The sequence below is a fragment of the Algibacter lectus genome (genome assembly GCF_004368925.1).
GTDB lineage: Bacteria > Bacteroidota > Bacteroidia > Flavobacteriales > Flavobacteriaceae > Algibacter > Algibacter lectus.
This window is the reverse complement of record NZ_SORL01000009.1, coordinates 57,672-115,342: the sequence shown is the minus strand read 5'-3', so window position 1 is coordinate 115,342 and position 57,671 is coordinate 57,672. Positions and strand designations below refer to the sequence as shown.

Below are 57,671 nucleotides of genomic sequence, written 5' to 3'. Positions count from 1 at the left end.
ATGGCGCTTTCAATTTAGATTGGTTCGAGTTTCATCAAGAAACACCTGAATTAATTAACTTAGCTTTAGCTTCAAATGGAGGCATTGCTTCTCAATCTACAACCGATTACGATGGAGATGCTACTCGCGGTAACGACGGAAATACTAATGGTAATTATGGAAGTGGTTCCGTAACACATACCGAACATGGAAGCAATGGATCTAATACATCTAAATGGTGGCAAGTAGATTTAGGCGCCAATAATGTTATTTGGGAAATTGTAATTTATGGTAGAACAGGTAGTAATTATGTTAATGATTTGAATAATTTTACTGTAGAAGTTTTAAACAATAATGGAGATGTTACGTTTACACAATTTTATGAAAACTATCCATCTTCGCGACCATTAACTATAGATGTTGATAATAAAGTAGGGCGAATTATAAAAATATCAAAAACATCAGATCGAGGATTGTCTTTAGCAGAGGTTGAGGTTTATGGAACAACGACTTTAAGCGTTAGTGATTTTAACTTACCTCAAATAATTCTATATCCGAATCCAGCAAACCAAGTGCTTACTGTTGTAAATGGATCTAATTTATTGTTAGAAATATATAATATTAATGGTGTTTTAGAATCGAAATTTTTTCTACCCGAAAACAATAAGGAAGTTTCATTGAAAAACTTGAGTACAGGAGTTTATTTTATGAAATTTACAGGTGATCAAGGTACAACTGTGAAAAAACTAATTAAGCTATAATGACGTTATGGTCCAACGGTTAAATTTGTTTGTTTAGAAATCGTTGTAGATGCCAACGTTTAAGCCAAGATGCTCTAAAAGTAATTTTAGTTTGTCTTGGCTTTTTTTATGCCTTATTGTGATTCGAAAAAATGAGAATCGATATATAAAAGCTATAATTTACAGACAATGGTTAATGGTTTATATTCATTTAATGCATAAATAAGTAATATTGAATAGAATATAAATATTAAACATTAATGTTTCATTTTAGAACTATGAAAAAAGGAATCTCATTTGTTATTTGCTGCTTTTTTGTGATGATAGTCACAGCCCAAAAAAGAAATTATCTGTTGTACACCGATAGTAATATTACTAATTTAAAACAGCAAATTAAAGTTGATAACGACATAAAAAATAGCTGGGAAAAGCAATTAAAACATGCAGACGAATTAGTTTTAAAAGATAGATTTAAAGCCGATAATTGTCAAGTGTTAGGATTAGCCTATCGTATGACGGGCGATGAGAAATATGCCAAAACGATTAAAAAAATATTGATAGATTATACTTCAAAAGATACTTGGGAAGGCGCTAATTTATTAAACAGAACACCAGCTTGGAAAGGAGGGTTAAATACATCGCATACTAGTTTTTTCGTTTCTATAGGGTTCGATTGTATTTATAATTACTTAACTAAAAAAGAACGAAAGGATATTGCTGAAAATTTAGTGCGCGTTGGTATTCAACCTGCTTTAGACGATTGGTTATTGCCAAATTCAAACTTTCATACGTTTGATACTATGGGGCATAACTGGTGGAGCGCTTGCGTTTATATGGCTGGTTTTAGCTCCTTAGCAATTAGAAACGAAGTTCCAGACGCTAAAAACTGGGTGAATGATATTGCTCAAACCGCTACCGAGTTTGTTAACTATTCGGGTAGTGTATTACAGAATAAACCGCCAACATTCGATCAGGACGGTGGCTTTTACGAAAGTATAAACTATGCGTCTTACGGTATTTCTCAATATTTATTGTTTCGTTTTGCTTTGCAATCGGCATTACCAAATACAAAACAGGTCGATTTACCAATTTTAGATAAAATAGGCGATTTCTTTATTCAAACCACTTATTATGTTGAAGAAGGAAAACCAATGTCTGTAAACTTTGGAGATAGTTTTATCAATAAAACAGGAAACGCATGCTTAACATTGCTATGGCAATTGGGCTATAAGAAAAACGATTATGCATGGTACATCAATCAAACCAGTGCTGGAAATGATAAAGAAGGTTTGCAATTAGATACACCTAACGGGCTTGTTTTACATCCTAAATTACCAGAAATAGCAAGTAATTATGCGCCTAAATTAGCAACATCACATTTGTTTAAAGATATGGGGTGGGCAACCATGCGTAATTCCTGGGATAAAAACGCTACCATGTTAGCCGTAAAATCTGGTTTTACTTGGAACCATACGCATGCCGATGCGGGATCGTATATTTTATTTCATAATGGAAAAAATTTAATTATCGATTCAGGAAATGCATCTTATGGAAATCCGCTTTACACGCAATATTATTGCCAAAGCGAAGCGCATAATGTAGTGCTGTTTAATGGTAAAGGTCAGAATAGAAAAGACCCTTATTTCGGAGTTTCAAACCCAGGATCGCTTCATAATTTAATAGAAGGCGACAATTTTAAATACATTTTAGCTAACGCCACAGGGCCTTATGCACAAACACTAGCACGTAATTATCGTAATTTTATTTGGGTAGGCGATGTTATTTTAGTGATAGACGATTTATTGGCTCATAAACCAGGTAAATTTGAGTGGCTGTTGCATTACAATGGAGAATCTAAACGTAAAGATTTGGACCTGTCGATTAAAGATGGCGATGCTGAGGTTATAGTAAATTCGCTATATCCAGAAATCTTTCCTGAAGGAGGATTACCTCACGATTTTCCTGAGCAAATGCGTTTGGAAGAAAAGTTAGGATATGAAGATCATCATCCAGAAAATAGATCGAAATATTGGTCTATCAGTCATTTTGAAGAAACAGCTAGAACCAAATTTATTTCTGCAATTACTTTAAAAACTGAAGAAAATAAAGAGAACTTACCAGTTATCAAACGTTTTGAAGGAAAAGACTTTTTAGGAGTTTCTATTACACAGAATGGTGAAGCAACAGAAGTGTATTTTAATCTTTTGGCCGATGGCAGACTAAAACACCGTAATAGTGTCATTAACATGAATGGTTGGGAAACCGATGCTTATTTAACGGTTTTAAAATTTAAAACAGATGCTGATAAAACAAAAATCAATAATGTTGATGAAATGTTTATTGGGCATGGCAGCTATTTACGTCGAGATAATCAAGTTTTAATGCATTCATTATCGAAATACACGGCTTTAGTAGAAGGTTTTTCTGCAACACCGAAAGTGGTTTATCAAGGTCAAGAAAATGCAACGGTGAGTTTGTATAGCTCTAAGAAGACATCGGCACTTAAAGTGAATGGGGTTTCTAAAAAAGCGAGCTATGATGTATCAAATAAAATAGTGAAAGTAACTCTAAAGTAAAGCTGAATATGTTGGTTAAAAAGAAAAGCTTCAATAGAAAAAAATATGTTTTTGTTTTATTTTTTTTGCTTGTTTTTAGAGTGTTCTCATTTAATGGTTTTGCTCAAAATCAGGAAGTTTTAGATATTAAAGCTTATTTGGAACAAGCTGACGAAGAAACTATTTACCCTTCGGAAAAGCAAATTGAAATGCTTAAAAATGTCATTCCAAATGAAGTCTTTCAACCCGCACCAAAAATTAGCGATAGAGTGTTTTGGAATGAGGTCGCGGAAACCGAATCGGGTAAAATATATTTTAAAAAAGCCTTGTCTTACTTAGCTGAAGCTCCAGAGGTTCCAATTTCTGATGAAATTTATCGAAGAGCTAATAAGGAAGGGAATCGTACCATTTATAAACCAAGGTATTACAATACCATGATACGCTTAGAGCATTTTATTTTAGCTGAATGCTTAGAAAATAAAGGACGGTTTGTTCCTCAAATTAAAACATACTTAAGAGCTATTATGGGTATGAAATCGTGGTTACACCCTAATCATGACGACAGAAACAATAGTGTTCTAGAAGGAAAACGAGTTTCGATAGATTTGGGAGCAAGACGTTTCGGGTCGGTTTTAGCTGTAGCTGAAATACTTCTGGAAGATCAATTATCACCAGAACTTAGAGACAAAATTAAAGCACAACTTCAATACAGAATCACGGATAACTATTTGGAAAGTTGTAAAATACCCGATAAAAATAACCATTGGATTGATGGCAAAAGTAACTGGAATGCCGTGTGCACTAGTGGAGCCGTTTTTACGTCTATAGCGAATGCAATAGATGGAGATGAGCGTATTGCCGCTATAGGTTCTGCAATTAATAGCATGAAACATTATATCAGTGGTTTTGGTGCCGATGGTTATTGCTCTGAAGGTGTTGGATATTGGCGTTATGGTTTTGGCCATTACTTATATTTAGCCGAAATACTTTTCGATTATACCGATGGGAAAATTAATTTGTTTGAAGGTCATGATCCTGATAAACTGAATAGAATAGCCGATTTTCCTGAGAATTTCCATATTCAAAATGAAAAATTTGCACCTTTTGCCGATGGTAGCTCTATCGTTAAAAATAATGAAGGCAATTTTGCTTATGTATTGGCAGCAAAACAATATGGGGCAAGAAAACCGATTGAAAATATTTTAGATCAAGCTGTAGAACAACTTATTGTTTGGAAAAACCCAGAAGATTATACAACAAGAAATACAACAAATTCAGGAACGTTTGAAGTACCAAATCATTCTTATTTTTACGATTTTGGAATGGTGATTTCGCGAGGAAAACAAAATGTACCATTTTCTGTAGCGGTTAAATCTGGACACAATAAAGAAAACCACAATCATAGTGATGTAGGAACTTATATTTTAGTTTTAGGAGAAGATTTAATTTCAGGAGATATTGGGGCGCCGTCATACCGAGCAGGTTCTTTTTCGCCAACCAATAAAGCTAGAAGTTCTTGGGGACATCCTGTTCCTAGAATTAATAATACTTTGCAATCTAACGGGCGCCAGTTTGAAGGAAAAATAACAGAAACCAAATTCACTGATGCAGAAGATAAAGTGGTTATTGATATTAGTACTGCTTATGAGTTGCCTGTGCTAGAATCTTTATCTAGAACAATGGTGAATGATAAGTCTAGCGCCGGAACAATAACCATTCAAGACGATTTTAAAACAACAAAACCCGTAGCTTTCGGAACGGCAATTACGACGTTTTCTAAATATAAAATTGTTGATGCCAACACTATAATCCTTACAGGAAAAACTCAAAAGATAAAAGTTGAAATAAAAAGCAGAGGAGGGAAGGTTGTTATTAATCCAGAGCCTGTTCCTGTAGAGCATATGCGAGAAGGAAAAGGTGCTGTTAGAATTGGTATTGATTTTGAGAAGCCTTTAGCTAGCGGAAGTATAACAATGAAGTACACACCCCTGTTTAATTAAAAATGTGATTTTGGCTTTGTTCTAGAATCAGTTTTAGTTGTCTTAAAAAAAGATGCTATTCATAAATATTAGAATCTCTAATAAGATATTTTAATCGGTTTAATTTATGGAGAAGCTTTATAGCTCGATATTCCGAAATATCACTTAAAGCGGAATCTGTTTGTCGGAAATTATAAGCCTGTTCTATAAGTTCTTTGTAGCGTTGGCTTAGTCTGTGTTGGTCTGTTTTAATACTGTCAACTCGGTTCATAACGATTAAAGGGAATTAAGTAGAACATAAATATACACTTTTTTGTTTAATTATTTAATTCTTTTTAATTGATTTTCAATTGAATACGTTTTATTTAAGCCGGTTGTGTTTTTGCAATAATTTATTCCATAAAAAAAAGCCGCATACAATTTAAAACTGTATGCGGCTTTTATTTATGTTTAAAAATCTAGTCTTGCAAAGCAAAAACCTTTTTTAATAAATCTGTAGATCTAGAAGATACTTTAGTTCTAATTTCAGTTTCTTCAACTGCAATCATTGTAAAAACACCTTTTAAAGCTTCACCTGTTACGTAATCTGTTAAATCTGGATTAACATCACTAGTAAATGGTAATGCGTTGTATTTAGTAATTAAATTACTCCATACTTGATCGGCACCTACTTTTCCAAACGAGCTTTTAATTACAGGATTAAATTTATCGTAAAGAGCTGTTTGTGTTTTAGATGTTAAATACTGCGTTGCAGCATCGTTGCTACCGAGTAAAATATTTTTAGCATCTGCAAACGTAATGTCTTTTACAGCGTCTACAAAAATAGGAGTTGCTTCTTTTACAGCATCTTCTGCCGCTCTATTAAGTACTTTTAAACCTTCGTCTGCAAGACTGCTCAATCCTATATCTCTAAGGGCTTTGTCAACCTTTTGTAATTCTTCTGGTAATAAAATTTTAACCAAGTCGTTTTTAAAAAAACCATCGGTTTGTGTTAGTTTTGTTACTTGCTTGTCAATACCTAAATCTAGAGCTTCACGTAAGCCTGATGCTATTTCGGTAGTGCCTAATGCGCCACCTGCTTGTGGTAGTTGACTAACTACTTGTTGAAGTTCGGCACATGCCGTAAGATTAAATATTAGTAAGAAAACGAGTGCTTTACGAATCATGATATTGGGTTTTATATTAAAATACAAAGATATATTTTACAAATGAAAACCATTCTCTTTTTTTTAAATACTATTTTAGCACAATTATTGTATGTATCACAATATATTATTAAATTGACTCTATATTAAGCTGTATTATAATGAAAATAAGAAAATTAGTACTTTGCTTGTTATGTGTTTTAACTCCAATGATTTTTTTTGGGCAAATACATATATCAAAGAACATTAAAAAATCTTCGATTGCAACCACGGATGAAAACGCGTTGTATTTTGTAGATTTTTGGGCAACATGGTGTGGCCCGTGTATTCATGTTTCTAAATATTTAGAATCTTTACAACAGCAGTTTCCTAAAAACTTTTATATTCTGTCTCTAACTCAAGAAAGTGCAGAAGTAGTAAATAAGTTTATGGTTAAACATAATACAGGTTTGGCAGTTGCCACAGATTATGAAGGTGAGACTTTTGCTTTAAATAACATTGCTAGTTTACCTTATGGTATTTTATTTAATGCCGATGGACAAAAACTATGGGAAGGACATGCGGCCGATTTAAAGGCTTATAAAATTGGTGGATTTTTAGCTAGAAATCAAAAAACTATTGCGGTAGACGATTTTTTTAAACTTGAAGAATATAAACAAGAAGTCGCTATAGAAAACCCTATAAAGCGAAGAAAAGATTTTGATTATCTAGAAATGGAAGTAGATCATAGTCTTAATTCTGGAATTCAGGCTGTAAATAGAAATGGATATTTAGAGATTGAAGGGCGTTTACAAGATATTATGGCTTATGCGTTGCACAGTAATAAAGCGCAAATTAAAATTTCTAAAGAAGATAATAAGTATTACAAGATGTATTTTGAAGAAGGTTCTAAAGCCTTTGAAAACAAAGAAAATAGCATTAGTAGAGCTTTAAAGTTACGCCGTAAAGAGTATGAAAAGGAGGGAGATGTATTGGTTTTAAATATTGATGATGCTAAGTTTTGGGATACTAACCAAATAGATTGGGGTATTAATAATCCTAAATATTTAATCGGAGATTCCGATATACAAGCAGATAATGCTTCTGTAACGGATATTGCTTATCAACTATCTTTTTTATTAGAAACTCCTATTATTTTTGATAAGAAGTTTAAAAATGAAGAGTTACATGATTGGCAAATTCATTATAAATATTTTGAGTTTATGTCTTCTAATCTTGGAGAATACGGAATAAAGGTAGAAAAGAAAGTTACAACATACCTAGAGTATGTTTACAATAAGCGTTAGGTTTATTAGAGAACTAATTACTTTAAAATAAAAAAGCTCAGGATATAAATCCTGAGCTTTTTTATTTTGTAAAAGGAAATTATTTATTCTTTAATATATACATCAGCTAAGTTGTGTATTAACAAATAAGTTTCATCACCTTGTATATCTGTAATATTCTCGTAATTATGGAAATTTACAGAGTTGTCAAAAGTTGTTGGAAAATATGGTATATCTCCGGCATCTTCGTAAGCACTGGCAGATCCACTACTTCCGTTTTCTACTTTATGCACTATAGAAGAGTATAGGTATTCTAATTTATTAAGGTCGCCTTTACCAAGTAACAGTTTAATGATCTCTCCATCCTCATCTTGGTCTTCATAATAGACGTGAAGAAATCCGTCTTCAAATACGTAATCTACATTGTAGATTTCGCCATATTGAGCAACCACCACCTCTGTGTCACTTATAAATTTAAAATAATAGTCTTTACTTTCCTCTTCTATTTCTGCTTTATTACGCCCAAGTCCGCTATTTTCGTAATATGCGGCTAAAACATCATCGGGTACTTCTTCGGTTTCTGTTCCATCTTTAATATAAGAGAAGCTTTCTTCTACGTGAGAGAATTTAAGGGTAATTGGGTATTGAGTTTCCGAGGTGTCATCTTTGTCATCATTACTATCGCAAGATGTGTTGATAATGGCTAGAAACATTAATGTTGCTGCAAAAATTACTTTTTTCATGTTGTTTTATTTGAGTGTTTTAATTGAATTAAGGATTAAATATAGAGATATACCTTAGTTTAAAAAATAAGAATTGAAGTTTTTTCTTATTTTAATTAAAACATTACCGTTGGTCTATTAGTGCTCGTATATTTTTATTTTAGTAATCATGGAGAACTGGTTTAGCTAAATGTTAATACTGCATTGAGAAGAAATATGGTTGGCAAATACTTGCGTTAGGGATTGCAGTGTAAAACCCATAGCGTGGCCGATGGTAATCGGTGGCGCGAGGATTTGCAACGTAAAGCTCGACCCTTGTGGTAACGCCCAAAATATTGAAAAATAAAAAAGGCATCTTAATTAAAAGATGCCCTTTTCGATAATTAAACTAACCCCTCAGTTTAAAATTGTAATAGAATTTACAATGTTTTTATTGTATAACTCTAAATTCGGTACGTCTGTTCTTTTGGTGTTCGTTATCTGAACAATCAACACCATTAGCACAACGGTTTACTAATCTTGTTTCTCCGTATCCTTTTGCAGTTAAACGGTTTCTAGAGATTCCTTTAGATACTAAGTAGTTTACTACTGAGTTAGCACGTTGTTGAGATAAAGACATATTGAAATCATCATTTCCTCTAGCATCTGTATGAGACATTAGTTCGATGCTCACAGGCTTACTGTTTAATAATGGTAATAATGTTTCGTCAATAATTTTTTTAGATGCTGGTGTGATACGTGCGCTACCTGTTTCGTAAAAAATTGGTAATACGTTAGATTTTAATAACCCACAATCAACTTCTTCCCATGTAGTAATTCCACCTTTTTTAGCTAATACAGTTCTTGTAACAGTTTGCATTTTTGCAGGTACAGTTACAGTTCTTGTAGATGCTGGAGTGTTAACAACTTGACGTTTGATAGTTGAGTATTCTGCAGGAATTTCAATTTCGTCCATTCTTGCTGGAGTTTTGATAACACGTTTTTTGTATACTGTGTTTACTTCTGTAACTGGTACTTGGCTAGTTGAAGCATCTGTAGCTAAAGTTGTAAAGCTTACATCTCTAGATTGAGCAGGATATTCAACAAAACATGCTACAACACAATCTTCTTTGTTAGGAGAATCACAAGCAGTTTCCTTGTATTCCCATCCAGAAGTTTTTGGGTAAGTTTCGAAAGTTCTAGAGCTAGAACCGAAAGTTGCAGGATTAATGTTTAAATCTGTTCTTCCTTCTTTCTTTACGTAAGGTACTTCAACAGTTTCGTAAGTTGCAGGAACGTAAACGAATTTCTTAGAAGCTTCTTTTACTAATACACGATCTTCTACAGTTCTGTATGTTGCAGGAACTACTTCTAAAACAGAATATGCTGGATATACTTCGATAGTTTCTTCGATGTCTTTGAATTCATCTTTTGTAATACATTTTACATAACATTTCCCTGGATCAGGATTTGCTGGTAAGTTTTGAGCTTGGGTAAACCCGATTCCGAAAATTAAAGCTAGGCTTAAAAATAAATTTGTTTTCATAAAAATTAAAATTTAGTTAATGGTTGTTTTTCCACATTATTAAGACACAGGAAAAACTGATAAGTCACAAGTTATATTGATAAAAAATTAAAAAGTGTTAGTTAAGAGCACTTTTTTGAGGGGTTTTAAGGGGTCTAAGTGTTGATTATTAATGGATTAAAAAGTTACGAAAAAATTACGGTTTTATTGTTATACACCATAACTTTTCGGTTTGAATGTGATTTTATCGCATTAGCTAGCACTATTTTTTCTAAATCTCTTCCTTTGGCAATAAGTGCATCTATAGTATATGTATGAGATACGTGTGCAACATCTTGCTCAATAATTGGTCCGGCATCTAGCTCCTCGGTTACGTAGTGACTTGTAGCTCCAATAATTTTAACACCACGCTTGTAAGCAGAGTGATAAGGTTTGGCGCCAACAAAGGCAGGTAAAAAGGAGTGATGTATGTTTATTATTTTATTTGGGTATTTATTAATTAATGTACCAGAAACTATTTGCATGTAGCGAGCCAGTACAATAAAATCGATATTATGTGCTTCTAGCAACTCTAATTGCTTGGCTTCGGCCTGTGCTTTAGTGTCTTTGGTAACAGGAATATGATAAAACGGTATTTTAAAACTATCGGCAATAGGCTTTAAGTCGTTATGGTTACTTATTATAAAAGGAATTTCTAAATTAAGTTCGCCAGAATTATAGCGGCCAAGTAAATCGTAAAGGCAATGGTCGTATTTAGAAACAAAAAGCGCCATTTTAGGTTTCTTTTCAGAAGAATATATGCGCCATTTCATGTTAAACTCATCAGCAATATTACTTTTAAAACAATCTTTAAAAGTTTCTGTTGAAAAGTTTGGGTCTTGAAATTCACTTTCTAAACGCATGAAAAATATGTTCTGTTCTCGATCTACATGCTGATCTAAGTAAATAACATTACCTTGTTTTTCAGTAATAAAGTTGGTAACCGATGCAATGATGCCAGGTAAATCTTTACAGTGAATGAGTATGGTGATTTTATTCATTAAAACGTACTTGTTAATTTTTGTTAAATGTAAGTTAAAATTAGATAAATTGGAGTTTGCATTTTAAAATTAGATTATCTGTTGCAAATTGTTGATATTTTTGAATATTCCGTAAATTCGCAGTTCTAATCATAAGATTTTTTAAGAATGAAACAAATTCCTTCCTACAAACCAAAATATAAAGTTCGAATAGTTACAGCTGCATCATTATTTGATGGTCATGATGCTTCTATTAATATTATGCGTCGAATTATTCAGTCTACTGGAGTGGAAGTGATTCATTTAGGCCACGATAGAAGTGTGGAAGAAGTTGTAAATACAGCTATTCAAGAAGATGTTAATGCCATTTGTTTAACATCGTACCAAGGTGGGCATAACGAGTATTTTAAATACATGTTCGATTTGTTGAAGGAACGCGGAGCAGAGCATATCAAAATTTTTGGCGGCGGTGGCGGTGTTATTTTACCTTCGGAAATAAAAGATTTAATGGATTATGGTATTTCCAGAATCTATTCGCCCGATGATGGCCGTGAAATGGGTTTGCAAGGGATGATTAATGATTTGGTAGAACAAGCAGATTTCGCCATAGGCGATCAACTCGATATAGATGTTGATACTTTAAAGAATAAAAATGATAAAACTATAGCTAGAGTTATTTCTTCTGCAGAGAATTTTCCGGAGATTTCAAAAGTAGTTTTAGATAAAATTCATAATAAAAATAAAAACTCAAAAACACCAGTTTTGGGTATTACCGGAACCGGTGGTGCAGGAAAATCGAGTTTGGTAGACGAGCTTGTTCGAAGGTTTTTAATAGATTTTCCAGAAAAAACTGTTGGTATTGTTTCTGTAGATCCTTCAAAAAGAAAAACAGGTGGAGCACTTCTTGGGGATAGAATTCGTATGAATGCTATTAATAACTCGCGTGTTTATATGAGAAGTTTGGCAACGAGACAATCTAATTTAGCACTTTCAAAATATGTAAACGAAGCGGTTGAGGTTCTAAAAGCCGCAGAATTCGATCTTATTATACTAGAAACTTCAGGAATTGGGCAAAGTGATACGGAAATTATCGAACATTCTGATGTGTCCTTATATGTAATGACACCAGAATTTGGAGCAGCAACCCAACTAGAAAAGATTGATATGCTCGATTTTGCCGATTTGGTAGCCATTAATAAATTTGATAAACGGGGTTCGCTAGATGCTTTACGCGATGTAAAAAAACAATACATGCGTAATAATAATTTGTGGGATACCCATCAGGACGATTTACCCGTATTCGGAACCATCGCTTCTCAGTTTAATGATCCCGGAATGAATACGCTTTACAAGGCTATTATGGATACTTTGGTTGAAAAAGCGAGCGCCGATTTAAAATCAACCTTTACCATTTCTAATGAAATGAGTGAAAAGATTTTTGTAATTCCACCAAATAGAACACGTTATTTATCTGAAATTGCTGAAAACAACCGTGTTTACGATAAAAAAGGCTTGGAACAGTTTGAAGTGGCACAGAAGCTTTACGGAATTTATAAAACCATTTGTTCTGTAATGAATGTGTCATTGAACGAAGTTGAGAAGTCGCTTATTGGAAAATTAGGATTAAATGAAGATGAGATTCTTCAACAAGCTCAGAATGATAAAGGAATTGCGATTCCGAAAGAAGGAGGAACGACTGACGAGGAATCTCAAAGAAGTTTACTACATCTACTTATAAAAGAATTCGACAGAGTAAAATTAAACCTCGATCCTTACAACTGGGAAATTATTACCACTTGGGACGAGAAAGTAAAAAAATATAAAAATCCAATATATAGCTTTAAAGTTAGAGATAAGGACATTAATATTGAAACACATTCCGAGTCGTTATCGCATTTGCAGATTCCTAAAATAGCTTTACCAAAATACCAAGCTTGGGGCGATTTACTAAAATGGTGCTTACAAGAAAATGTACCTGGAGAATTTCCATACACATCTGGTTTGTATCCATTTAAAAGAACAGGGGAAGATCCGGCCAGAATGTTTGCAGGCGAAGGCGGACCAGAGCGTACCAATAAAAGGTTTCATTATGTAAGTGCAGGATTGCCGGCAAAACGTTTGTCTACTGCTTTTGATAGTGTTACACTTTACGGAAACGATCCCGATTTACGACCAGATATTTACGGTAAAATTGGAAATGCAGGAGTTTCTATTTGTTGTTTAGACGATGCTAAGAAACTATATTCTGGTTTCGATTTGGCACACGTAATGACCTCTGTGAGTATGACGATTAATGGGCCAGCTCCAATGTTGCTTGGCTTTTTTATGAATGCAGCCATCGATCAACAATGTGAGATTTATATAAAAGAAAATAATTTAGAAGCTGAAGTAGAAGCTAAAATAGCTGAAATTTATAAAGGTAAAGAGCGTCCAAAATACAATGGCGATTTACCCGAAAGTAATAACGGTTTAGGTTTAATGCTTTTAGGTGTAACTGGAGATCAGGTGTTACCAGCGGATGTTTATGCCGAAATTAAAACAAATACCATAGCTCAAGTTCGTGGTACGGTTCAGGCCGATATTTTGAAAGAAGACCAAGCTCAAAACACCTGTATTTTTTCAACAGAATTTGCATTACGATTGATGGGCGATGTGCAAGAATATTTTATAGATAATAATGTGCGTAATTTTTATTCGGTGTCTATTTCCGGATATCATATTGCCGAAGCAGGAGCAAACCCCATTACTCAATTGGCATTAACTTTATCTAATGGTTTCACTTACGTGGAATATTATTTAAGCCGAGGCATGGATATTAATAAATTCGGACCAAACTTGTCCTTCTTTTTTTCTAACGGAATCGATCCGGAATATGCGGTTATTGGTCGTGTAGCTCGTAAAATTTGGGCAAAAGCCATGAAACATAAGTATGGTGCAAACGCTAGAGCACAAATGCTTAAATACCATATTCAAACATCTGGTAGAAGCTTACATGCTCAAGAAATCGATTTTAATGATATCCGTACAACACTTCAGGCTTTATATGCTATCTACGACAACTGTAACTCGCTACACACAAATGCCTATGATGAAGCCATTACAACGCCAACAGAGGAGTCTGTGCGTCGTGCTATGGCTATTCAGCTTATTATTAATAAAGAGTTAGGTTTAAATAAAAATGAAAACCCAATACAAGGCTCGTTTATTATTGAAGAATTAACCGATTTGGTCGAGGAAGCTGTATTGTTAGAGTTTGATAGAATAACAGAACGTGGTGGTGTTTTAGGAGCTATGGAAACTATGTATCAACGTAGTAAAATACAAGAAGAAAGTCTGTATTACGAAACTTTAAAGCATAATGGAGATTTCCCGATAATTGGAGTAAATACCTTTTTAAGTAGCCAGGGATCTCCAACGGTTTTACCTGCGGAAGTAATTCGTGCTACTGAAGAAGAAAAGAAATTTCAAATTAAAACATTGAAAAACCTGCATAACGCTAATGATACTCAATCTTTATTAAAAGAGCTTCAACATAAAGCCGTGAATAACGAAAATATATTTGAAGCTTTAATGGAAGTTTGTAAAGTGTGTTCTTTAGGGCAAATTACAAATGCGTTGTTTGAAGTAGGAGGGCAGTACCGCCGAAATATGTAAACAGCACATTTAAATAGTTAATAGAATACTTTTAGGATAGTTTTTGAGACCTTAAAATAGTTTGAGGTCTCGAAGCATCTGTTTTATTAAAAAGCGCTTAGAGAGAAATACAAGAAACTTATAAAAAGCAAAAAACCTTTAAATCAAAAGACTTAAAGGTTTTTTTTTGTGACCGGGCTGGGGCTCGAACCCAGGACCCTCTCCTTAAAAGGGAGATGCTCTACCAACTGAGCTACCAGGTCATTATTTCAAAATAAATGCTAACAGTAATTGTTAGCGGGTGCAAATATAACATCTTTAATTAGAAAAACAATTAAATTTGTAATTAAACTAAAGTTTTTATTAAAAAACTTTAATAAAAAAACCTACAAATTTTTCAATCTATAGGTTTTTTGTGACCGGGCTGGGGCTCGAACCCAGGACCCTCTCCTTAAAAGGGAGATGCTCTACCAACTGAGCTACCAGGTCATTATTTCAAAGTTGTTAACATTGCTGTTAGCGGGTGCAAATATAAAACCTTTCTTTAATAAAACAACACTTTTTTTAAATAAATTTCGTTTTTTTGCATCTGTAAATCGTATGTTTTTAAAAATCAATTCTTAACGAAAAAATGATAATAGTTTTAATAGGGTATATGGCTTCCGGAAAGTCAACAATTGGAAAGAGATTAGCAAAAAAACTAAATTATAATTTTATTGATTTAGATGATTTAATTGAATCTAAAGAAAATGCTTCGGTTTCCGAGGTGTTTAAATCTAAAGGTGAAATCTATTTCAGAAAACAAGAAGCACTTTATTTGCGTGAGCAACTTCAATCTAAAGAAGATATTATTTTATCTGTTGGTGGAGGCACACCTTGCTACAGTAATAATATGGATGCTATTTTAGGCGCCGAGAATGTAAAGAGTGTGTATTTAAAGGCATCGATACCGACATTGATTGAAAAGTTAATGAAGAAAAAGGCAACACGCCCTTTAATAGCGCATATTGAAACCGAGGAGGCTATGGGCGAATTTATAGGGAAACACTTGTTTGAACGTGCTTATTACTACAATCAGGCCAATGTTAAGGTGTCTATTGATGGTAGATCTAAAAAGGAAGTTACAAAAGATGTTTTTGATAGCTTATTCTAAAATAGCTTCAAAGTTTTTACCTTCTAAAATAACATTAACGTGTTCATGCAACGAGGTAGAAAGCGAAATACCTTTATAATCTGCCTTTACAGGGTATTTTTTATGGTTTCTATTTACTAAAACAGCCGTTTTAAATTGTTTTAAAGGCACATTTAAAAAGTGTTTAACGCCATAAATTAGTGTGGTTCCGGAGTTTAAAACATCATCTACCAATACAATAGATTTGTTTTTGTAATCTTCGGGATCCATAGAGGTCTTAATATCTTGCCACGGATTTTTTTTATCGATAATCACTTTACATAGTGAAACATTAATTTTAGAAATTTTTTGCAATGCTAATTTTAGTTTTTTTGCAAAAACATAGCCATTACTGTCTATTCCCGCTAAAATCACTTCTGTTTCGTCCATATTACTTTCATAAATTTGAAAAGCAATACGGCGTATTTTGTGGTTAATTTCCGTGTGATTTAAAATAATGTTACTTGTTGCAGTCATATTAAGCTAACTTTAAAGTATAAAATTAAGTTTTTTTATTGGGTTTTAATCTTTGTTTTTAAAAAACAACTATTCCTCTTCGTCAAAAAGAGGATCTTCAGTATAGCCATCAATATCTCTTCGGTCTTTTTTAGTAGGGCGTCCCACACCTTTTTTACGATAGTAATCTTTTGAGTATTTTAAAAGTTCTTGAGCTTCAAATTGTTCCTTTGGTGTTGTGTCTGTTCTATAAAGATCTACAAGCTTTGCACCAACACGGCTTTCCGGAATATCGTTAACCTTTAAACGGTAATTAATTTGGTTCTTTCTAAGTTCTACAATATCCTGCGGATAAACTTCCCTACTTGGTTTTACCTGGTCGTTGTTTATTCTAACTTGGCCCTTTTTACAAGCCGTTGTTGCCAAGGTTCTCGTTTTATAATATCTAATACACCACAAATACTTATCAATCCGCATACAATTATTGTAAAAACTTCGTTAATGTTGTTGTGCAAGATTAAATATTCTTGAATAAAGTGTATCTTGCGCGTCAAAAATACGCAATAATGAGTTTAAGAAAAATAAGTTTTTTAATATTAAGTTTAGTTTTAGTTTTTTCGGCCTGTAAGAAGGATGACGACGCTGATGACGTGGTTATTGTTGAAGAAAATGATAGAACAGAACAGCAAGTTGAAGATAATGAAGCTTTACTTACGTATTTAGAAAGCCATTACTTTAATGCAAGTGATTTTCAAGGAGAAGATGTAAATCCTAATATTGGTGATTTAGAATTAACAGAATTATTAGATGGTGAGACTTTACCAGAAGGTAGCATTTTGTTAAGTTCTTTATTGAATAATGCCGATGCAGATTTTGTACTAGATGCGAAAGAAGTGGTTTATGCGGAAACAGATTACATTGTATACATATTACATTTAAATGATGGTGGTGGCGATGAATCTCCACACTTTTGTGATGATGTAAGAGTGAGATATGAAGGATCTGGATTAGATGGTACTGTTTTCGATAGCGCTGTTAATCCTGTGAATTTAGATTTAATAGATTTAATTCCAGCTTGGAGAAAAGTTTTAACCGATTTTAATACAGCTGAAACTATTGCAGATGCTGCAGATGGAACTATAGCTTATTCTAATCATGGAGCAGGCGTTATGTTTCTTCCTTCAGGACTTGGTTATTTTTCTTCTAGTTTAACAGATATTTCAGCTTACTCGCCTTTAATTTTTAAATTCGATTTATTACAAACTACTGTAAACGATCATGATTTTGATGGTGTGCCATCTTATCTTGAAGATTTAAATGGTGATGGTGAATTTACAGTAAATTATGATGATTTAGAAGATACTACAGACGATGATACTGATGGTGATGGAACACCAGATTATGCTGATACAGATGATGATAATGATGGTGTTTTCTCTATATATGAAGATATAGACGAAGATGGTAATCCAGGAAATGATATTGGTGCTAATGGCATTGCAAAATATCTAGATATTACAGAAACAGAATCTAATCAAGATTAATTATATTTTTAATCCATAAAAAAAGGAGTAGCTAATCGCTACTCCTTTTTTTGTGGTTTCTTTTCTCCTTTTTTAGGCATTGGCCCTCTTAAATGAATAACTAAGCCATTAAGGAAATTACGTAAAACTTGATCTCCACATTCCATATACTTCGGGTGATCGTCGCGTCTAAAGAACGCACCCAATTCACTTTTAGAAATTCTGAAATCTACCAGTTCTAAAATCTTTACAATTTCATCATCACGCAGTTTTAATGCCACGCGTAATTTTTTTAAAATATCATTATTTGTCATATTTTGAATAGCAATTGCTGTTTTTACAGTTTAAATTAGGTTTTAAATCGTCCTTTTATCGAGAAATGTAAAATTAAGATATTAAAATTTAAGTTAACTTAATATTTTAAATAGAATTTTAGTTAGTATTTCTTACTTCATTAAAAAAAATAATCATTTTATAAGGTGAACTTAGCAATGCTGTGCATTTCATCGATTTTTACTTTTGAAATAGTACAAGCTGATGTTTTTGTTTTCTATCTGTGAGTTAATTCTGTAAAACCCTGAAACGAGGAGAGTTGTGTGTAGTATTCCTTTGGAACCTCTTGATTTATTAGGCTGTTTGAAAGGTTCTTAATATTCTGTTAATAAGGACTATAAAAGATAAAACGCAATTTTATTAGATGAAATTTTTTAAAACATTGATGAAATAAAGAAAAACACGATAAAATACCATGGCTTTTTCGATAAGCTACATTATATCTTCGATTAGTTTTTAATCTTTCTGCTTAAATTTATAGTATAACCCTCAAAAACTAGTTTAAAAATGATTAATAGAGCTCAGAAATTGCATCTCCTATCCGAAATGATTGCTTTTGCGAAGCACGATAAGGATATAAAAAACATAGAATATAACTTTTTGTTAGGTGTTGCCAAACAATTAGAGATAGAACGCGAGGATTTTGAATATTTAATTAAAAATCCAATAAACTATACACATTTAAAATCGCATAGCGAACGTATTGTACAATTTCATAGACTAGTACTTTTAATGAATATAGAACAAGAACATGGCGGAGGAAACAATTCTAAAGGTGTAATTAAATTATATAATTTTGGTTTACGTATGGGATTAAGTCACGAGTCTATCACTAAAGTACTTTATTTAATGGAAAGTTTTCCTAATAAAATTGTACCACCAGATGTTTTAATTGATATTTTTAAAACACAGTATAATTAAAAAGGGATTTATACATTCTAAAATAATATCTTATCACTCATTCTATTTCTTTTAAGGAAAATCTGCTAAGTGTTAATTTTACTTGAGACGTATAAGATTATAGAAAAGCTAAAGATTTAATTCTTTAGCTTTTCTAGTTTATCTTGAGATGCTTTAATTTCGTCACGTAGTTTAGCTGCAACTAAAAAGTCTAATGCTTTTGCAGCTTCTTCCATAAGTTTGCGTTTCTCTCTAATTTTCTTTTCTAATTCACCTTTGGTTAAATACTCGCTCTCTGGCTCAGCGGCTTTTGCTGCCTCTAGCTCATAACTGTAAGTGCTTACCGAGTTTTTGGTTAATACATTATCTAAACTCTTGTTTAATGCTGTTGGTGTGATGTTAAATTTAGTATTGTAGGCAATTTGTTTCTCACGACGGTAATCGGTTTCGTCCATCGTTTTCTGCATGCTTTTAGTAATTTTATCAGCATACATTATGGCTCTTCCGTTAAGATTTCTAGCGGCACGACCAACGGTTTGCGTTAAAGATCTTGCCGAACGCAAGAAGCCTTCTTTATCGGCATCTAAAATAGCGACTAGAGATACTTCTGGTAAATCTAAACCTTCACGAAGTAAGTTTACACCAACTAAAACATCAAATAAGCCTTTACGTAAATCTTGCATAATTTCAACACGCTCCAAAGTATCAACATCACTATGTATGTAACGACAACGTATTTGAATACGGTCTAAATATTTGGTTAACTCCTCTGCCATACGTTTGGTAAGTGTGGTAACCAAAGTACGCTCATCTTTTTCTACGCGTATTTGTATTTCTTCAATTAAATCATCAATTTGATTTAAACTTGGTCTAATTTCAATAATAGGGTCTAAAAGTCCGGTAGGTCTAATAACTTGCTCTACATAAACACCATCAGTTTTCTGTAATTCGTAATCGGCTGGTGTGGCACTTACGTATATTACTTGGTTTTGTATGGCTTCAAACTCTTCAAATTTTAGAGGTCTGTTGTCCATAGCGGCAGGTAATCTAAAACCGTATTCTACTAAATTTTCTTTTCGACTTCTATCGCCACCATACATGGCGTGAACTTGAGAAACGGTAACGTGACTTTCGTCTACAACCATTAAATAGTCGTCTGGAAAATAATCGAGTAAACAGAAAGGTCGTGTTCCTGGTTGCCTTCGGTCTAAATAGCGCGAGTAGTTCTCAATACCAGAACAATACCCTAATTCACGTATCATTTCTAAATCGAATTCCGTACGCTCTTTTAAGCGTTTGGCTTCAAGGTGTTTGCCTATTTCTTTAAAATAATCGTGTTGTTTAACTAAATCATCCTGAATTTCCGAAATGGCATTTTGTAAAACATCGGGAGATGTTACAAACATGTTTGCAGGGTAAATTGTTATTTGTTCGTATTTTTCAACAATTTCATTAGTTTGAATATTGAAAGACTCGATTTCTTCAATCTCATCTCCAAAAAAGTGTATTCTAAAAGCATCATCCGCATAACTCGGAAAAATATCGACAGTGTCACCTTTTATTCTGAAATTTCCATGTCTAAAATCGGCTTCGGTTCTAGAATATAAACTTTGTACCAGGGTATGAAGGAGTTTAGTTCGTGAAATTTCTTGATCTTGCTTTAATGAAATTACGTTTTTCTGAAATTCTACAGGGTTTCCAATACCGTAAATACAAGATACCGACGCAATAACAATAACATCACGACGTCCAGAAAGTAGGGAAGAGGTTGCGCTTAAACGCATTTTCTCTATTTCTTCATTTATAGATAAATCTTTTTCGATGTACACTCCAGAAACAGGAATGTAAGCTTCCGGTTGATAATAATCGTAATAAGATACAAAATACTCAACAGCATTATTCGGGAAAAACTGTTTAAACTCCGAGTATAACTGCGCTGCCAAAGTTTTATTATGCGCTAAAATTAGAGTTGGACGTTGTACTTCTTCTATAACATTTGCAATAGTAAATGTTTTACCAGACCCAGTAACCCCTAATAAAGTTTGATATTTTTCATCGGCATTTAAACCTGCCGCTAATTGTTTAATTGCGTTTGGTTGATCGCCTGTTGGCTTAAATTCTGATTCAATTTTAAACTTCATTTTACAAAATTACGCAAAATAAATGTGTTATCTTTTTAAAGTGAAATGTCCGCTAAAATGTCGTCCATCTTCTAGCTGAACATTAAACCAATAATCATCAGAAGGTAAAGGATTTCCATTAAATGTACCATCCCAACCTGTTGAACCTGCTAAGAATTGTTTAAGTAGTTTTCCATAACGATCGTAAATAAAGATTAACGAGTTTGGTTGTGTTTGAGCGTTTAAGCCCTTTACTTGCCAAAAATCATTATAACTATCGCCATTTGGTGTAAAGAATTTAGCATAACCAATCACCGAAATATCTAATTCTGTAGTTCCGCAAACATCATCCTTTACATAAATGGTGTAAAAGCCTGGACGTACATTTGTAAACACGGGTTCCGCTTGGTAAGTAATAAAGTTTGAGCCCTCTTCGCGCAGGGCATACTCATAATCTCCAGAACCTAAATTTGTAGTATCTATAGTGACGGAGTTGTTGTTAGAGATATCTACAATAGTAACATCGTCTTGAGTCATATTTGCAGACTCCGAGGCTGTAACTATAATATCACGTGTGCGTGAGCATCCTGTTCCATCTGTTTTAGTAAGTGTTACCGAGTATGTTCCTGCAGCAGATACATGGTCTAGAGTAGGCTGGTTAGATAAAAATGTACCATCCTCAAAATACCACTCGTAAGTAAAACTATCGATTACACTAGCTTCAATAGGATCTAAGTTTACACTGAAATTTGGGTCTGAGGTACAAACAATTAAGGGTGAATCTACAGTGAAATCTGGAAGTGGGTTTACAATTAATTCTATAGTAGTTGTTGCTATGCAGGTGGTGTTAGCCGGATTGGTAACTTCTACTAAAATATTTTGAGATTCTGAATTTAAAGGGTTTGGTAAAGATGAATTTGTGACTGTAACTCCAGATTCATCTATATATGTATAATTAATATCCATACCGGTTTGCGCTCCTAAAATTGTACTAGAAAAGTTATTGGTGTTAAAAGGAAATATACCATCATCATCAATGTCTCCAGTTTCACCATCGCATACAATAATTGAGGGTGTTGGATTAGCAATAGGGCTTTCGTCTACTATAAATTCTACTGTAGTTTCATCGAAACAAGGTCCGTCGGGAGCCGAAGATGTTGCATTTGTAACTCGAATCGTTATGGTTTGATTGCTTGTTAAAAATGTAGATGAAATTGGACTAACAACGGGAGTGCCGTCAGTATATAATAAAGGATCTCCAGCAGTATCAAAATATGAAATATTAAAATCTGCGGGGTTTTGTGTTCCTAAAATATCGCTTTCTAAATTAGAAGTATCGAAAGGGTAGGCGCCATCAGAATCATCATCGCATGCTCTGGTAATTGTAACAGGATTCGCAAGTGGTAAAGGTTCTACAGTTAATAAAATATGGCCACCTAAACCTAAACAATCATTAGATATAGAGCTATCTACACGTACGTAAATTATTTGCGAATTTGGATACCCAATATTTCTGTAATTCGAGATATCTGTAATTTCATTTATTTCTGCTAAAGCATCTGCTTCATTTCTATAATATCTTGGTGGTAACGGGTTTTGTCCAGCAGGAATTAAACTTAATAAAGTTGTATTTACACTACTAAAGTCGAATGTTGCAATGCCATCTCTTTGGTTATTGTTTGCTGTATCATTTCCGTCAATATCAAGAAAATCATCACATTGATTAAATGTAATGGATAGGCTGGAAGGGATTACTGTAGTTGAAACATTAAGTTGAATTTCTGCAATATTCCCGCAGTTAAGTGCATTTACGACCCTGGCCCAAACTATATCGTTACTAATTGTTCTATTTATAAAAGTAGTTGGGTCTGCAATAAAATCAGGGCTCGTCTCATCTCCTAACTTCGCGGAAGCTTCAGTTAAATAATAGCTGAATGTTTCGTTTATAGCATTTGAGGAAATTTCATCATTAGCTTCGGTTAAATTGAAATAACTATAACCAAGTGTTGATGGATCAGCATCATCACATTGAATTAAAATAACAGGCGAATTAACATTTGAAAGCGCATTTACAGTAAGCGTCATGCTTTCTGAATATAAGCCACAGCCATTTCCGCTTCTATCTAACTTTACACGGTATTGATTGTTGTTAAAAGTTATAGGTGTATTTATAATAGTTAGGGTTGCTGTTTGTGAGTTGTTGTAGTTGGTATCATCAATAACGGTGTTCCAAGTGGTGCCATCTGTGCTTATTTCCCATTGAAATGTTTCAGACTCATCTGAAATTATTGCAATAGAAGCTTCGTAAGACTCACAAATAGTAATATCAACGGGTTGCGTAGTTATTGATAATGTAGCACTGGTTGAATAATTTGAATTAGGAAGCGTGTATCCGTCTGAAGCATTAGTTACTAGTCCGTTAATGTCTACTGTAATTGTTGCAGTATCTCCAAGGTAGTTATCCATATTTGCGTCAGAAAACCCTGCCTCAATAACATCAAAACATGTGTCTCCGTCGGCGTCTAAATCAATATAGCTAAATACGGTGTTATTGTCAAAATCACTTAGCGTATATCCTATTTGGTTACTGTCTGCTGAGGTTTCTGCGTTATCTGTCCATCCGTTTATTCCAAAGTTAGGACCATCGTCAATACCGTTTAAATCGGTATCGGATAAATTTGAGCCCAATGCACTTGTTTCAATTAAATCATAAATACCATCATTGTCACTATCTAAATCGTGATAGTCAGGTACGCCATCATTGTCTGTGTCTATAGGTAAGAGTGTAATATCATAAATATCATCCAACCCGTTAGAATCGACATCTATATTTGATAATATAACAAGTTCACCTTGGTTTTCTATAAAATCTGGAATACCATCGTTATCACTATCTAGGTCTAAGCTATCGTCAACACCGTCTAAATCATTATCTTTTCCAACGCAAGTTGCCGCAATTTGGAAAGAAGCTTGGTTGCCATTTGTATCTGAAATATTTTTATGAATATAAGTTATTTGGTTTACGCCATGGGACGAAAAGCTGAATGTTGCAGCTCCAAAAGCTAATGATGTTTTTGATTTAAATCGAATTTCGAAAGCTGAAATTTGCGTGATTCCTGTTTCGTAAATACCATCGAAATCGCTATCTATTAAAAGTTGATCGTCAGGATCTAAAAGGGTAATCGTTCTTGAACTCGGTACTCGAATAATAAACTCTTGATTGGTGTTGAGTATGCCGCTTCCACTAAAAGTAGTATCGGGATAGCTTACCAATAAATTAAGTGGTTTGTTAAAGTTTAATTGGTAGGTTGTGCTGCTTTCTGGGTCGCCAGTTTTAACAGATACCTCACTAGTAAATATACCTTCGCTATTTCCGAAAATTGGTGTAGTAACTGTATTGTTAGTTACAGTTGTGGTTCCTGAAAAAGTATATGCTCCTACAGGTATGCTACCACTATTAATATTTGATAAATTGATAATTTGATTACCATAAGATTCTGTACAGTTTAAGATTCCATCGTTATCGTTATCAATATCTATATTGTCTGGTATCCCGTCGGTATCTCTATCGTCAGGACATATACTTACAGGTACTTCGAGAGATTCTAGTTTTAAGCCTGAGCAGAGTAATTCTCCAACTAGTTTGTAGGTTCCAGAAACGGTTGGTGTAATTTGAAATGTTGTAATGCCTGTTGTTACAAAGCCACTACCTGAGCCATTGTCAAAAAACCATTCAACGCTATCAAAGTTGTCCATATTAGCAACTTCTAAAGTTACATTTGGAATGCAATTTCCTAGACTTTCAAAAACGGCATTAAAATTAATTTCTGGCGGTGTTGGAAAACCAGAATAAAAACTACCAGAGGTTGCTGCTCCATTAAAATTGAAATAAGCACAGTACAACTCGTCTGTACTTTGTACAGAAATGTTTCCGGTTAGGTCTACGATTTTATAAGTGACGTAGTCCGATTTTCCTGTAACTGCAGTTGGTCCTGTTGTGAAAAAATTACTTAAAGCTATATTATTTACGGTAACTGTTGCTCCAGCCTTAGTAACAATAGAAACACCTCCTTCGAAATCTATACTTCCTATTGATTGAATATTCGCGATATTATTTAGATTTCCACGTGTTTCACAACTTAATGGAGGTACAAAATACATACCTTGGTTAGCTTCGCTTGGTGTAGCTCCAATACCTTGATATGCAAAAACAGGTTGAGAGGTTTCTACATACATATTGCCATTAATATATTGATCGCCTTCAATTAAATAATATTCGCCTGCATTTATAGTTGCAATTGCAGCATTTCCGTTTATACTAACTGAAGTATTATCGTAATGTGCCACAATAAGAATGTTTTCCCAACCATCATAACCGTCTCCTTTTACAAAAATATATTCTGTGCCTACCTTATCTAGGCCCACAATTTGATCGATACCGTAGTCTCTACCATTACCGTTATGAAAACTACCATTTGCAGATCCACAGTTTACAACAATGGGTTTATCTGAGTTAACTAAAGTGCCAATTAATCCATCAGTGTTTATAGTGCTTTCATTGCTGTTAGTTGCAATAGTATAGCTTTCTCCTTTGTTTAGATTAACCGTTATTGGGGTTGTTCCTGAATAATTTTCAATAATTAAACCCACGGGTAAATTGCTAAATGCTACTTCTGTATTATTTTCGGTAGCCATTACTGAAACAAAGTTGAGGTAGTTGTCCTGAGGATTTTCATTGGTGTAACTACCAATTCTAAAAGTTTCTCCACGAGCAGCTAAACCCTTGCTAACTAGCGCTCCTGCTTGTGCACCAGTAGTTGCAGCAATCATTCTAACTGAGGCATAAATACTATTTTGAGCTTCTATAATATAACCTCTATTATTGGTAACGGTACTTGTTTGTGTAGGTGGCATGAATAGCTGACTATCCCCATTGCCTATAAAAATAACTACAGGAGATGCATTTGAAACTACTCCAGATATATAAGTTGATGTGGGTTGTCCGACCGGAATAATAGTGTAAGCGACATCGGTTACAGAAGGTGTGGATAAATATATATACTGATCTTGAGGTACAGCATTGTCAGAATCGGCGTATGTTAAAGGTGGTATAAAGTGTGTTTTACTAAGTTGGGCAAAACTAGCTAGACAGAAAAGGAATATAACTAAGAATGATACTTTTTTTAAAAACGCCAATTTATTCATCTACAGTTACGGAAGTTAATGTTAATCTTTATATTAAGAGTCTTGAAAGGTTAAATATAACCTTTAATATTATTAGACTGAAAAAATATAGTTTGGTTTATTTTCAATTTTGAGAAATTTATGAAAGAGTAACCATTTGTGTAACTTTATGTTTTTGAGTAGCTTAGAGTTTTTTAAAAATTTATTTTTTTTATTTAATTGATTTTTAGTAGGTTAAATTGGTTTTCGGTTAATGTGAAAGCAAAAAAAAGGTAGCATTTCTTAGAAAGCTACCTTAATTAATTTTGTGTAGAATTATTTTTCTTTTTTCTGAATTTTAGATGTGTTCGCTAGTTTGTTTACTATAATTTGCGGTTCATTGTAAAGATATAGAGAACTTGCTCCAGAAATTTCTACAGCTATAGTGTCTGTAACTTCTAAAATTGCTTCACTAGCAATTTCCGAAATTAAATCGCAATTTTTAATAGTGAAATTTTTACCTGTAAACTGTGCGTTATTGTCTGTTCTAAGTGTTAGGTTATCACAGCTGCCTTCAATTTCAGCATTTGCTCTTTGGTATAAATCGGCTTTTAGTATTGGTGAATTAATTAAAGCCTCCAATTTACTGTTTCCGTTTAAAATAACTTTCGACGTATTAGCAGTTACATTCAATTTGGTGTCAGATTTATCTAATCCTTCAAAATTGAAGTTTTCCGTTTTTATTGTCAGTCCAGCTTCAGAATTACCCGATGTAATTAATGTCATGTTATCTGCATTAATTGTAGATAAGCTATGTACTTCAGCATTGTCACGAGTTTCAATAGTTGTTAAAAAATCGTCATAAGCAACCTTGATATTCAGTCTTTTTTTAGAGGTAACGCGTTTTGTTAAATCGATATTAAGTACGCTATCTCTTAAATTAAGAACAAAAAACTCATGAATATTTTCATCAGTCTCTATTTCAACGTATGGTTCTTTTGAGTAAACTAAATCAATTTCAAAACCCTCATCAATAATAATGGTTTTAAAAGAATTTACAGGAGTTTGTTGTATGGTTACATTTCTATTACCTTTTACTTTTTCTACACTTTGAGCTTGGCCCAAAAAACAAATACTTATTGCTAATAGTAGAGTAAGGGATTTTTGTTTCATTTTGTACATTAATTAAATATTAGAACAAAGATAAAACAAAAACCATCCCAAACTTATATTTAAGTCCGGAATGGCTTTCTTTTAAAGGTGAAATAATGGTTTTAAATTACTTCTTCGTTATGTTTCCTGAAGAGTTTTTCGATTTATCAACCTTTTCCGGATTGCCATAATATTTAATATCGCCACCGCTTGTAGCCTTGGCAACCAATATTTTTTTGGTATTTACACTAATATCGGCCCCGCTAGTAACTTTTACATTACTGTATTGAGCAATAAGTTCTTTGGCTTCAATATCACTTCCGCTAGTCGCTTCTGCATTAAGTTTCTCAGTTATCCCCGATAAATTTAAATCGCTACCGCTAGTAGACTCGCAGTTCAAAATTTTGGTGTTTAGTTTTAAAGACATATCGCTACCGCTTGTTGTTTTTAAATCTAGTTCTTCTACTGTAATAGTGTTGCTCGATACCACATCACTGCCGCTAGTTGCAATAATACTAGAAATGGTTTTAAAACTAACCGTTACTTTTTTTGAAACAGATTTACCAATACTTTCTGCAGTATGGATTTTTAAAACACCATCTATAACTTCGGTAATAATTAGCTCTTGTAAGTTCTCATCGGTTTCAACAATAATGCTTTCGTTGTCGCTTTGTGTAAGGTAAACATCTAGGCCTTCGGTAGCTTTAATGGTTGAAAACGGTTCGGTTACCATTCGAGTTTCAGTTTTTAAATTGCCATTCCCTTTAACGCCAGAATGCATGTTGATGTTGAAGTTACAAGAGAATAAGCATAAACTTAAAAGTGTTGTGACTATAATTTTTGTTAGAGTTGCCATAGTTATTCGTTTTTTGATTGATGAAAGTTTGTGTTGTACTTTATTTATAATTCAAATATCTTTTAAAAAGCGTCTGATTAAAACTTTAAATACCTGAATTGTTGTTTTAGGTTGATGAATTGATGTTTAGCAATCTTTTGATATAAAACATTTCAATTATTAATCTTCGGTGTTAATATGGATTCCGTTTTTATCAATGTTCAGTTTAACTTCGTCCGATTCTGCTTTAATACCACTTTCGTCTATTTTTAAATGGTTCTCTTCAGATCTAACTTCAATACCGTTTTCGTTTATCTTAACGTTAGGCATGTTGATTTCAATTTCCATGTCTTCATTTTCCTCAATAGGGCAATCTAAGCATTCAAGGTCATTATCAAGAATTTTAAGATTGTAGTTTACATGTTGTCTTCTAATCAGGTTACCATCATAGTTTCTGTAGTAAATATAAGACTCTGTGTTCTTCTTAAAGTTAATAATCATGTTTTCTGGAATGTAGAGAACAACATCTACTTCTTGATCACTAAACTTATTTTTTGGATCGGTTGTAAAATAAGAGTCTAGCAATAAAACATTATTTCTAAGCTCGAAGTTGTAATCAATATTTTTAGCACGAGCTCTGGCTTTCTGGTAATCGCGTCCATCGGCACTTTTTTCTATAGCAACTGTAATTACACTATCTGTGGTAGATTTTACTCTAATATCAATATCAGAAGAATAAATTATTTTATTACCTTCATCGTCATGCGCTAATTTAAAATCACTGTGGTCGCGGTAAAAGCTTGAACTTAAATTATCGTTACCAACCATTTTAATACTTAGAGTATCTATAGCTGTAATTGGGAGTTCTGTTTTTTCAACATACGTTTCATCAAAAGCATGCTCGCTAGCTTGGCGAATACCAATAACAATTAAGCCAATTACAGATATAATCCATAAGCCTAGTAAAGTGAATTTAGCAACATTACCAATAGATTTTAAGTTGTTTACCAAAATTTTTAAGCCTAAATAGAACAGGAAAAAGAAAGGAATACCAACAGCAAATAGCGTAAGTAGGGAAACAAACCAAATAGGAGTTTCGCCAGCATTAACAATATCTACCAAATCTAAACCAGGTATGTGCACAAAGTTGGCAACACCAACCGAGAATAGGCCAATAATTAAAGCAATTAAAGCAGCGGCACCAATAAAAATAAGGAGCACACCAATAAATTTAGCAATCACTTTAAAAAAGAACATAATAATGTCTCCAATAGCTTCAAAGAATGATCTAGAAGACGATTTTATTCTACTACCTTGCTTTTCGAAATCGATGTTTTTTGTAGCGTTAGATACCGAATCCGAAACATTTTTAGCAACATCCGTCACCGTTTCCGATACGTTTTCAAAACCGTCTTTAATTTTTTTTTCAATGTTACTAATGTTAACCGGTTCTCCGGTCATCATTATTTTTTCAGCTGTTGTTTTAGCTTCAGGTACTAATACCCAAAGTAAAATATAAAGTAGAATCCCTGTTCCAAATCCAAAAAATAATAAAACCCAAACCAAACGAATCCAAATAGCATCTATACCTAAATAATGTGCTAACCCAGAAGATACACCACCAATATATGAGTTGTTTGTATCACGAAATAATTTTCTAGCGTTCGATTTTTTTCTTCTAGGTGTTGGTTGCGGCTCATCTTCAAAAATCTCGTCGTCCACTAAATAATCTTCCGGTTGGCCCATAATAGAGATCACTTCATCCACCTCTTTTACTCTAATAACTTGGCGGTCCATTTGCACACGTTCGTTAAAAAGTTCGGCAATTCGTGCTTCAATATCAGATATAATCTCCGATCGCCCTTGCGAGTCTGTAAACGAACGTTTAATAGCCTCCAGGTAACGTTGCAGCTTTAAGTAAGCATCTTCATCAATATGAAAAAATATACCTGCTAAATTTATATTTACTGTTTTATTCATTTTTTTGGTGGTTTTTGGCTAGTTACTATGGTTACTGCATGGTGTAATTCACTCCAAGTGGTGTCTAATTCTTTTAAAAATAGCTTTCCCGTCTCGGTTAAGCCATAATATTTCCGTGGTGGTCCAGAGGTCGATTCTTCCCATCTGTAGTTTAAAAGTCCCGCATTTTTAAGTCGCGTAAGCAACGGATAAATGGTACCTTCCACAACCAGCAACTTTGCATCTTTTAAGGTGCTTAGAATTTCGGCAACATAAGCATCCTCGTCTTTTAAAACCGAGAGTATGCAGAATTCTAATACCCCTTTACGCATTTGTGCTTTTGTGTTTTCTATCTTCATATTCTAAAGCATTTTAATTTTGTGAAACTGTTCATTTTTTGATTGATTTTGATGATTGATTATTGATGAAATTTAATTTTTTATTTTGGGCGTTACCCTTTATCCTGAAAAAAAGTTCAGGAACAGGGTCGGGCTTTCCGCTACAAGTCCTCGTGCACCCGATTACCATCGGGAGCCCTGTGGGCTTTTCACTGCAATCCCTAACGCGGGCATGTTTGCTAGGTTTTGTTTTAACATCATTGGTTTGTTTATTTCAAAAACTGAATGGTTAGCGGGTAATTATAAACCTCGCCATCTCTAGCCTTTAAGCTCGCATTTACAATACAAATTAGTTCTATAATAAAACCAATAACAGCAACCACACCTAGAAAGCCACCTATGTAAAGGAGAGCAGAAGGTTTGCCAATAGTGATATGGACATTTTGGAACCCGTTGAAATCTATAAAATCAAAACCATTAAATATTTTGAAAATAAAAAACGGAACCGATAACGTACCCAAGATTATAGCGTAAAGTAAAATGCTGATTTGAAAATTAATAGCTTGCTTACCATGGCGATCTATAAAATCCGATTTATCCTTATTGGCTGCCCATAAAATAATAGGCCCAATAAAATTTCCGAAAGGGAAAAAGAACCGACTAAATGTCGATAAATGAATAAAAGTTGCGATGTTTTTTTGATGGTTATCTGGCATAATATTAAAACATATAATAGTTTCTTATGCAAATATATGTTTAAAAGAAGGTACTTTGTAACGCATAGTACTGAAATTTAACATAAAATTAACAAATGATTGACATCAAAATTTTTCATAACTTCGTGAAAACTAAAATAAATAAATATGACTTTAACACCGAGAAAACTAAATACTTACACTATGTTTAAGCTTCCTGCTGCCTTCTTCTGTGGCGTTAGAACAAAACATATAGATAAAGATAAGTGCTTGGTAACTGTTAAACATAAATGGATAAACCAGAACCCATTTAAGTCTATGTTTTGGGCGGTACAAGGTATGGCTGCCGAGTTTTCTACAGGTGCTTTAATGATTTCTAAAATTCAAGATTCAGGAAAACGTATATCTATGTTGGTTACTACCCAAACAGCAACTTTTACAAAAAAAGCTACTGGGCGTATTACATTTACTTGTAATGACGGACATTTAATAGACGAAGCTTTAGAGAAAACAATAGCAACAGGAGAGGGGCAAACCCTTTGGATGGAATCTGTAGGTGTAAACCAAGATGGTGTTGTGGTATCTACCTTTAAATTTCAGTGGAGTGTAAAGGTGAAGGGGTAGTTTTTAGTCGCTGTATTCAGTGTTTACTCTTGTAGATAAAACTTTTTCTAGAAAGGGATTTAATAAAACTATTAAGCAATTGCACAAATAAACTTTTTTAACTCTGTAACAAATTCACAATTACTGCAACATACAAGTAAATGAATTAATTTTTAATCAAATAAAACCTTTTAAAAATGACAGCACACGAAATTGACTATAGAATCTACGGCGAAGAAATGCAATATGTAGAAATAGAACTCGATCCAGAAGAAGGTGTAATTGCCGAAGCCGGTAGTTTCATGATGATGGACGATGGCATAAAAATGGAAACTATTTTTGGCGATGGATCTCAAAAAGATTCAGGGTTTCTAGGGAAAATTTTAGGTGCAGGTAAACGTATATTAACAGGCGAAAGCTTATTCATGACGGCCTTTTACAATAATTTAGTAGGTAAACGTAATGTATCGTTTGCATCGCCATATCCAGGAAAAATAATACCAATAGATTTATCGGAATTTGGTGGTAAATTTATCTGCCAAAAAGATGCGTTTTTATGCGCGGCTAAAGGTGTTAGCGTAGGTATAGAGTTTTCTAAAAAACTAGGAAGAGGTCTTTTTGGAGGCGAAGGTTTTATAATGCAAAAATTAGAAGGCGATGGTATGGCTTTTGTGCATGCCGGAGGAACTATGGCGAAGAAAGAGTTAAAAGCAGGAGAAATTCTTAGGGTAGATACGGGGTGTATTGTTGGTTTCGATCAAACTGTAAATTACGACATCGAGTTTATAGGAGGAATAAAAAACACGGTTTTTGGAGGCGAAGGTTTGTTTTTTGCAAAACTTCAAGGCCCAGGGACAGTCTATGTTCAGTCTTTACCATTCAGCAGATTAGCAGGTCGTGTATTGGCATCGGCGCCACAAAGCGGAGGTAGTCAAAAAGGAGAAGGTAGTATATTGGGTGGTATTGGTAATATACTAGATGGCGATAATAGATTTTAATTTTTAATAGATTTAAGAGTATAAAAAAAGCTGTGTTTTAACACAGCTTTTTTTTGTTTATTAGCTACTTTTGTTTAACCAAACGCATAAACTAATTAACCCCTCTAATTATTTTGAATTTTAAATTCTTAAATAAGTTTATATTATTAATCCCTTTCTTTGTTGTTTTTAGTGTCTTTTCTCAGCACAATCATGAAGATAAATATTTAAGGTTTTTAGAATTGGCAAGCGATTCATTCTCCGAGAACCCTAAAATAGCGCGACAGTACTTAGATTCTATTCCCAACCCTATTAAAAAAAATGTAAAGAATCATTTGGCTTGTTATTACGAGTTAAAGGCTTTAATTAACGATAAATTTAATGAGACGGCTAAACGCTACCAAAATTTTACATTAGCTTTAAAATATGCGGAGTTAGAGAAAAATTACGACGCTGCCGGTGCCGCGTCATTAGAGCTTTTTTATAATACTTATTTAATCAAAAAAGATTCTAGCGCATATAAATATTTAGATAACGCTAAAAAGTTTTATGAGCTAAGCGGAAATAAAAATGGTTTAGTAGAGGTTATGCAAATGCCTGCTTATGTGGAGTTTTTTAGCGGGAATTTTAAAAAAAGTAATAAACTTATTCTAGAACAATTAGAAAATTACAAAAGCATAAAAGATGATGCTTACTATTATATGTACGCGCTTTTTATGTTAAGCTCCAATTATATTGATTTAGGAGATATTGGTAAAAGTCATAAATATTTCAATATTCTAAAATCTTTAGAAGGAAACGCAACGCTTTCTAAATCATTATATCAATCGCATTTGGCAACGATACAGACTGGTCTAGCCGATTTTTATTTAGAAAACAAGCAGGTAGACTCTAGTTTTTATTACATATCAGAATCTAAATTGCTAAAGCACTCAATGAACGATTATGATTTAAGAAACTACTTCAATCTAAAAATTAATTATTACGATTTAAAGGAGAACCATGAAGCTAAAACTCAATATATAGATTCTTTAAAAGTTTTTGAACATAAAATGTTGAATGAAATAATGGATTCTAGTATTAATATTGGAGATTCATTATTAGACGTAGAAACAGAACTAAAAGCTGAACAAGAAAAAAAATGGCACATTATTAAGTGGCTTATAGCTTTGGCAGTGCTTTTAATTTTACTTTTTGTGCTCTATACGTTAAATAAAAAGAAAACTAAAAAGGTAATTACCAACTTTGAAAAAAGTAACGATGAGTTTACCTATTTAAAATCGACTCACGAAAAACTCAAAGTAAAGGTTCATGGTTTAGAAGATTATATTGTTGAGGTTAAAAAGGAGATTAAGTCTATCTCGTCTATGGATTCGGGAGATGCACAGCGAAAAAAGATAAAGGAATTATTGAAAAACCTTCATTTAGATTCGTCGTTGTTATTAGATAAAACAGAAAACCATTTAGAATTAGTAAATGAGTTTAATATTGATTTCTTCACCCAAATAAAAAATGAATATCCTCAGTTAAGCGATTCTGAAGTTATAATATGTTATTATTTATTCGTCGGTTTTAAAAGCAAGGAAATCGCTGTGTTTTTAAATAGCTCTACTAGAGCTGTTGAAGGAAAAAGATACCGTATCGCAAAAAAAATGGATCTTCAAAAAAGTGATTTTACATTAGTAGAGTATCTCAATACTTCTTTTAAGAGTTTAAAAAAAGTAGAAAGTTAGAATTTAAGTGATCAATAGTCTTCAAAATAAAATTTTTCGAGTGTAAGTAGTACCTGAGTAGTTTAAAATACAAGTAATCATTAAAGTCTTTTAGATATTTGTTGGTGCATTAATAAAACTAATAGGCGCTGTATTTCGAGAATAAACTTCATATCGATTAACAAAATGGTAAGGATTAGATTTTTTAATGCGCAAAAAGTAGAGGGTTGAGAATACATTAAAATTTGTTCTATTAAAAACGAGTTAGCTATTACTAAAATTTAATAGATATGTTTTAGTGCTAAAAGCGATTACCTATTTCATTAGGTAATCGCTTTTTTTTTTTTTTTTGTTTTCAAAAAGACTGTTTAATATGGAGGAATTACTTTGGTTATTATTAAAAATACAGGTGTGTTTAAAGCGCTTTGTGTTATCAGTATAATCGTTGTAATGGTACATATTTACTGAAGTGTGTAGTACCTGAGTAGTTCAAAATTATTTATTTAAAGGTAGTGTGTAGATATTTGTATTGTAATTATCTAGGTCTAAACTAAGTCTTAGTTAATTTAATTAAACGACACAAAAAACATATTTATTTAAACTTAATTAATTCATCAAGAAATGAGAAAACTCTACGCATTTGTATTAACTGCATTTTTTTCAATTTTATCGTTTGGGCAAAACGATAAAAGTTGGGCAAAAATGGGATCTAGTAAAAATGAAACATTTTACAGTGTTCAAGAAAAATTTAATCAGTACTGGGAGAATAAAGCTCCAGAAAAAGGACAAGGGTATAAAATTTTTAAACGTTGGGAAAATCAAATTGCAGATAAAATTTACCCATCTGGAGATATGTCTTTACCATCTCATACGTATCCAAATTTTATTGAGTGGCAACAACGTTACAATAATAAATTAGCTAGAAATGCTAACAGTAAAATGAAGGCGACATTAACATCGTCTCAATGGGTATCTTTAAATCAAAATGCGATTGCTTCAGGGTACGATTCTGGATCTGGTCGTTTAAATTTTGTGACTTTCGATCCAAATAATCCAACAACAACTATGTTTGTTGGAGCACCAGATGGTGGACTTTGGAAAACAACAGATGGTGGAACTACTTGGACAACTAATACCGATTATTTACCTATAATTGGTTGTTCTGGTCTAGTTATCGACCCAAATAATACAGATATAATGTATTTAGCTACTGGAGATAGAGGTAGCGATAGAAGTAGTATTGGTGTCATGAAATCTACCGATGGTGGTTTAAACTGGAATACTACAAGTTTAGTGTTTACAGCTCAAGACGAATATAAAATCAATAAAATTGTTATGGACCCAAACCAATCAAACATCATGTTGGTCGCCACAAACAAAGGAATTTTTAAAACTACCGATGGTTGGGCGACACACACTGCTCCAAGTGGTACAGAAACTAGTCCTACTTTTACATTTTTCGATATCGAATATAAGCCAGGTAGCTCAACTGTAGCTTATGCTGGCGGGTATGAAATGTATAAAACATCAGACGGTGGAGATAATTGGGATTATATAGATTCAGCAAACTTACCAAATGCTAACGATGTTATTAGAATTGAATTAGCCGTAACAGAAGCTGATAGTGATTATGTATATGCTATCGTAGGGAGAGAAAGTGATTCAGGGTTTGAAGGGTTTTACCGTTCAACAGATAGTGGAGATACATTTACAAAACAATCATCTGCATCTACACCAAATATTTTACATTCAGATATGGCTCCAACTGCAGCGTCAGAAGGAGGGCAAGCCAATCATGATTTAGCAATAGCAGTGTCTCCAAATAATGAAGATAAAATTACAATTGGAGGTGTAAACCAATGGCAATCTGTCGATGGTGGATTAAACTGGACGCGTATTACGTATTGGAGAGGTACAGACCCAAACCACCCAGGGGAAGGTGACGCACCAGAGGCTTATATGCATGCAGATGTACAATATCTTCAATATTTACCTGGAGATACGGCTACAACTACCTTATTCGCAACCTGCGATGGTGGTATTTACAAAAGTACAGACGATGGTATATCATGGACAGATATTACTTCTAATATTGCTGTAGGTCAACAAACTAATATTGAATTATCTGAAACAACCGAAGATTTTTATTTCGCAGGCTTACAAGATATTGGTTCGCTATTACATAAAAACGGAGCTTGGTCTGTATTAACCGGTGGTGATGGTGAAGATGGTTTTATTGATAGAACTAACGATAACTATATTGTATCATCTACAACCAATGGAGATTTCTTTTTATCTACAGATGGTGGTACTGATTATAGAGATGTAACTTGGACAACACCTTTACCAAAAGGTCAATGGTTTAGCCCGATAGAGCAAGACCCAGGAAATGTGGACAACGTTTACATTGGTGGTCGTCCGCACTTATATGTAAGTACAGATATGTTTTCGGGTAATAGTGATTTTACACACAGTAAAACAGGAGCTATTGCTCCAAGCCCAGCAGATAAAAATATTTTAAGTTTTGAGATTGCACCAAGTAGTAACAATGTAATCTATGTGATAAAAGAGAATATTATCTCAAAATCTACAAATACGGGGTCTACATGGACAGATATTTCTGCAGGTTTACCAGTTGCAAATGCTAAATTAAAAGATTTAACCATCTCTAATACCGATGCATCTAAGGTTTGGGTTGTGTTTTCAGGATATTCAGATGGTGAAAAAGTATACAAAACTACAGATGCAGGAGCAACATGGGTAAACGTATCAAACGGATTACCTAATATCCCAATGAATACTGTTGTTTACAGAAAAAATAGTCTTTACGATGAGGTTTATATAGGAGCAGATTTAGGCGTTTATGCTATCGATAATAATGTAAGCTCGGCAGTTCCATTTTTAACCGATTTGCCAAAATGTGCCGTTCAAGATTTAGAGATATTCTATCCAACAGAATCTACTGGAATAATTAGAGCAGCAACTTATGGTAGAGGTAGCTGGCAAGCAAATTTAAGCACAGGTCCGTTAGTAACTTTAGGAACAGACGAAGTAGCTGGTTTAAGCTCTCAAGCTCCAGTTTTATATCCTAACCCAGTTTCAAACGGTGTTTTAAATGTAAAATTAGTAAACACAGATAGTAATTATGTGTACTATTTATATAATCTTCTTGGAGAACAAGTACTTAAAGGTACTTTAGATGTTTCAAACTCTGTGATATCTTTAAAAGATAAAGCAGCAGGAACTTATATTTTAAGAATGATTAGTCAAGATAAAATGTACACACAAAAAGTTTTAGTAAAATAAAATTTTAGTTTACATAATCTAAAAAGAGCCTCTATCATAAGAGGCTCTTTTTTTATGCCCTAAACTAAGCAGTTCACAGCATTTGTTAAGCTTTTTACATATTTCTAAGAATAATGCTTATAAATTCTCATACTCGTAATTACAGCGTTAAATAATTATAAACAAATAGTTTTATATGTGTTAATGTTATCTAAAATTATAAGTATTGATATTTTTTTTACTAAATTTATAATCTAATAATCCCGAGCTTATAAATTAAATCTACTTTTTATTACAAACCTAAACCAAACCCAATATTATGGCAAGAGCAATGCTTGAGTACACTAAAACAGTGCTTAATAAAGTTAGTTTCGACACATCGTTGTTTTGCAAAGAGGTAAAAAAGGCCCTAAACCGATTGTTACCTTACGAGATAGAAGAACTTAAAATCTTTATACAATCGCTCGTTCAGCAAAACCCAGAATTAAATCAATGTATGGTACTATTAGACCATTAAGTTATAAAGCGGCCAAACGGTCGCTTTTTTTTTGAATAAAATTAGGGCGTTCCCCATACTGTGCTTTAAGGGCACAGTATGGGGCAGGCTTTCACTACTCGCTCCCTTCCGTTGGTCGGGGAGCTTAAACAGGCCGTTCAATCCTTAACGCAGGGCAATCGGTAAGCGCAGTTATTAAAATTAGAAACCGTTAAAGTTTTAAACTAACGCAAGTTTTTCTTATAAAAATAATCTAAACTTTTTTACATTTGCCAAACTATAAAATTACCGTTGAAAAAGACTTTTGTATTCATATTACTCATTGCCTTTGTAATAAAGCCACTCTATAACCTGAGTTATTTGGCTTATTACGAAATAAATGTGGATTATATTACCGAGGTTTTCTGTATCAACAAAGAAAAAGTAGAACTCGCCTGTAACGGTAAATGTCATTTAGCAAAACAATTACAAACCGATACCAATCCTCAAGACGATAGTAAAACAGTAGTATTATTAACCGAGTATTTATTCGCGCTATACTTTCAAGAAAACGAAAATTTCAATTTTAAGGAAACTCAAATTCCTTTAAATAAAATAGTAAATACAATCTGTAATAGTAGTTATGCATATTTATACGAGCATAACCATTTTCGTCCACCAATGGTGTAATTTGATTTCTTAAAAAGGCAAACCAGCCTTAAACATACTTATTAAAATCAATTTTACAATAATTTAGCAGCCGTCCAAATAATGACGATAAGGCTGTTATATACTTATACCATTACTAATGAAAATTTTAAAATATACAATCGCACTTTTATTATCTATAACTATCGCTTCATGTTCATCAGACGATGATGGTAATACAGAAGATTTAACAGGACAAACAGGAGATTTAATCCTTAAATTCGATAACGGTGTTGGCGATCAAGATTTTATTTTCGGAACAACTTACACTAAAGATAACGGTGAAACTTACCAATTAGAAACATTAAAATATTTAATATCAAATGTAAGCTTAACAGATAGCGACGGTAATGTTTACACATACCCAGCAGAAGACAATATCTTTATTGTAAGTGAAGCAAACGGAAATACTGCAGGCGAAATCTATATTACTTTAGAAGATGTAGATGCAGCAAATTATACTCAAGTAACTTTTGGAATTGGTATCGATCAAGAGCGTTATGCTTCTGGAGCAGATGGTCAAGGAGATTTCCTTACTACAGCGCAAGATGAAGGTATGATGTGGTCTTGGGCCACTGGATATAGGTTTATGAGATTCGATGGAACTTATACTTCTGAAACAGAAACTGATGCAGCATTAAACATCCACATGGGAAGCGTTGGTACGGCTATAGATAACTACAAAGAAACAACGTTAACTTTTCCAAACGAAGTGTTAGTAAGAGAAGGTAATGAGCCATCGGTACATATTAAGGCAGATATTGCTCAGGTTTTTGATGGTGCAACTTCTGTAAGTTTCGATGATGGTTATGCACAAGTGCATACCGATGAAACTACAACAGGTGTAATTGCAACAAACATGAGTGGCATATTTTCTGTACACCACGTGCATAACGACTAATTTTTTTTATATAATAATTTCCTCGGTATAACCTACCGAGGAAACTTATTTGTTTTATCAAACAAAGGAGTGTATTTATTAATACCAAAGAGGTAGCGTTTATTTCGTTGGTTTAACACTTATTAAAATGAAAAAAATAGTTCTTATTACTTTGGCAGTTGTCAGTGTCCTATCTTGTTCCAAATCATCCAATACAGAGGTTTATGTTCCGGTGTATTTAAATGTAGAGCAACCAGCTAATTTTCCGGAAATGGGTTATAATCTGGATAATAATCCGGTAACCGAAGCAGGTTTCGAGTTAGGGAAAAGCTTGTTTTACGATGGTAAACTATCGGCAAACGATGCTATTCCATGTGCTTTTTGCCATGAGCAAGCCTTTGCTTTCACTCACCACGAACACACCGTTAGTCATGGTGTAAATGGTGGTATTGGAACGCGTAATGCGCAACCCATTCAAAACTTAGCATATCAATCGGAGTTTATGTGGGATGGTGCCGCTACGCATCTAGATTTTCAACCTATAATTCCATTAACAAGTGAGGTTGAAATGGGAGAAACTTTAAGTAATGTATTAAGTAAACTTAGTGCAGATGCTTATTATCAAAAGCAGTTTCCAAAAGCTTTTGAAGATGGCGAGATAAATAGCGAAAATATGCTAAAAGCGCTTTCGCAATTTATGCTTATGATGGTGTCGTCAAACTCAAAATACGATAAATACGTAAGAAGTGAAGACGGTGTGGTGCTAACCGAAATTGAATTGGACGGTTTAAATACTTTTCAAAATAAATGCGCAACCTGTCATGCTACCGATTTATTTACGGACCATAGTTACCGCAACAATGGCTTGTCAATAAATCCGAAGCTAGATGATAAAGGACGATATGATATTTTTGAAGACCCAGCCGATTTATATAAATTTAAGGTGCCAAGTTTGCGTAACGTAGAGCTATCATTACCATACATGCACGATGGACGCTTTTCTACCTTAGAAGCCGTTTTAAATTTTTATGATTCTGGCATGACCGATAATGGTAACGTAGACCAGGCGTTTAATAGAGAAGATGGGAGCTTGGGTATCACACTTTCCGATTACGAAAAAGAGAGCATAATAGCATTTCTTTACACATTAACAGATAATGAATTTTTGACCGATGATAGATTTTCAGAATATTAAAAAAATAAGCGTTCTTGCGGTTGCATTTGTGCTAAATATAGGGGTGATGAAAGCAAGGGAGATAGATCCGCCATTTGGTGTTCACGAACATGTTTTTGAACCATTAAGCGTTATGTGCGATTTGTGCGGTTGTTCTACAAGCTCGGGTAGTTTTGGTTTTGGTACTTTAAGTAATGCTAATTTTGTTGGTATCCGCTATATCTATCAAAATTTTGAATCTAAAGATGGAATTTTTTCTAACTCTCCGATAACTAAAGAAACCTTTAATACGTACCAATTATGGGCGCAATTACCTATAAATGATGCCTTTTATGTGAGTGTGAATGTGCCTTATCAAGATCTAAATAGAGAGTATTCCGAAGGGAATAATGAAAACCTAAATGGTTTGGGAGACAGTAGTGTTATGGGCTGGTATAAATTACAGTTTTATAATAAAGAAAGCGACTCCCTAACCTTTAATACCGAGCGTATAGCGTCGGGACATTCGTTACAATTTGGTGTTGGTGCAAAACTTCCAACGGGTAAGTTTGAAGAAGCTTTGGCAGATAATGTTAATCCTGGTTTTCAGGTTGGTACCGGTAGTGTAGATGGTGTTTTTGCTGTTGGCTATAATTATGGAACTAATAAATTTGGAGTCAATACACTTATGACGTATTATGTGAAAGGCGAAAATAAAAACGATTATCAATTCGGAAATCAGTTTAGTTATTCGGCTAATTTTTTCACAACCTTTCCGAAGGAAACTTATAATATAATGCCATTTATTGGGGTTTCTGGTGATGTCTACGATAAAATCACTCAATATGGCGAAACTTTAGCAGATACTGATGGAAAGATATTAAGTGGTACTATAGGTTCTGAATTTGCTATTGAAAAATTTATTTTCGGAGCAAATTACACTGCGCCATTAAGTCAAGATTTATTTGGCGGGAATGTGAAATCTAAAAACCGTTTTTCTATTTACGTCAACTTTGCGCTATAATATCTTTTATTAAAAGTATATGTAAACCAGGTGTTTGCCAACAAAAAAGATTCACAGAGAAATTAAACTTCTGTGAATCTTTTTATTTTATATAAACCTTATCGGAATAGTTTCTATTTCGGTAATGGGCTAATAATTTTTACATTTTGGAAAGCAATCGCTCCACGAACCACACCGGAAATAACATCTTGTAAAGCTTCGATAATCTGCATTTTTAACTCGCTTTTATGGTAAATCAAACTCACTTCACGCGCAGGAGATGGCTCGTTGAAATAGCGTAGATTCTCTTTTTCTTTTTCGTTAATTTCTAGGGTATGTAAATAGGGTAGAAGCGTCATGCCTAAACCTTCATTAGATAGTCTAATTAAAGTTTCAATGCTTCCACTTTCTAATTGAAATGTTTCATCGGTTTGATTTTTAAACGCTTTACACAGGTTTATTACACCATCTCTAAAACAGTGACCGTCTTCTAAAAGTAGCATATCATCTACATCTAAATCTGATACATCAATTGTTTTGTTTTTATATAGTCTGTGGCTTTTTGGTATATAGCTTACAAAAGGCTCAAAATAGAGTACACGCTCTTTTATGCTTTCATCTTCTAAAGGTGTTGCGGCAATGGCAGCATCTAAATGACCATCTTTTATACGTGCCATTATTTCTTCCGTAGTTAATTCTTCAATTTTAAGTTTCACCTTAGGGTGTTTCTTTATGAAGTTTTTCAAAAACATTGGCAGTAGAGTAGGCATTACTGTTGGTATAATTCCTAATTTAAATTCACCACCAATAAATCCTTTTTGTTGATCTACAATATCTTGAATTCTGTAAGATTCGTTTACAATATTTCTAGCTTGGGTTACAATTTTTCGCCCAACATCGGTAAGTTCAATAGGTTTTTTACTTCTGTCAAAAATTAAAATATCGAGTTGATCTTCTAATTTCTGAATTTGCATACTTAAAGTAGGCTGAGTAACAAAGCACTTTTCGGCAGCTTTAGTGAAGTTCTGGTTTTCGGCAACAGCCAAAACATAAGATAATTGGGTAATTGTCATAAGAATCAATTTTGACTATAAAAATATAAAAACTATCAATAAAACTTATGCTAAAAAGCTTTTTTTATGACTTAAATTTGTATGAACATAAAAAACACATCGTAATGACTTTAAATACAATAGGTTTAGATACCATAAAAACACAAGAAATAGCAACAGATTTGAATCATCTTTTAGCTAATTTTCAAATATATTATCAAAATTTAAGAGGTATTCACTGGAATATTAAGGGTAAACGTTTTTTTGATTTACACGTTAAATTCGAAGAATTGTATACCGATGCTAATACCAAGGTAGACGAAATTGCAGAGCGTATTTTAACTTTAGGGGATACACCATTACATACTTTTGAAGATTATGCAGCGAAGGCACAAGTACCTGTTGGTAAAAATATTTCTCAAGATGATTTAGCTGTTAGGTTAATTGTAGATTCTTTAGCTCAATTATTAAAAATTGAACGTGAAATATTAGAAAAAGCTGGCGATGCTAGCGATGAAGGAACAGGTTCTATGATGAGCGATTTTATTACCGAACAAGAAAAAACTGTTTGGATGATGAAAGCTTGGTTGAACGAAACAGTTTAAAATAAATTAATTGATTAATAGCGAAAAAAGGCGATCTACTTAGGTCGCCTTTTTTATGTTTAAAAATATCTGTTTTGCCACTAAGTTAGATCGCTTGGTAAATAACCGTATATTTTTTTAAAAGCTACAGTAAAATGTTGCGGATGCTTATACCCAACATGGTATGCCGCTTCTGCTACTGTACATTTTTTTTCTACTATCTGTTTTTTAGCCTGTTCCATTCTTAAACAAGATATGTATTTAAAAATAGTTGTTGAAAATATTAATTTAAAGCCCTGTTTTAATTTTGTGGTGTTCATACCTGCAATTATGGCTAATTCAGGAATTGTTAAGGTGTCTTTTAAATGTGTATTTATATAACGTTCTACTTTTAGTATGGCATTATAATCCGTTTCAGGAAGATTGAAAGGTGTATCCGTATTAATGTTATCATTGGTTTGTGCTAATAATAAAATAAGTAACTCCTTTATCTTGGCTTCTAAATAAGGTTTTTTTAAATCTTTGTGATAATTACAAAATACAATTTCATTAATATGGTTTTGTAAATCATTAGTTATTGGTTGGCTTTTATCCCACATAAAAAAAGGTTTTTTTCTTGATATGGCGGTCCCAAATCGATGTAGTATCTCATTAAAATTTTCACCTATTATATCTTTTAAGTAATTTTCGGTAAATAGAATTTCTAAGGTTTTTCTATGTCCTTTTTTATAGGTTAGTGTCCCCTGAACTTTTGGTAAATAGAATAAATTGTAATGCGCATTAGGGATATAAACTTTAGGCTGGCATTTATCTAAAGGCTCATAAAAACTAGAGCCTTCAATTTCAAATTGTAATTTAAAAAACGGAAAATCGTGCTGTACATCAACACTGTAATCTTCGGTTTTAACATTTCTTATTAAAATACGTAGACCATTAATAGATATTTCAATCAATGTACCTTTTACTAAAGCATAATCTATTTGTTTCTTTTGTTCAATAAAACCCGAAGTTTTAAAGTCTTTTTCAAAACGTTTAACCAAAACATTGTTTTCAAACATCGAACTTTTTAGTATGGTTTTCATTACTTCTTTTTACGTTGGTTAAAAAACTCTTTGCGTTATAGCCTAAAGGGCGCACTTATCTACATTTGCACAAAAATATAAATATTATTTATATTTAGTCTAAATTAAAGTAAAATCCTGTTTTTTAATAAAACCAAATTAATTTTATGAAAGTATCAAAAATTTTAAGCACAACTCTTGCTTTGCTTATGCTAGCAACCACTTATGCTCAGGAGAATAAAGGTCGTATAGCCGGAAAAGTTTTAACATCGGATAATAGTCCAGCAGCTTTTATTAATGTTCTCATTAAATCTACTAAAATAGGAACTATGACCGATGAAAGCGGGGCGTATTCTATTAAAAACATTTCTTATGGAAACTATACATTAGAGTTTTCCTTAATGGGAATGGAAACAAAAACAGTTGACATAGAGGTAAATGCACCTGAAGTTAAAATCAACGATATTATTTTAAATGAAAACCAAGAGCAATTAAGCGAGGTAATCGTTATTGCTGAGCGTTTAAATCAATTTGCTCATAAAGAATCGGAATATGTTGCTCGCGTACCATTAAAAAATATTAACAATCCACAATCTTATTCTGTGGTAACTAATGCTTTATTAAAGGAACAAATAAATACAGATTTACCTTCTGCTTTTAAAAGTATTACAGGTGGTGGTTATGTAGAATCTAACGATGGTAACGTAAGTGTATATTTAAGAGGGTTTAGGTCTGATGTTCATTTAAGAAACGGTGGGATAGCTTGGATTAAGGCTCCAATTGATCCTCAAAATATTGAAAGAATAGAACTTGTTAAAGGTCCGGCATCTTTATTTTATGGTGCTAATGTTAACAATGTAGCGAATTTTGGTGGTATTGTAAATAAGGTTACTAAGCAAGCTTATAGCGGAAAAAAACTAGATATTGGTTATATCACTGGCCGTTGGGACCAAAATAGAGCAACCATTGATTATAATACAGTATTAGATAAAGAAGACCAAGTGTATTTTAGATTTAATGGAGCTTATAACACCGAAAATAGTTTTCAGGATCAGGGCATTAAAAGAGAGTTTATGCTTGCTCCCTCGTTAACTTTAAAATTATCAGATAGATTAACAATTCAAGGAAACTTAGAATACAACCAGAGTAAACGTAATTTAAATTTTGCTAGAGGTTTATCTTCTAATCTTATTTCTGATAGTGTCAACTCTTGGGATGATTTAAACTGGGATTTTGATACAAATTATGGTACTAATGAAATGGCAGGTTATTTTTCATCTGTAGTAAGTCAAATAAAAATAGATTATAAACTTACACATAGCTGGACAGCCAAAACAACATTTACTAAAGCGAATTCATTTACCGATGCTAATTACCTAAGAGTTGTTATGCTCGATGAAACTAACGTTGGCAGATATTATCTTCAATTAGACCCTAGAGAAACAGATAATACACATATTCAACAAGATTTTTTAAATGTAATTGAAGGCGAAAAAATTGATAATAAATTTGTAGCAGGTTTAAGTTATTTAAATAATTTAGATGATACACAGCGCACGGGAGTTTGGAATGCTATAGATGCCGTAGATATTACAAACCCGGTAATAACAGGTCTAACAAACGAGCAGTTTGAAGCCAATATAGCCGATGAAACAAAGAATAAAACAATTACTAAGTTTCAAACTTTAGGCTTTTATGTTTTCGATGCCATAACTTTAAATAAAGAATTAACTTTTACTGGAGGTTTACGTTTCGATCGTTTTATGTCTGACAATACCATATCAAATGGAGCAGAAGGAAGTAATGGATATAACCAAAATGCACTTAGTACTAAATTAGGTTTAGCCTATAATCCATTTGATGATAAAGCATCATTATTTGTGAATTATATGGATGGACTTAGTAACAATGCACCATCAGATAATGGAAATGGTGAAATTATTACTTGGGATGCTGAAAGAGCTAAGCAATTTGAAGTAGGAAGTAAATTAAATTTCTTTAATGGTAAATTATTAAGTACCATAAGTTATTATAATATTAGAATTGATAATGATATTATTGTTGATGAAAATGGTATTAGCTCGCAAACAGGAGAAACATTAAGTAAAGGTTTTGAAATAGACCTTATAGCAAACCCATTACCAGGTTTAAATATTGTGGCTGGTTTCAGTAAAAATAATGCAACTTTAGAAAAAGTGAGTTCAGGAAGAGAAGATCTTATTGGAAATAGTTTAAGCTATACACCAGAAACTGTTTGGGATTTTTGGTTGAGTTACCAGGCCTTAAAAGGTAAAGTAAAAGGTTTAGGTTTTGGAGTAGGAGCCAACCATATGAGTGAGATTTACAACAGCACAACAAACAATTTTGGTTCCGATGCTTATACAACCGTAGATGCAACAGCATTTTACAAAAAAGGCAAGTATAAAGTAAGTTTAAAAGTAGATAATCTTTTGGATAAAGAATATTATAACGGATATGGAATTCCGCAAAAACCTTTCAATTTTAGAGTAGGTTTATTTTATAGTGTTTTTTAAATAAAGTAAAAGCTAAAGAGAACGCTAGTTAGTAAGGCGTTCTCTTTTTGATTTTCGTATAAATTCAAAATGTGTTAATTGAATATTATCTAAGGGACGGTGATTTTTACTGTCCTTTTTTAAGGTTAAAAAAATGGCTAAAAAGAAAAATAAAAGTAAGTTTCAAAAAGTAGTAGCTTGGCTTCATCTTTGGCCAAGTTTAGTGTCAGGAATTATAGTTTTGTTTGTCTGTCTTACAGGTACAATTATTGTTTATAGTGATGAAATCATGGATTTATCAGCAGGTAGTTCGCTATACGTTACTCCACAAGAAAATAGAATTACTCACGATGAAATTTTTGATAACATAGAAGATTTAAACCCCAATTACCGTATTTCAGAACTGGTGTTTTTTAAAGACCCAGCTCGTAGTATTAGACTTCGTGTGTTCGATATAAAAGAAAAAAGCTTGGTTATGATTTATATGAATCCTTATACGGGCTCTGTTTTAAAAATTGATAGTACTGTTTATTTTTTCTTTGTAGTGGCACATTTACATGCCGAATTGTTGGCAGGGCCTATTGGCGGATGGATTGTAATAATTTCTACAATTATTTTCTTAATAGGTTGTATTACAGGTTTGGTGTTATGGTGGCCCAAAAAATGGACAAAAACAACGAGGCAAGCTAGTTTTAAAATAAAATGGAGAGCTAGATTTAAACGTTTAAATTACGATTTGCATAATGTGCTTGGCTTTTATGCTTTGCCTAGCAGTATTATTTTAAGTATAACAGGGTTAATTATATTCTTTCATCCTTTAATGGATTTTACTGTAAAGCTCTCTGGTGGTGATACCGAAAAATTAGAAACCTTTTTACCAAAAGCTGATAGTACACTTGTAGCGAAAGATTTAGTATCTCTGGCTTATAAAACTTTAGAGAATGAGTACCCCGAAAAAGAAGCTGTGAATTCTTGGGTTTTTAATTTGGATAAAGCAGGTAGTTATACGTTTAATTCTGGTAAACCTGGACTTAAAAGTATTGAAAATTTAGATGTAACCGTTTACAATAAATACACCGGAGAAAAAATAGAAATGCAAAAACCTTTAATTATTAAGACTAAAACAGAAAATATTGTTTGGCAATTACATATGGGACAGTGGTGGGGCCAAATAGGTAAGTTAATAACCTTTCTCACAGGTGTTATTGCAACATCATTATCTGTCACCGGGTTTTTAATTTGGTGGGGCCGAAGAAAAAATAAAAATAAAAAACCTAAAGCAAGTTTAACTTAAAACTTGCTTTAGGTTTTTTTCAATATTAAAGTTTAAAAGATATTATTTACTACAGAATAATTTTCATTTCTAAATCTTCATCATTAACCTCAAATTTAGCATTAGAAAATTGAGGAGGACCAAAACTCATATTATTGTTCGATGCGCCGTAAGCTTCCTTTGGCATGCCATTTGGTTGAAAATCCATTTTATTGTTGTCATTAGTATCATGTATAACTAAAATGGCGTAAGTTCCAGGTGTAATGTCTTCAAAATTCACATCAATTTTGCCATCAGTAATTTCAGCTTTAATGGTTCTTATACCAGCAGATTTCATAAAGGTTTCCTCGCTATGCAGAGTTAAAATAACATGGCCGTTACTAGAAGGTAGTTTGTTTATTTTAACATGAATACTGCTAGTGTTGTTTTTGCCTTCGGAGGTTTGAGCGGTAGTAAAAGTTATTGAAAATAATAAAGCAAAAATAAGAGATAAAGTTTTCATAATGTTGTGTTTTAATTGTTTAACACTTCAAAGATCTCACTTAAATACAGGTTATTATAAAACAGTTTACCGAAATGTAGATTTTTGCTACTCAACTGTAGAATAGCTAGTTTGGCTTAAATTTTCGATTTCTTTTCTGCCCGATCTACAATAGTAATGGCGGCAATTAAATCGTTAATTTTCATTTCCTCAAAATCCTCGTCAACTATAAAAGGCGCTAGTTTATCTTTACTAAAGTTGTAAATTTTCCAACGTTTAAACTGATATTCTAAGGCAGTAAAGTTTTCTACCCAATCACCAGAGTTTAAGTACATGGTTCTACCGTGTTTGTTTTCAATATATTCCATTTTAGGTTGGTGTATATGTCCGCAAACCACGTAGTCGTAGCCGTTTTCTATAGCAAGTTCCGATATTACTTTTTCATAATCGTTTATGTATTTTACGGCACCTTTAACTCCGTTTTTAACTTTTTTAGAAAGTGAGTAACGTTCCTTTCCACGTTTATCTAAGTACCAGTTTACACCGCGGTTAATTAGTGTAAGCATATCGTAACCATAACCGCCGAGTTTCGCTAGCCATTTGGCGTTTTGTATGGAAACATCAAAAACATCACCATGAAAAAACCAAGCTTTCAATCCGTCTAAGTCTAAAACTATTTTATCCACAATAGAAATGTTGCCAATAGTAGTGTTACTAAATTTCCGAAGCATTTCATCATGGTTACCAGTAATGTAAATCACCTCCACACCATTAGAAGCCATGGTCATTATTTTTTTTATAACCTTTAAATGCGATTTCGGAAAATAACGCTTACTAAATTGCCAAATATCAATAATATCACCATTTAAAATAAGTTTTTTAGGCTCTATACTATTTAGGTATGTAAGTAGGTGTTTGGCGTGACAACCATAGGTTCCAAGGTGCACATCCGATATTACGGCAATTTCTATTTTACGTTTTATTTTCAAAAGCTGAGGTGTTGTTCATTGTAAATTTCTAATAATTAGGTGAGATTTGTATTACTTAATCTTTACTATATAATTAACTAATTATGAGGTAATTGTTAACTAAGTGTTACGTGTGTTTTAGCTTTGTTAAAACATTAAATTTTTGATAATTAGGTAGATTGTTACAGATACGAGATATCTTTATTTAAAGATTTTTTTATAAAATAAAGCCTAAACCAAAAGCATAATAATTAAAGAAAAGGACAATAAACCATATTTTTAACCAACATTTTTATTCAACTAAATTCGTCAAATTCACGACTATAGTTTATTTTAGCCAAAAATTGAAATCATGGCAGGTAACACCTTCGGAAAACTATTTACTTTATCAACTTATGGCGAATCTCACGGCCCAGCATTGGGCGGTGTTATAGATGGTTGTCCATCAGGAATTAAGTTAGATTTAGACGAAATTCAAAACGAATTAAACCGAAGAAAACCAGGCCAATCTGCTATCGTTACACAACGTAAAGAACCCGATACAGTAAAATTTCATTCAGGCATTTTCGAGGGCGTAACCACAGGAACATCTATTGGTTTTGTTATCGAAAACACCAATCAAAAATCTCACGATTACAGTCATATAAAAGATAGTTACCGTCCAAGTCACGCCGATTATACCTACGATAAAAAATATGGTGTACGCGATTATCGTGGTGGTGGTCGTAGCTCGGCGCGCGAAACGGCATGTCGCGTAGTGGCCGGAGCCATTGCAAAACAAATGCTAAAAGGTATCGAAATAATAGCCTACGTTTCTGGAGTTGGCACCATGAAATTAGATAAACCGTACAACGAGCTAGACCTAAATTTAGTAGAATCTAACATCGTACGTTGTCCAGACCAAGATATGGCAGCAAAAATGGAAACTTACATCAAGGAAGTTCGCGGAAAAGGTGATACCGTTGGTGGTATAGTGAGCTGTGTAATTAAAAATGTACCAGTTGGTTTAGGTGAGCCGGTTTTCGATAAATTACATGCGGAACTAGGTAAAGCCATGTTATCTATCAATGCTGTAAAAGGTTTTGAGTATGGTAGCGGATTCCATGGAAGCACCATGTATGGAAGCGATCATAACGATGCTTTTAATAGTGATGGTACTACAAAAACAAATTATTCTGGCGGTATTCAAGGCGGAATAAGCAACGGTATGGATATCTATTTTAGTGTTGCATTTAAACCCGTGGCTACGCTAATTCAAAAATACGAAACCATAGATAAAGATGGTAATTTTGTAGAAATGCAAGGTAAAGGACGTCACGACCCATGTGTTGTACCACGCGCCGTACCTATTGTAGAAGCTATGGCAGCACTTGTAATAGCCGATTTTCAATTAATTAATAAGCTTTACAACTAAAATATTTTTTAGAAGCTATTTCCCGCTTTCCGCTATATCTTTTTATGTGTAGAAACGTCATTTGTGTTTAAAAAAATATAGCTTAACCAGTTATTGTTTTTCTGTTTAATAACTTAAATATTAAGCATATAAAAAGGATGTCGCTGCTATCGGGGCTAAACCTGTCTGCCAAATTATAGCTTTTGGTAGTGTCTTTTTTTGCTTAAAAAACATGTGTATTTAATTATTAAAAAATCAATTTAAGACACTTTTCATTCATTTATTGTGTGCAAATATTCGTATTTGTAATTAAAAATCTAATTTATCTTCAATTTTTTGCAGTAAACTCATAGCGAATCTGCTTTTTTTCATACCAAAAATACTTATATTGTGTCAAATTTTAAAGACGTAAAAAGTACCCTAAAACATATGAAAAAACTTGCAATGCACTGGAAGATTATTATAGGAATGATTCTCGGAATCATTTTTGGTTTTATTATGAATAATGTAGACGGTGGAAGAGGCTTTGTAGGCGACTGGGTTGCACCTTTCGGAAAGATATTCATTAATCTTTTAAAACTTATTGCAGTACCTTTAATATTAGCATCTTTAATAAAAGGAATTACCGATTTAAAAGATATCTCTAAAATAAAAAACATGGGTTTACGCACCCTGGGAATCTACATGGGAACTACTGTAATAGCTATTGCTATAGGTTTGGCTTTGGTAAATACAGTAAAGCCAGGAGTTGGAATGCCAGAAGAAACTATTGAGAAAATTAAATTACGTTATGCTAATGACACTGGTATAGCCGATAAAATTAGCGAAGCATCTGCACGAACAAATGCAGGACCATTACAAGCTTTGGTAGATATTTTTCCGAGTAATATTTTTCAATCTTTCACAGAGGCTTCAATGCTTCAAATTATATTTTTCGCACTTTTTGTTGGTATATGTTTATTACTAATTGGAGAAGAAAAAGCAAAACCATTAACAGGTTTTTTTAATTCTTTAAATGATGTGGTCATGAAAATGGTCGACTTAATTATGCTTTCTGCTCCTTATGCCGTGTTTGCATTAATGGCGAATGTAATTATAGCTTTCGATGATACTGAGATACTCTTAAAATTACTATTATACGCTTTATGTGTAGTTGTAGGCCTTGTTTTAATGATAGGTGTTTATTTAATTCTAGTTGCGGTGTACACTAAAAAATCACCAATGTGGTTTTTACAACAAATTAGCCCAGCACAATTATTAGCATTTTCAACAAGTAGTAGTGCAGCAACATTACCTGTAACTATGGAACGTGTAGAAGAACATTTGGGAGTAGACGGTGAAGTTGCCGGATTTGTACTGCCCGTTGGAGCTACAGTAAATATGGATGGAACCAGTTTATATCAAGGTATTGCAGCCGTATTTATCATGCAAGTAGTTTGGCCAGAAGGTTTAACATTTACCAATCAATTAGTAATTATCGGTACGGCGTTGCTAGCTTCTATTGGTAGTGCAGCTGTACCAAGTGCCGGTATTGTAATGCTTGTAATTGTGCTAGAATCTATTGGGTTTCCTGCTGAATTATTGCCTATTGGTTTAGCTTTAATTTTTGCTGTAGATAGACCTTTAGATATGTGTAGAACCGTTGTTAATGTAACAGGAGATGCTACTGTGGCTATGATTGTGGCGAAATCTTTAGGAAAGCTACACGATCCAAAACCTCAAGAATGGGATGATAATTATGCGGAGGTAAAATAAAAAACATAAAAATTTAAATAAAACACATTTTATGAAAAAAAGAATTCTTATAAACGCTTTATTAATGTTTGTATTATTTACAAGTTGTAATAATAAAGTAGAAAAAAAGCCAATGGTAAACACTAAGGAGGTTGTTAAAACGGAATTAAAGTTTACTAACGACCAATTTTACGATAAGGATGGTAAGTTTTTAGAAGAAAAGGCTAAAGATGCTTTAATCGAAATGTTAGAATATCATAATTACCCAGTGTTTGATGGACTTCGCGAAAAAATTTGGCTTACCGATTATAACAAAGGCGATTATGCTAACTTAGGTTTAGCTTCTGTTATGTTTGTGAATAATGAAGACGACCGATATATGCTAATGGATATCTTTTTATTACCGGGTCAAATGTTAGGAGAGCACATGCATTTTGCAGCAGAAAACAATCCAGCTAAAATGGAAGGTTGGCTTATTAGGCACGGTAAAAGTTATGTAGCAGGTGTAGGCGAGAATAACCGCGATCAATTTCCTCAAGTTGTAGTTCCAAAAACACATTGGGACGGTAAGGTAACGGCAAACCATATTGTAGAATTAAATGAAGGTGGTTTCGATTCGTTAGCACTTGTAGAGTCTGCTCATTGGCAAATGGCAGGTCCAGAAGGGGCAGTAATTACAGAAGTAGGTAATGTGCATACAAATTCTGGAGTTTTAAGGTCCGATCCAGCCATGAATTAATTCAGATAACTATAGTGTTATTTCAAGCGAAAAAAGGGGGTTAAATAATCAGGCTTTCTATGAGAAAAGTATTTATTTTAATATTATTATTTAACCTCAATTTTTGTTTTTCGCAAACTGAAAACACTAATTTTCAACTATCAGATTGTGCTCTAGAGTTAATAAAACAAAACGTGGTTTACGATCCCAGCTATTTTTCAATAGATTATCCAAATGGAGATGTGCCTAAAGATAAAGGCGTTTGTACAGATGTTGTTATTCGTGCGTATAGAAAAATGGGAGTCGACTTGCAGAAAAACGTGCATGAGGATATGAAAGCTAATTTTAGTGCTTATCCTAAAATTTGGGGACTTAAAAGAACTGATAAAAATATTGATCATCGAAGAGTGCCTAATTTAATGACATATTTTAAAAGGCAAGGTGCAGAAAAAGTAATTAGCGACCTAGCTAAAGACTATTTACCTGGAGATATAGTGTGTTGGAATCTAGGAGGTGCCATAACGCATATAGGAATTGTTGTCAATAAAAAATCTACAGACGGAAAACGGAATTTAATTGTTCATAATATTGGTAGCGGACAAGTTTTAGAAGACTGTCTTTTTGATTTTAAAATTATTGGACATTATAGATTTATGTAGAAAACAACTTATTTCTTTATATTTGATTAAACCATAAAATCAACATGAGCACTTCAATTAGTTTACCAACACCAATTGTTTCTGTAAAATGGCTTCAAGAGCATTTAAACAATGAAAACCTTATTGTTTTAGATGGTACTATAAATAAAGTTTTTAATGCTTCGCAAAAGCAAATACCAGGAACACGACTTTTCGATATCAAAAAGAAATTTAGCGATGTATCGAATCCGTTTCCTAGCGCTTTTCCTTCGGAAGAACAGTTTCAAAGAGAAGCTCGAAATTTAGGAGTAAATAACAATAGTGCCATTGTAGTTTACGATGATAAAGGAATTTACTCGAGCGCACGTGTTTGGTGGTTATTTAGGGCATTTGGCTATAATAACGTTGCGGTTTTAAATGGAGGTTTTCCTGAGTGGCTAAAGGCTGGTTATGCCACAGAGTCTATGACGAATTATGAAGGTGAAATTGGTGATTTTTCAGCTAATCTTCAACCAAAATTTATGCAGTTTTTTGATGATGTAAAAACAGCTTCAGCAAATAAAACACATACAATTATAGATGCGCGTTCTGCCGGACGATTTAACTGTGAAGTACCAGAACCTCGCGAAGGTTTGCGTATGGGGACCATTCCAAACTCGGTTAATTTACCTTTTACAGATTTATTAACCGATGGTGTTTTAAAACCTCAAGTAGAATTAGAAAAAGCTTTTTATATGCTAGCGGATAAAAATGATGATATTATATTTTCGTGCGGATCGGGTTTAACGGCATGTGTTTTGGCTTTAGCTGCTGATATTTCTGGTTATAACAACTTATCGGTTTACGATGGTTCTTGGACAGAGTGGGGAGATTTAGTGCCAAACAAGTAAAGATTCATACTAGAAAACTTAATGTTCGAATTCTTCCTTATAAAGTCGTGGTAAAGAGATTTTAAATTTAACAGCAAGTAAGCGTATTAAAATAACTACAGCACCAGAAATTATAAAAATCCAATTTTCTTGAATAGGAAATTCTTTTAAAATAAAATAAGTCGCACCACCCATAATACACGCGGTAGCATAAATTTCTTTGCGGAAAATTACAGGAATTTCATTACATAAAATATCACGAATTACACCTCCAAAACTAGCTGTTATTGTTCCTAAAGCAATACAGATTAACGGGTGTAACTCGGCTTCAATACCTTGCTCAACACCTGCCATAGTATATATGCTTATACCAATGGTATCGAATAAAAATAGAGAGGTACGTAGGTAATTAATTTTACTTCTAAAAAGTACTGCGGCAATGGTAGAGCCTAAAATAACGTAAGAAATAGTGATGTTTTGCATCCAGCTTACTGGTGTGTGGCCAATAAGTAGATCACGTAATGTTCCGCCACCAACAGCTGTTACAAAGGCAATGATTAAGATGCCAAAAATATCCATCTTTTTTTCTAAGGCAATTAAAACACCCGAAATAGAGAAAGCAACAATACCTAAAATATCGATGTAAAACATATGAGTTCAATTTATAGCTGTTAAATGTTTTATTAGAAAATTCAGTAGATATATGTAATTGCTGAACAGTTTAACGTATTAACAACGCTTATTTTTTTGCGCGAAATTAGTTCTTTTTAAGGAGTGTTTTTGTTTTCTTTAGGAAGATTTTTTACGAGATGTTTGTTTAGTAATTTTTTATAAGAATAACAGAAATACCACACTTACATGTTTTGAGTGTAATAGTTGTAGTCTTTCATAATAACATCAATAAATTCCATGTCAGTTTTTTGTTTAACTTCTTTGATTTCAATAACTTCTATAAGCTTTTTACGCAGTTTTATTAAAGTTGGATAATCTAGTGATGCTTTTGCTGTGGTAAATGTTTCTTTTATAATTCTAGCATCATTATCCGATAATTTTATAACATTCGGGTAAGTGGGCCTATAGTTATCTTGCAGATTTTCTAGAATAGTATGGCTGATATTTACATTGTTTTTTAACGTAATTACCGATGTTCCGGCCGTAATATCACCCAGTCTTTGGTTTTTACTACTCGTAATAATAGAGATTAATGCAACCACACCGCTAAGCATATTTAAATCTATAATACGAAAAAGCCAACGTATCAAAAAATCGGCTAAAGAGGCTTGGTAACCATCTATTTTTACCACTTTTATTTTTAAGATACGTTTACCTAAGGTTTGTCCGTCCAAAAGAGTTTCAAAAATTAAGGTGTAAAAAATAACGGGAAAATAGAAGGTGACGTATATAGCGCCTTGAGACCAATTATCCATATCCTGAATTAAAGCAGGAATGTTAAACAGGTTGAAAAGCAGCTGGTAAACAACAATAATGTAGGCGATTTTTATAATCCAATCAATACCATATGCTAAAATACGTTCACCAACACTTGCCGCTGTAAAATTTATATTAACATTTTGTGTAGTATTTATTTGTAACTCTACCATGAATTGTTTTAATTTGATTACACATGAGAGAAGTTGCATTTATTAAACAAAACAAAGAGAAATGGTTAGATTTTGAAAAAGCTATTTTTGGAAAAACTTTAAAAAATCCAGACGAGCTGGCTTCTCTTTATATTCATTTGGTAAACGATCTATCTTACGCTCAAACCTATTATCCCAAAAGTAAAACAATTCTTTATTTAAACAACTTAGCAGCCAAAGCTTTTCAAAAAATTTATAAAACTAAGCGTGAAGACAGTAATAGATTTATACAATTTTGGAAAATAGAAGTGCCTTTAATTGTTTATCAAAGCAGGCGATATGTGCTTTATGCATTCGCTATTTTCTTAACATTTGTTGCCATTGGTGTTTTGTCGGCTGCTTTCGATGATTCGTTTGTGCGTCTTATTTTAGGCGATCATTATGTAAACATGACTTTGGAGAATATCGAAAAAGGCGATCCGGTGGCTGTTTACAAAAGTGGAAGTAATTGGGGGAGTTTTATAGGCATTACGCTCAATAACTTATACGTGGGTATCAAGTCTTTTATATTTGGTGTTTTTGGCGGACTCGGAACAGGTTATGTGTTGTTACAAAACGGTATTATGCTTGGCGCTTTTCAATTTATGTTTCAAAAACATGGCGTGCTTTGGGAAAGTGTTCGTGGTATATGGATTCATGGCGCTATGGAAATTTTTGCTATTGTTATCGAAGGTGCAGCGGGTTTACTTTTGGGAGCAAGTATTTTATTTCCTAAAACCTATTCTAGAGTTACAAGCTTTAAAAGAGGCATGAAAGATGGTGTTA

47 protein-coding genes and 2 tRNA genes (2 of these 49 cut by a window edge) are annotated in these 57,671 nt (G+C 33.2%); 26 read left to right on the top strand and 23 right to left on the bottom strand.

Going from position 1 to position 57,671, the window contains the following annotated elements; genetic code table 11:
• The 3 genes from DFQ06_RS13115 to DFQ06_RS13105 form a co-directional block, all read left to right on the top strand.
• On the top strand, positions 1-740 hold the 3' portion of the coding sequence (locus DFQ06_RS13115; protein ID WP_133968131.1) for a carbohydrate-binding protein. The gene continues 2,608 nt to the left of window position 1, outside the view; only the last 740 of its 3,348 coding nucleotides appear in the window; its start codon lies off the left edge, out of view; the stop codon is at positions 738-740.
• A 257-nt stretch (positions 741-997) separates the two neighbouring features.
• Positions 998-3,295 (top strand): heparinase II/III domain-containing protein, encoded by a 2,298-nt coding sequence (locus tag DFQ06_RS13110; protein WP_159140078.1) that lies wholly within the window; start codon positions 998-1,000, stop codon positions 3,293-3,295.
• Positions 3,296-3,375: 80 nt separating this feature from the next.
• A complete protein-coding gene (locus DFQ06_RS13105; RefSeq protein ID WP_206672768.1) occupies positions 3,376-5,274 on the top strand; it encodes a hypothetical protein in 1,899 nt (632 codons plus the stop codon).
• A 55-nt stretch (positions 5,275-5,329) separates the two neighbouring features.
• Here DFQ06_RS13105 and DFQ06_RS13100 read toward each other — a convergent pair whose 3' ends face one another.
• Positions 5,330-5,524, bottom strand: coding sequence for a Lacal_2735 family protein (locus DFQ06_RS13100; protein ID WP_074937721.1), 195 nt, complete (start codon positions 5,522-5,524; stop codon positions 5,330-5,332).
• A 187-nt stretch (positions 5,525-5,711) separates the two neighbouring features.
• Positions 5,712-6,419 carry a DUF4197 domain-containing protein gene (locus DFQ06_RS13095; protein ID WP_042495638.1) on the bottom strand — a complete coding sequence of 236 codons (708 nt, stop codon included), beginning with the start codon at positions 6,417-6,419 and terminating at the stop codon, positions 5,712-5,714.
• A gap of 140 nt (positions 6,420-6,559) precedes the next feature.
• On the opposite strand from DFQ06_RS13095, the gene DFQ06_RS13090 reads away from it, so the two are divergent.
• Positions 6,560-7,684, top strand: a complete 1,125-nt coding sequence (locus tag DFQ06_RS13090) for a TlpA family protein disulfide reductase (protein ID WP_083415766.1) — start codon at positions 6,560-6,562, stop codon at positions 7,682-7,684.
• Between the two features lie 83 nt (positions 7,685-7,767).
• Here DFQ06_RS13090 and DFQ06_RS13085 read toward each other — a convergent pair whose 3' ends face one another.
• From DFQ06_RS13085 to purU, 3 genes are all read right to left on the bottom strand, one after another.
• The gene (locus DFQ06_RS13085) at positions 7,768-8,406 is read right to left on the bottom strand and encodes a hypothetical protein (protein ID WP_042495636.1); all 639 of its coding nucleotides are present in this window, start codon (positions 8,404-8,406) and stop codon (positions 7,768-7,770) included.
• 409 nt (positions 8,407-8,815) lie between these two features.
• On the bottom strand, positions 8,816-9,910 hold the full coding sequence (locus tag DFQ06_RS13080; protein WP_042495634.1) for an OmpA family protein: 1,095 nt from the start codon (positions 9,908-9,910) through the stop codon (positions 8,816-8,818).
• A gap of 164 nt (positions 9,911-10,074) precedes the next feature.
• Positions 10,075-10,929 (bottom strand): formyltetrahydrofolate deformylase, encoded by an 855-nt coding sequence (gene purU, locus DFQ06_RS13075; RefSeq protein ID WP_042495632.1) that lies wholly within the window; start codon positions 10,927-10,929, stop codon positions 10,075-10,077.
• Positions 10,930-11,076: 147 nt separating this feature from the next.
• On the opposite strand from purU, the gene DFQ06_RS13070 reads away from it, so the two are divergent.
• Positions 11,077-14,562, top strand: coding sequence for a methylmalonyl-CoA mutase family protein (locus DFQ06_RS13070; protein WP_133968127.1), 3,486 nt, complete (start codon positions 11,077-11,079; stop codon positions 14,560-14,562).
• 169 nt (positions 14,563-14,731) lie between these two features.
• Here the strand turns inward: DFQ06_RS13070 and DFQ06_RS13065 are convergent.
• Both DFQ06_RS13065 and DFQ06_RS13060 read right to left on the bottom strand, forming a co-directional pair.
• A tRNA-Lys gene (locus tag DFQ06_RS13065) sits at positions 14,732-14,804 on the bottom strand.
• 153 nt (positions 14,805-14,957) lie between these two features.
• A tRNA-Lys gene (locus DFQ06_RS13060) sits at positions 14,958-15,030 on the bottom strand.
• Between the two features lie 142 nt (positions 15,031-15,172).
• On the opposite strand from DFQ06_RS13060, the gene DFQ06_RS13055 reads away from it, so the two are divergent.
• Positions 15,173-15,694, top strand: a complete 522-nt coding sequence (locus DFQ06_RS13055; RefSeq protein WP_133968125.1) for a shikimate kinase — start codon at positions 15,173-15,175, stop codon at positions 15,692-15,694.
• Here the strand turns inward: DFQ06_RS13055 and DFQ06_RS13050 are convergent.
• On the bottom strand, positions 15,686-16,189 hold the full coding sequence (locus DFQ06_RS13050; protein ID WP_042495630.1) for a phosphoribosyltransferase domain-containing protein: 504 nt from the start codon (positions 16,187-16,189) through the stop codon (positions 15,686-15,688). The genes DFQ06_RS13055 and DFQ06_RS13050 overlap by 9 nt on opposite strands.
• Before the next feature lie 69 nt (positions 16,190-16,258).
• Positions 16,259-16,645: an RNA-binding S4 domain-containing protein gene (locus DFQ06_RS13045; RefSeq protein WP_042495628.1), complete on the bottom strand. Its 387-nt coding sequence runs from the start codon at positions 16,643-16,645 to the stop codon at positions 16,259-16,261.
• 89 nt (positions 16,646-16,734) lie between these two features.
• On the opposite strand from DFQ06_RS13045, the gene DFQ06_RS13040 reads away from it, so the two are divergent.
• Positions 16,735-17,712: an FKBP-type peptidyl-prolyl cis-trans isomerase gene (locus DFQ06_RS13040; protein ID WP_052415359.1), complete on the top strand. Its 978-nt coding sequence runs from the start codon at positions 16,735-16,737 to the stop codon at positions 17,710-17,712.
• 38 nt (positions 17,713-17,750) lie between these two features.
• Here the strand turns inward: DFQ06_RS13040 and DFQ06_RS13035 are convergent, their stop codons facing one another.
• The gene (locus DFQ06_RS13035) at positions 17,751-18,005 is read right to left on the bottom strand and encodes a DUF1456 family protein (RefSeq protein WP_042504819.1); all 255 of its coding nucleotides are present in this window, start codon (positions 18,003-18,005) and stop codon (positions 17,751-17,753) included.
• 526 nt (positions 18,006-18,531) lie between these two features.
• On the opposite strand from DFQ06_RS13035, the gene DFQ06_RS13030 reads away from it, so the two are divergent.
• Entirely contained in the window at positions 18,532-18,945 is a 414-nt protein-coding gene (locus tag DFQ06_RS13030) for a hypothetical protein (RefSeq protein WP_042495622.1), read from the top strand.
• Between the two features lie 116 nt (positions 18,946-19,061).
• On the opposite strand, the gene uvrB is transcribed toward DFQ06_RS13030, so the two are convergent.
• The 7 genes from uvrB to DFQ06_RS12995 form a co-directional block, all read right to left on the bottom strand.
• Positions 19,062-21,065, bottom strand: coding sequence for an excinuclease ABC subunit UvrB (gene uvrB / locus DFQ06_RS13025; RefSeq protein ID WP_074937711.1), 2,004 nt, complete (start codon positions 21,063-21,065; stop codon positions 19,062-19,064).
• A 27-nt stretch (positions 21,066-21,092) separates the two neighbouring features.
• Positions 21,093-26,249, bottom strand: coding sequence for a T9SS type B sorting domain-containing protein (locus DFQ06_RS13020; protein WP_133968124.1), 5,157 nt, complete (start codon positions 26,247-26,249; stop codon positions 21,093-21,095).
• 294 nt (positions 26,250-26,543) lie between these two features.
• On the bottom strand, positions 26,544-27,380 hold the full coding sequence (locus DFQ06_RS13015; protein ID WP_083415765.1) for a GIN domain-containing protein: 837 nt from the start codon (positions 27,378-27,380) through the stop codon (positions 26,544-26,546).
• Between the two features lie 106 nt (positions 27,381-27,486).
• Positions 27,487-28,215, bottom strand: coding sequence for a head GIN domain-containing protein (locus DFQ06_RS13010; RefSeq protein WP_074937706.1), 729 nt, complete (start codon positions 28,213-28,215; stop codon positions 27,487-27,489).
• 159 nt (positions 28,216-28,374) lie between these two features.
• On the bottom strand, positions 28,375-30,174 hold the full coding sequence (locus DFQ06_RS13005) for a PspC domain-containing protein (protein ID WP_133968122.1): 1,800 nt from the start codon (positions 30,172-30,174) through the stop codon (positions 28,375-28,377).
• Positions 30,171-30,512, bottom strand: a complete 342-nt coding sequence (locus DFQ06_RS13000; protein WP_042504808.1) for a PadR family transcriptional regulator — start codon at positions 30,510-30,512, stop codon at positions 30,171-30,173. Before DFQ06_RS13000 ends, DFQ06_RS13005 begins: the two co-directional genes overlap by 4 nt.
• A gap of 248 nt (positions 30,513-30,760) precedes the next feature.
• Entirely contained in the window at positions 30,761-31,207 is a 447-nt protein-coding gene (locus tag DFQ06_RS12995; protein WP_133968119.1) for a DUF4870 domain-containing protein, read from the bottom strand.
• A gap of 147 nt (positions 31,208-31,354) precedes the next feature.
• Here DFQ06_RS12995 and DFQ06_RS12990 point away from each other — a divergent pair, with 147 nt between their 5' ends.
• The 9 genes from DFQ06_RS12990 to DFQ06_RS12950 all read left to right on the top strand — a co-directional run bounded on the left by DFQ06_RS12990 (position 31,355) and on the right by DFQ06_RS12950 (position 42,003).
• Positions 31,355-31,810, top strand: coding sequence for a DUF4442 domain-containing protein (locus DFQ06_RS12990; protein ID WP_042504805.1), 456 nt, complete (start codon positions 31,355-31,357; stop codon positions 31,808-31,810).
• Between the two features lie 176 nt (positions 31,811-31,986).
• A complete protein-coding gene (locus DFQ06_RS12985; RefSeq protein ID WP_042504803.1) occupies positions 31,987-32,787 on the top strand; it encodes a TIGR00266 family protein in 801 nt (266 codons plus the stop codon).
• Between the two features lie 113 nt (positions 32,788-32,900).
• Positions 32,901-34,499: a helix-turn-helix transcriptional regulator gene (locus tag DFQ06_RS12980; protein ID WP_133968117.1), complete on the top strand. Its 1,599-nt coding sequence runs from the start codon at positions 32,901-32,903 to the stop codon at positions 34,497-34,499.
• Between the two features lie 600 nt (positions 34,500-35,099).
• Positions 35,100-37,784, top strand: coding sequence for a T9SS type A sorting domain-containing protein (locus tag DFQ06_RS12975; protein WP_133968115.1), 2,685 nt, complete (start codon positions 35,100-35,102; stop codon positions 37,782-37,784).
• Between the two features lie 298 nt (positions 37,785-38,082).
• On the top strand, positions 38,083-38,280 hold the full coding sequence (locus DFQ06_RS12970; protein WP_042495598.1) for a hypothetical protein: 198 nt from the start codon (positions 38,083-38,085) through the stop codon (positions 38,278-38,280).
• Between the two features lie 270 nt (positions 38,281-38,550).
• Complete coding sequence (locus tag DFQ06_RS12965) at positions 38,551-38,928, top strand: hypothetical protein (protein ID WP_042495594.1); 378 nt, start codon at positions 38,551-38,553, stop codon at positions 38,926-38,928.
• Between the two features lie 118 nt (positions 38,929-39,046).
• On the top strand, positions 39,047-39,847 hold the full coding sequence (locus DFQ06_RS12960; protein ID WP_133968113.1) for an MbnP family protein: 801 nt from the start codon (positions 39,047-39,049) through the stop codon (positions 39,845-39,847).
• Positions 39,848-39,974: 127 nt separating this feature from the next.
• The gene (locus tag DFQ06_RS12955; protein ID WP_042495590.1) at positions 39,975-41,021 is read left to right on the top strand and encodes a cytochrome-c peroxidase; all 1,047 of its coding nucleotides are present in this window, start codon (positions 39,975-39,977) and stop codon (positions 41,019-41,021) included.
• Positions 41,022-41,067: 46 nt separating this feature from the next.
• Positions 41,068-42,003: a transporter family protein gene (locus DFQ06_RS12950; protein WP_194235716.1), complete on the top strand. Its 936-nt coding sequence runs from the start codon at positions 41,068-41,070 to the stop codon at positions 42,001-42,003.
• 113 nt (positions 42,004-42,116) lie between these two features.
• Here DFQ06_RS12950 and DFQ06_RS12945 read toward each other — a convergent pair whose 3' ends face one another.
• Positions 42,117-43,055, bottom strand: a complete 939-nt coding sequence (locus DFQ06_RS12945) for a LysR substrate-binding domain-containing protein (protein ID WP_042495587.1) — start codon at positions 43,053-43,055, stop codon at positions 42,117-42,119.
• A gap of 104 nt (positions 43,056-43,159) precedes the next feature.
• Here DFQ06_RS12945 and DFQ06_RS12940 point away from each other — a divergent pair, with 104 nt between their 5' ends.
• Positions 43,160-43,639: a Dps family protein gene (locus DFQ06_RS12940; protein WP_042495584.1), complete on the top strand. Its 480-nt coding sequence runs from the start codon at positions 43,160-43,162 to the stop codon at positions 43,637-43,639.
• An 80-nt stretch (positions 43,640-43,719) separates the two neighbouring features.
• Here DFQ06_RS12940 and DFQ06_RS12935 read toward each other — a convergent pair whose 3' ends face one another.
• Positions 43,720-44,700, bottom strand: a complete 981-nt coding sequence (locus tag DFQ06_RS12935) for a helix-turn-helix domain-containing protein (RefSeq protein WP_133968111.1) — start codon at positions 44,698-44,700, stop codon at positions 43,720-43,722.
• A gap of 146 nt (positions 44,701-44,846) precedes the next feature.
• On the opposite strand from DFQ06_RS12935, the gene DFQ06_RS12930 reads away from it, so the two are divergent.
• Both DFQ06_RS12930 and DFQ06_RS12925 read left to right on the top strand, forming a co-directional pair.
• Positions 44,847-47,213, top strand: a complete 2,367-nt coding sequence (locus DFQ06_RS12930; protein WP_133968109.1) for a TonB-dependent receptor — start codon at positions 44,847-44,849, stop codon at positions 47,211-47,213.
• Between the two features lie 133 nt (positions 47,214-47,346).
• Positions 47,347-48,486 (top strand): PepSY-associated TM helix domain-containing protein, encoded by a 1,140-nt coding sequence (locus tag DFQ06_RS12925; RefSeq protein ID WP_133968107.1) that lies wholly within the window; start codon positions 47,347-47,349, stop codon positions 48,484-48,486.
• 49 nt (positions 48,487-48,535) lie between these two features.
• Here DFQ06_RS12925 and DFQ06_RS12920 read toward each other — a convergent pair whose 3' ends face one another.
• Positions 48,536-48,967, bottom strand: coding sequence for a DUF2141 domain-containing protein (locus tag DFQ06_RS12920; protein ID WP_042495573.1), 432 nt, complete (start codon positions 48,965-48,967; stop codon positions 48,536-48,538).
• Positions 48,968-49,083: 116 nt separating this feature from the next.
• Positions 49,084-49,935, bottom strand: a complete 852-nt coding sequence (locus DFQ06_RS12915; protein ID WP_042495570.1) for a UDP-2,3-diacylglucosamine diphosphatase — start codon at positions 49,933-49,935, stop codon at positions 49,084-49,086.
• Positions 49,936-50,266: 331 nt separating this feature from the next.
• Between DFQ06_RS12915 and aroC the strand changes: the two genes are divergently transcribed.
• The 5 genes from aroC (at position 50,267) to DFQ06_RS12890 (ending at position 55,287) form a co-directional block, all read left to right on the top strand.
• The gene (gene aroC, locus DFQ06_RS12910) at positions 50,267-51,328 is read left to right on the top strand and encodes a chorismate synthase (RefSeq protein ID WP_074937684.1); all 1,062 of its coding nucleotides are present in this window, start codon (positions 50,267-50,269) and stop codon (positions 51,326-51,328) included.
• A gap of 408 nt (positions 51,329-51,736) precedes the next feature.
• On the top strand, positions 51,737-53,062 hold the full coding sequence (locus DFQ06_RS12905) for a dicarboxylate/amino acid:cation symporter (RefSeq protein ID WP_042495564.1): 1,326 nt from the start codon (positions 51,737-51,739) through the stop codon (positions 53,060-53,062).
• 31 nt (positions 53,063-53,093) lie between these two features.
• Positions 53,094-53,780 (top strand): cupin domain-containing protein, encoded by a 687-nt coding sequence (locus DFQ06_RS12900; RefSeq protein ID WP_133968105.1) that lies wholly within the window; start codon positions 53,094-53,096, stop codon positions 53,778-53,780.
• A 59-nt stretch (positions 53,781-53,839) separates the two neighbouring features.
• Positions 53,840-54,418 (top strand): DUF1287 domain-containing protein, encoded by a 579-nt coding sequence (locus DFQ06_RS12895; protein ID WP_162857669.1) that lies wholly within the window; start codon positions 53,840-53,842, stop codon positions 54,416-54,418.
• Between the two features lie 44 nt (positions 54,419-54,462).
• Positions 54,463-55,287 (top strand): sulfurtransferase, encoded by an 825-nt coding sequence (locus DFQ06_RS12890; RefSeq protein WP_133968101.1) that lies wholly within the window; start codon positions 54,463-54,465, stop codon positions 55,285-55,287.
• 18 nt (positions 55,288-55,305) lie between these two features.
• On the opposite strand, the gene DFQ06_RS12885 is transcribed toward DFQ06_RS12890, so the two are convergent.
• Positions 55,306-55,917 (bottom strand): trimeric intracellular cation channel family protein, encoded by a 612-nt coding sequence (locus DFQ06_RS12885; RefSeq protein ID WP_042495557.1) that lies wholly within the window; start codon positions 55,915-55,917, stop codon positions 55,306-55,308.
• Between the two features lie 203 nt (positions 55,918-56,120).
• Complete coding sequence (locus DFQ06_RS12880) at positions 56,121-56,867, bottom strand: RDD family protein (RefSeq protein WP_042504793.1); 747 nt, start codon at positions 56,865-56,867, stop codon at positions 56,121-56,123.
• A 23-nt stretch (positions 56,868-56,890) separates the two neighbouring features.
• On the opposite strand from DFQ06_RS12880, the gene DFQ06_RS12875 reads away from it, so the two are divergent.
• Positions 56,891-57,671, top strand: the 5' portion of a protein-coding gene (locus tag DFQ06_RS12875; protein ID WP_042504792.1) for a stage II sporulation protein M. The gene runs 197 nt beyond the window's last position; the window shows 781 of its 978 coding nt (coding positions 1-781); the start codon lies at positions 56,891-56,893; its stop codon lies beyond the right edge, outside the window.

What these genes read in the sequence shown, in the direction of transcription:
- DFQ06_RS13110 (WP_159140078.1), top strand. Translation starts at nt 998, where the DNA reads ATGAAAAAAGGAATCTCATTTGTTATTTGCTGCTTTTTTGTGATGATA.
- DFQ06_RS13100 (WP_074937721.1), bottom strand. Translation starts at nt 5,524, where the DNA reads ATGAACCGAGTTGACAGTATTAAAACAGACCAACACAGACTAAGCCAA.
- DFQ06_RS13095 (WP_042495638.1), bottom strand. Translation starts at nt 6,419, where the DNA reads ATGATTCGTAAAGCACTCGTTTTCTTACTAATATTTAATCTTACGGCA.
- DFQ06_RS13090 (WP_083415766.1), top strand. Translation starts at nt 6,560, where the DNA reads ATGAAAATAAGAAAATTAGTACTTTGCTTGTTATGTGTTTTAACTCCA.
- DFQ06_RS13085 (WP_042495636.1), bottom strand. Translation starts at nt 8,406, where the DNA reads ATGAAAAAAGTAATTTTTGCAGCAACATTAATGTTTCTAGCCATTATC.
- DFQ06_RS13080 (WP_042495634.1), bottom strand. Translation starts at nt 9,910, where the DNA reads ATGAAAACAAATTTATTTTTAAGCCTAGCTTTAATTTTCGGAATCGGG.
- purU (WP_042495632.1), bottom strand. Translation starts at nt 10,929, where the DNA reads ATGAATAAAATCACCATACTCATTCACTGTAAAGATTTACCTGGCATC.
- DFQ06_RS13070 (WP_133968127.1), top strand. Translation starts at nt 11,077, where the DNA reads ATGAAACAAATTCCTTCCTACAAACCAAAATATAAAGTTCGAATAGTT.
- DFQ06_RS13055 (WP_133968125.1), top strand. Translation starts at nt 15,173, where the DNA reads ATGATAATAGTTTTAATAGGGTATATGGCTTCCGGAAAGTCAACAATT.
- DFQ06_RS13050 (WP_042495630.1), bottom strand. Translation starts at nt 16,189, where the DNA reads ATGACTGCAACAAGTAACATTATTTTAAATCACACGGAAATTAACCAC.
- DFQ06_RS13045 (WP_042495628.1), bottom strand. Translation starts at nt 16,645, where the DNA reads ATGCGGATTGATAAGTATTTGTGGTGTATTAGATATTATAAAACGAGA.
- DFQ06_RS13040 (WP_052415359.1), top strand. Translation starts at nt 16,735, where the DNA reads ATGAGTTTAAGAAAAATAAGTTTTTTAATATTAAGTTTAGTTTTAGTT.
- DFQ06_RS13035 (WP_042504819.1), bottom strand. Translation starts at nt 18,005, where the DNA reads ATGACAAATAATGATATTTTAAAAAAATTACGCGTGGCATTAAAACTG.
- DFQ06_RS13030 (WP_042495622.1), top strand. Translation starts at nt 18,532, where the DNA reads ATGATTAATAGAGCTCAGAAATTGCATCTCCTATCCGAAATGATTGCT.
- uvrB (WP_074937711.1), bottom strand. Translation starts at nt 21,065, where the DNA reads ATGAAGTTTAAAATTGAATCAGAATTTAAGCCAACAGGCGATCAACCA.
- DFQ06_RS13020 (WP_133968124.1), bottom strand. Translation starts at nt 26,249, where the DNA reads ATGAATAAATTGGCGTTTTTAAAAAAAGTATCATTCTTAGTTATATTC.
- DFQ06_RS13015 (WP_083415765.1), bottom strand. Translation starts at nt 27,380, where the DNA reads ATGAAACAAAAATCCCTTACTCTACTATTAGCAATAAGTATTTGTTTT.
- DFQ06_RS13010 (WP_074937706.1), bottom strand. Translation starts at nt 28,215, where the DNA reads ATGGCAACTCTAACAAAAATTATAGTCACAACACTTTTAAGTTTATGC.
- DFQ06_RS13005 (WP_133968122.1), bottom strand. Translation starts at nt 30,174, where the DNA reads ATGAATAAAACAGTAAATATAAATTTAGCAGGTATATTTTTTCATATT.
- DFQ06_RS13000 (WP_042504808.1), bottom strand. Translation starts at nt 30,512, where the DNA reads ATGAAGATAGAAAACACAAAAGCACAAATGCGTAAAGGGGTATTAGAA.
- DFQ06_RS12995 (WP_133968119.1), bottom strand. Translation starts at nt 31,207, where the DNA reads ATGCCAGATAACCATCAAAAAAACATCGCAACTTTTATTCATTTATCG.
- DFQ06_RS12990 (WP_042504805.1), top strand. Translation starts at nt 31,355, where the DNA reads ATGACTTTAACACCGAGAAAACTAAATACTTACACTATGTTTAAGCTT.
- DFQ06_RS12985 (WP_042504803.1), top strand. Translation starts at nt 31,987, where the DNA reads ATGACAGCACACGAAATTGACTATAGAATCTACGGCGAAGAAATGCAA.
- DFQ06_RS12975 (WP_133968115.1), top strand. Translation starts at nt 35,100, where the DNA reads ATGAGAAAACTCTACGCATTTGTATTAACTGCATTTTTTTCAATTTTA.
- DFQ06_RS12970 (WP_042495598.1), top strand. Translation starts at nt 38,083, where the DNA reads ATGGCAAGAGCAATGCTTGAGTACACTAAAACAGTGCTTAATAAAGTT.
- DFQ06_RS12960 (WP_133968113.1), top strand. Translation starts at nt 39,047, where the DNA reads ATGAAAATTTTAAAATATACAATCGCACTTTTATTATCTATAACTATC.
- DFQ06_RS12955 (WP_042495590.1), top strand. Translation starts at nt 39,975, where the DNA reads ATGAAAAAAATAGTTCTTATTACTTTGGCAGTTGTCAGTGTCCTATCT.
- DFQ06_RS12950 (WP_194235716.1), top strand. Translation starts at nt 41,068, where the DNA reads ATGAAAGCAAGGGAGATAGATCCGCCATTTGGTGTTCACGAACATGTT.
- DFQ06_RS12945 (WP_042495587.1), bottom strand. Translation starts at nt 43,055, where the DNA reads ATGACAATTACCCAATTATCTTATGTTTTGGCTGTTGCCGAAAACCAG.
- DFQ06_RS12940 (WP_042495584.1), top strand. Translation starts at nt 43,160, where the DNA reads ATGACTTTAAATACAATAGGTTTAGATACCATAAAAACACAAGAAATA.
- DFQ06_RS12935 (WP_133968111.1), bottom strand. Translation starts at nt 44,700, where the DNA reads ATGAAAACCATACTAAAAAGTTCGATGTTTGAAAACAATGTTTTGGTT.
- DFQ06_RS12930 (WP_133968109.1), top strand. Translation starts at nt 44,847, where the DNA reads ATGAAAGTATCAAAAATTTTAAGCACAACTCTTGCTTTGCTTATGCTA.
- DFQ06_RS12925 (WP_133968107.1), top strand. Translation starts at nt 47,347, where the DNA reads ATGGCTAAAAAGAAAAATAAAAGTAAGTTTCAAAAAGTAGTAGCTTGG.
- DFQ06_RS12920 (WP_042495573.1), bottom strand. Translation starts at nt 48,967, where the DNA reads ATGAAAACTTTATCTCTTATTTTTGCTTTATTATTTTCAATAACTTTT.
- aroC (WP_074937684.1), top strand. Translation starts at nt 50,267, where the DNA reads ATGGCAGGTAACACCTTCGGAAAACTATTTACTTTATCAACTTATGGC.
- DFQ06_RS12905 (WP_042495564.1), top strand. Translation starts at nt 51,737, where the DNA reads ATGAAAAAACTTGCAATGCACTGGAAGATTATTATAGGAATGATTCTC.
- DFQ06_RS12900 (WP_133968105.1), top strand. Translation starts at nt 53,094, where the DNA reads ATGAAAAAAAGAATTCTTATAAACGCTTTATTAATGTTTGTATTATTT.
- DFQ06_RS12895 (WP_162857669.1), top strand. Translation starts at nt 53,840, where the DNA reads ATGAGAAAAGTATTTATTTTAATATTATTATTTAACCTCAATTTTTGT.
- DFQ06_RS12890 (WP_133968101.1), top strand. Translation starts at nt 54,463, where the DNA reads ATGAGCACTTCAATTAGTTTACCAACACCAATTGTTTCTGTAAAATGG.
- DFQ06_RS12885 (WP_042495557.1), bottom strand. Translation starts at nt 55,917, where the DNA reads ATGTTTTACATCGATATTTTAGGTATTGTTGCTTTCTCTATTTCGGGT.
- DFQ06_RS12880 (WP_042504793.1), bottom strand. Translation starts at nt 56,867, where the DNA reads ATGGTAGAGTTACAAATAAATACTACACAAAATGTTAATATAAATTTT.